This is a genomic window from Sphingomonas caeni, from assembly GCF_026013415.1.
Lineage (GTDB): Bacteria > Pseudomonadota > Alphaproteobacteria > Sphingomonadales > Sphingomonadaceae > Sphingomonas > Sphingomonas caeni.
The window spans coordinates 110,985-168,030 of sequence record NZ_JAPDOK010000003.1 but is presented as its reverse complement, the minus strand read 5'-3'; the positions used below and the strand labels follow the sequence as shown (position 1 = coordinate 168,030).

General features: G+C 67.2%; 50 protein-coding genes, 1 tRNA gene and 1 pseudogene (2 of these 52 only partly in view). 25 read left to right on the top strand and 27 right to left on the bottom strand.

Annotation, left to right across the window (positions count from 1 at the left end; genetic code table 11):
• The 4 genes and pseudogenes from OF829_RS09460 to OF829_RS09445 all read right to left on the bottom strand — a co-directional run.
• Positions 1–1,919, bottom strand: partial view of a tetratricopeptide repeat protein gene (locus OF829_RS09460; protein WP_264939763.1) — the 5' portion only. It extends 577 nt beyond the left edge of the window; 1,919 of the gene's 2,496 nt are visible here — the first part of the coding sequence; its start codon is at positions 1,917–1,919; the stop codon falls past the left edge of the window.
• A gap of 7 nt (positions 1,920–1,926) precedes the next feature.
• Entirely contained in the window at positions 1,927–2,775 is an 849-nt protein-coding gene (locus tag OF829_RS09455) for a hypothetical protein (protein WP_264939762.1), read from the bottom strand.
• A gap of 84 nt (positions 2,776–2,859) precedes the next feature.
• On the bottom strand, positions 2,860–4,653 hold the full coding sequence (gene lepA, locus OF829_RS09450) for a translation elongation factor 4 (protein ID WP_264939761.1): 1,794 nt from the start codon (positions 4,651–4,653) through the stop codon (positions 2,860–2,862).
• A 210-nt stretch (positions 4,654–4,863) separates the two neighbouring features.
• Positions 4,864–4,993, bottom strand: a pseudogene (locus tag OF829_RS09445) (KUP/HAK/KT family potassium transporter); the annotation flags it as partial.
• A 172-nt stretch (positions 4,994–5,165) separates the two neighbouring features.
• On the opposite strand from OF829_RS09445, the gene OF829_RS09440 reads away from it, so the two are divergent.
• The 8 genes from OF829_RS09440 (at position 5,166) to dinB (ending at position 12,902) form a co-directional block, all read left to right on the top strand.
• A complete protein-coding gene (locus OF829_RS09440; protein WP_264939760.1) occupies positions 5,166–6,944 on the top strand; it encodes a B12-binding domain-containing radical SAM protein in 1,779 nt (592 codons plus the stop codon).
• A gap of 16 nt (positions 6,945–6,960) precedes the next feature.
• Positions 6,961–7,440: a SixA phosphatase family protein gene (locus tag OF829_RS09435; RefSeq protein ID WP_264939759.1), complete on the top strand. Its 480-nt coding sequence runs from the start codon at positions 6,961–6,963 to the stop codon at positions 7,438–7,440.
• 130 nt (positions 7,441–7,570) lie between these two features.
• Complete coding sequence (locus OF829_RS09430; protein WP_264939758.1) at positions 7,571–8,308, top strand: CsgG/HfaB family protein; 738 nt, start codon at positions 7,571–7,573, stop codon at positions 8,306–8,308.
• 321 nt (positions 8,309–8,629) lie between these two features.
• On the top strand, positions 8,630–9,934 hold the full coding sequence (locus tag OF829_RS09425) for an FAD-dependent oxidoreductase (RefSeq protein WP_264939757.1): 1,305 nt from the start codon (positions 8,630–8,632) through the stop codon (positions 9,932–9,934).
• A 5-nt stretch (positions 9,935–9,939) separates the two neighbouring features.
• Positions 9,940–10,176 (top strand): hypothetical protein, encoded by a 237-nt coding sequence (locus OF829_RS09420; protein WP_264939756.1) that lies wholly within the window; start codon positions 9,940–9,942, stop codon positions 10,174–10,176.
• A gap of 100 nt (positions 10,177–10,276) precedes the next feature.
• Positions 10,277–10,353, top strand: a tRNA-Pro gene (locus OF829_RS09415).
• A gap of 102 nt (positions 10,354–10,455) precedes the next feature.
• A complete protein-coding gene (locus tag OF829_RS09410; RefSeq protein ID WP_264939755.1) occupies positions 10,456–11,727 on the top strand; it encodes a serine hydrolase domain-containing protein in 1,272 nt (423 codons plus the stop codon).
• A 116-nt stretch (positions 11,728–11,843) separates the two neighbouring features.
• Positions 11,844–12,902 (top strand): DNA polymerase IV, encoded by a 1,059-nt coding sequence (gene dinB, locus OF829_RS09405; protein WP_264939754.1) that lies wholly within the window; start codon positions 11,844–11,846, stop codon positions 12,900–12,902.
• Between the two features lie 99 nt (positions 12,903–13,001).
• On the opposite strand, the gene OF829_RS09400 is transcribed toward dinB, so the two are convergent.
• Genes OF829_RS09400 through OF829_RS09390 form a run of 3 tightly spaced genes read right to left on the bottom strand, consistent with a single transcriptional unit; the run spans position 13,002 to position 15,621 of the window.
• Entirely contained in the window at positions 13,002–13,880 is an 879-nt protein-coding gene (locus tag OF829_RS09400; RefSeq protein WP_264939753.1) for a type II secretion system minor pseudopilin, read from the bottom strand.
• Positions 13,881–13,906: 26 nt separating this feature from the next.
• On the bottom strand, positions 13,907–14,581 hold the full coding sequence (locus tag OF829_RS09395; RefSeq protein ID WP_264939752.1) for a type II secretion system protein GspJ: 675 nt from the start codon (positions 14,579–14,581) through the stop codon (positions 13,907–13,909).
• Positions 14,578–15,621, bottom strand: a complete 1,044-nt coding sequence (locus OF829_RS09390; protein WP_264939751.1) for an ABC transporter substrate-binding protein — start codon at positions 15,619–15,621, stop codon at positions 14,578–14,580. Before OF829_RS09390 ends, OF829_RS09395 begins: the two co-directional genes overlap by 4 nt.
• A gap of 23 nt (positions 15,622–15,644) precedes the next feature.
• On the opposite strand from OF829_RS09390, the gene gspN reads away from it, so the two are divergent.
• Positions 15,645–16,334: a type II secretion system protein N gene (gene gspN / locus OF829_RS09385; protein ID WP_264939750.1), complete on the top strand. Its 690-nt coding sequence runs from the start codon at positions 15,645–15,647 to the stop codon at positions 16,332–16,334.
• A 39-nt stretch (positions 16,335–16,373) separates the two neighbouring features.
• On the opposite strand, the gene gspF is transcribed toward gspN, so the two are convergent.
• From gspF to gspL, 5 genes are read right to left on the bottom strand one after another with little or no spacing between them, the layout of a single operon-like run.
• A complete protein-coding gene (gspF, locus tag OF829_RS09380; RefSeq protein ID WP_264939749.1) occupies positions 16,374–17,597 on the bottom strand; it encodes a type II secretion system inner membrane protein GspF in 1,224 nt (407 codons plus the stop codon).
• Entirely contained in the window at positions 17,597–18,097 is a 501-nt protein-coding gene (locus OF829_RS09375) for a hypothetical protein (protein ID WP_264939748.1), read from the bottom strand. The genes gspF and OF829_RS09375 overlap by 1 nt, the downstream gene beginning before the upstream one ends.
• Complete coding sequence (gene gspE, locus OF829_RS09370) at positions 18,094–19,575, bottom strand: type II secretion system ATPase GspE (protein WP_264939747.1); 1,482 nt, start codon at positions 19,573–19,575, stop codon at positions 18,094–18,096. Before gspE ends, OF829_RS09375 begins: the two co-directional genes overlap by 4 nt.
• On the bottom strand, positions 19,572–20,066 hold the full coding sequence (locus OF829_RS09365) for a type II secretion system protein M (RefSeq protein ID WP_264939746.1): 495 nt from the start codon (positions 20,064–20,066) through the stop codon (positions 19,572–19,574). Before OF829_RS09365 ends, gspE begins: the two co-directional genes overlap by 4 nt.
• The gene (gene gspL, locus OF829_RS09360) at positions 20,063–21,148 is read right to left on the bottom strand and encodes a type II secretion system protein GspL (protein ID WP_264939745.1); all 1,086 of its coding nucleotides are present in this window, start codon (positions 21,146–21,148) and stop codon (positions 20,063–20,065) included. Before gspL ends, OF829_RS09365 begins: the two co-directional genes overlap by 4 nt.
• A 22-nt stretch (positions 21,149–21,170) precedes the next feature.
• Between gspL and gspG the strand changes: the two genes are divergently transcribed.
• Genes gspG through gspD form a run of 5 tightly spaced genes read left to right on the top strand, consistent with a single transcriptional unit; the run spans position 21,171 to position 25,464 of the window.
• Positions 21,171–21,632, top strand: a complete 462-nt coding sequence (gene gspG / locus OF829_RS09355) for a type II secretion system major pseudopilin GspG (RefSeq protein ID WP_264939744.1) — start codon at positions 21,171–21,173, stop codon at positions 21,630–21,632.
• Between the two features lie 5 nt (positions 21,633–21,637).
• Entirely contained in the window at positions 21,638–22,096 is a 459-nt protein-coding gene (locus OF829_RS09350) for a GspH/FimT family pseudopilin (protein WP_264939743.1), read from the top strand.
• Positions 22,093–22,545 (top strand): type II secretion system minor pseudopilin GspI, encoded by a 453-nt coding sequence (gene gspI, locus OF829_RS09345; RefSeq protein WP_264939742.1) that lies wholly within the window; start codon positions 22,093–22,095, stop codon positions 22,543–22,545. Before OF829_RS09350 ends, gspI begins: the two co-directional genes overlap by 4 nt.
• Positions 22,542–23,363, top strand: coding sequence for a type II secretion system protein N (locus OF829_RS09340; protein WP_264939741.1), 822 nt, complete (start codon positions 22,542–22,544; stop codon positions 23,361–23,363). The genes gspI and OF829_RS09340 overlap by 4 nt, the downstream gene beginning before the upstream one ends.
• A 10-nt stretch (positions 23,364–23,373) precedes the next feature.
• The gene (gspD, locus tag OF829_RS09335; protein ID WP_264939740.1) at positions 23,374–25,464 is read left to right on the top strand and encodes a type II secretion system secretin GspD; all 2,091 of its coding nucleotides are present in this window, start codon (positions 23,374–23,376) and stop codon (positions 25,462–25,464) included.
• Here gspD and OF829_RS09330 read toward each other — a convergent pair.
• Genes OF829_RS09330 through OF829_RS09305 form a run of 6 tightly spaced genes read right to left on the bottom strand, consistent with a single transcriptional unit; the run spans position 25,461 to position 30,042 of the window.
• Positions 25,461–25,874: a hypothetical protein gene (locus tag OF829_RS09330; RefSeq protein WP_264939739.1), complete on the bottom strand. Its 414-nt coding sequence runs from the start codon at positions 25,872–25,874 to the stop codon at positions 25,461–25,463. The two genes, gspD and OF829_RS09330, sit on opposite strands and share 4 nt — an antisense overlap.
• Positions 25,871–26,314, bottom strand: coding sequence for a hypothetical protein (locus OF829_RS09325; RefSeq protein ID WP_264939738.1), 444 nt, complete (start codon positions 26,312–26,314; stop codon positions 25,871–25,873). Before OF829_RS09325 ends, OF829_RS09330 begins: the two co-directional genes overlap by 4 nt.
• Positions 26,311–26,868, bottom strand: a complete 558-nt coding sequence (locus OF829_RS09320) for a hypothetical protein (protein ID WP_264939737.1) — start codon at positions 26,866–26,868, stop codon at positions 26,311–26,313. Before OF829_RS09320 ends, OF829_RS09325 begins: the two co-directional genes overlap by 4 nt.
• A gap of 57 nt (positions 26,869–26,925) precedes the next feature.
• On the bottom strand, positions 26,926–27,288 hold the full coding sequence (locus tag OF829_RS09315; protein WP_264939736.1) for a hypothetical protein: 363 nt from the start codon (positions 27,286–27,288) through the stop codon (positions 26,926–26,928).
• A 46-nt stretch (positions 27,289–27,334) separates the two neighbouring features.
• A complete protein-coding gene (locus OF829_RS09310; protein WP_264940178.1) occupies positions 27,335–28,639 on the bottom strand; it encodes an amidohydrolase family protein in 1,305 nt (434 codons plus the stop codon).
• Positions 28,639–30,042, bottom strand: coding sequence for an amidohydrolase (locus tag OF829_RS09305; protein WP_264940177.1), 1,404 nt, complete (start codon positions 30,040–30,042; stop codon positions 28,639–28,641). The genes OF829_RS09310 and OF829_RS09305 overlap by 1 nt, the downstream gene beginning before the upstream one ends.
• A gap of 192 nt (positions 30,043–30,234) precedes the next feature.
• On the opposite strand from OF829_RS09305, the gene OF829_RS09300 reads away from it, so the two are divergent.
• Positions 30,235–32,640 carry a PAS domain S-box protein gene (locus tag OF829_RS09300; protein WP_264939735.1) on the top strand — a complete coding sequence of 802 codons (2,406 nt, stop codon included), beginning with the start codon at positions 30,235–30,237 and terminating at the stop codon, positions 32,638–32,640.
• On the top strand, positions 32,637–33,251 hold the full coding sequence (locus OF829_RS09295; RefSeq protein ID WP_264939734.1) for a response regulator transcription factor: 615 nt from the start codon (positions 32,637–32,639) through the stop codon (positions 33,249–33,251). Before OF829_RS09300 ends, OF829_RS09295 begins: the two co-directional genes overlap by 4 nt.
• A 4-nt stretch (positions 33,252–33,255) precedes the next feature.
• Here OF829_RS09295 and OF829_RS09290 read toward each other — a convergent pair whose 3' ends face one another.
• On the bottom strand, positions 33,256–33,588 hold the full coding sequence (locus OF829_RS09290) for a hypothetical protein (protein ID WP_264939733.1): 333 nt from the start codon (positions 33,586–33,588) through the stop codon (positions 33,256–33,258).
• A gap of 119 nt (positions 33,589–33,707) precedes the next feature.
• A complete protein-coding gene (locus tag OF829_RS09285) occupies positions 33,708–34,085 on the bottom strand; it encodes a hypothetical protein (protein ID WP_264939732.1) in 378 nt (125 codons plus the stop codon).
• Positions 34,086–34,306: 221 nt separating this feature from the next.
• Between OF829_RS09285 and OF829_RS09280 the strand changes: the two genes are divergently transcribed.
• The 4 genes from OF829_RS09280 (at position 34,307) to OF829_RS09265 (ending at position 37,951) form a co-directional block, all read left to right on the top strand.
• Positions 34,307–34,969, top strand: a complete 663-nt coding sequence (locus OF829_RS09280) for a dTMP kinase (RefSeq protein ID WP_264939731.1) — start codon at positions 34,307–34,309, stop codon at positions 34,967–34,969.
• Between the two features lie 118 nt (positions 34,970–35,087).
• On the top strand, positions 35,088–36,206 hold the full coding sequence (locus tag OF829_RS09275) for a fumarylacetoacetate hydrolase family protein (RefSeq protein ID WP_264939730.1): 1,119 nt from the start codon (positions 35,088–35,090) through the stop codon (positions 36,204–36,206).
• A gap of 58 nt (positions 36,207–36,264) precedes the next feature.
• Entirely contained in the window at positions 36,265–37,062 is a 798-nt protein-coding gene (locus OF829_RS09270; protein ID WP_264939729.1) for an SDR family NAD(P)-dependent oxidoreductase, read from the top strand.
• A 1-nt stretch (position 37,063) separates the two neighbouring features.
• Positions 37,064–37,951, top strand: a complete 888-nt coding sequence (locus OF829_RS09265; protein ID WP_264939728.1) for an SMP-30/gluconolactonase/LRE family protein — start codon at positions 37,064–37,066, stop codon at positions 37,949–37,951.
• A gap of 201 nt (positions 37,952–38,152) precedes the next feature.
• Here the strand turns inward: OF829_RS09265 and OF829_RS09260 are convergent, their stop codons facing one another.
• Positions 38,153–38,536 carry a MerR family transcriptional regulator gene (locus tag OF829_RS09260; RefSeq protein ID WP_264939727.1) on the bottom strand — a complete coding sequence of 128 codons (384 nt, stop codon included), beginning with the start codon at positions 38,534–38,536 and terminating at the stop codon, positions 38,153–38,155.
• A gap of 211 nt (positions 38,537–38,747) precedes the next feature.
• Here OF829_RS09260 and OF829_RS09255 point away from each other — a divergent pair, with 211 nt between their 5' ends.
• Positions 38,748–39,494 (top strand): MauE/DoxX family redox-associated membrane protein, encoded by a 747-nt coding sequence (locus OF829_RS09255; RefSeq protein ID WP_264939726.1) that lies wholly within the window; start codon positions 38,748–38,750, stop codon positions 39,492–39,494.
• Positions 39,495–39,573: 79 nt separating this feature from the next.
• On the top strand, positions 39,574–41,466 hold the full coding sequence (locus OF829_RS09250) for a hypothetical protein (protein WP_264939725.1): 1,893 nt from the start codon (positions 39,574–39,576) through the stop codon (positions 41,464–41,466).
• Between the two features lie 138 nt (positions 41,467–41,604).
• Here OF829_RS09250 and OF829_RS09245 read toward each other — a convergent pair whose 3' ends face one another.
• The 3 genes from OF829_RS09245 to OF829_RS09235 all read right to left on the bottom strand — a co-directional run bounded on the left by OF829_RS09245 (position 41,605) and on the right by OF829_RS09235 (position 46,117).
• Complete coding sequence (locus OF829_RS09245) at positions 41,605–43,383, bottom strand: IlvD/Edd family dehydratase (RefSeq protein ID WP_264939724.1); 1,779 nt, start codon at positions 43,381–43,383, stop codon at positions 41,605–41,607.
• A gap of 73 nt (positions 43,384–43,456) precedes the next feature.
• Positions 43,457–44,872, bottom strand: a complete 1,416-nt coding sequence (locus OF829_RS09240) for a sugar porter family MFS transporter (RefSeq protein ID WP_264939723.1) — start codon at positions 44,870–44,872, stop codon at positions 43,457–43,459.
• Between the two features lie 153 nt (positions 44,873–45,025).
• Complete coding sequence (locus tag OF829_RS09235; RefSeq protein WP_406701418.1) at positions 45,026–46,117, bottom strand: LacI family DNA-binding transcriptional regulator; 1,092 nt, start codon at positions 46,115–46,117, stop codon at positions 45,026–45,028.
• A gap of 171 nt (positions 46,118–46,288) precedes the next feature.
• On the opposite strand from OF829_RS09235, the gene OF829_RS09230 reads away from it, so the two are divergent.
• Positions 46,289–48,730 carry a glycoside hydrolase family 3 N-terminal domain-containing protein gene (locus OF829_RS09230; protein WP_264939722.1) on the top strand — a complete coding sequence of 814 codons (2,442 nt, stop codon included), beginning with the start codon at positions 46,289–46,291 and terminating at the stop codon, positions 48,728–48,730.
• A gap of 139 nt (positions 48,731–48,869) precedes the next feature.
• Here the strand turns inward: OF829_RS09230 and OF829_RS09225 are convergent, their stop codons facing one another.
• The 3 genes from OF829_RS09225 to OF829_RS09215 are packed head-to-tail and all read right to left on the bottom strand — an operon-like array spanning position 48,870 to position 54,562.
• Positions 48,870–50,699, bottom strand: a complete 1,830-nt coding sequence (locus OF829_RS09225) for a glycoside hydrolase family 9 protein (RefSeq protein WP_264939721.1) — start codon at positions 50,697–50,699, stop codon at positions 48,870–48,872.
• Positions 50,700–50,709: 10 nt separating this feature from the next.
• Entirely contained in the window at positions 50,710–52,395 is a 1,686-nt protein-coding gene (locus tag OF829_RS09220; protein WP_264939720.1) for a glycoside hydrolase family 43 protein, read from the bottom strand.
• A 10-nt stretch (positions 52,396–52,405) separates the two neighbouring features.
• The gene (locus tag OF829_RS09215) at positions 52,406–54,562 is read right to left on the bottom strand and encodes an alpha-glucuronidase family glycosyl hydrolase (protein WP_264939719.1); all 2,157 of its coding nucleotides are present in this window, start codon (positions 54,560–54,562) and stop codon (positions 52,406–52,408) included.
• 165 nt (positions 54,563–54,727) lie between these two features.
• On the opposite strand from OF829_RS09215, the gene manD reads away from it, so the two are divergent.
• Complete coding sequence (manD, locus tag OF829_RS09210; RefSeq protein ID WP_264939718.1) at positions 54,728–55,939, top strand: D-mannonate dehydratase ManD; 1,212 nt, start codon at positions 54,728–54,730, stop codon at positions 55,937–55,939.
• 11 nt (positions 55,940–55,950) lie between these two features.
• Positions 55,951–57,046: the 5' portion of an endo-1,4-beta-xylanase gene (locus OF829_RS09205; RefSeq protein ID WP_264939717.1), read on the top strand. 53 nt of this gene lie beyond the right edge of the window; the window shows 1,096 of its 1,149 coding nt (coding positions 1–1,096); it begins with the start codon at positions 55,951–55,953; its stop codon lies off the right edge, out of view.

Here is a 57,046-nt window from a genome sequence, read left to right as displayed (position 1 = left end):
CGCGAATTGCCGGGGTGCCGCTCCATCGTCGCACGGAAGGTTGCCAGCGCTTCGTCATGACGGCCCAGTTCACGCAACGTCTCCGCATAGGCGGTGGGCGCCACTTCATTGTTGGGAAACCGATCCAGCGTCGCACGGAACGCCGCCAGCGCCTCGTCGTGACGGCCTAATTCGCGCAGGGTCTGCGCATAGGCGGTGGGCGCCACCACGTCCGTGGGGAACTTCTCCATCGTCGCGCGGAACCTCGCCAGCGCCTCGTCATGACGGCCCAGGTCGCGCAACGTCTCCGCATAGGCGTTCGGGGCCACCATATTGTTCGGGAACCGCTTCATGATGCCGCGAAACATCGTCAGCGCTTCGTCATAGCGGCCCAGTTCCCGCAAGGCTTCCGCATGGGCGGTGGGCGCCACCTCGTCCGTCGGGAACCGCTCGGCCGTCGCGCGGAACATCTCCAGCGCCTCGTCATGCCGCCTGAGCTCCCGCAATGTCTCCGCATAGGCGGTATGCGACACCACGTCGTCCGGGAACCGTTTCATCGTCGCGCGGAACGTTTTCAACGCCTCGTCATAGCGGCCAAGCTCCCGCAGCGCCCCCGCATAGGCGTTCGGGGTCACGACATTGTTCGGGAACCGCTTCATCGCCGCGCGGTAGGTTGCGAGCGCTTCGTCATGGCGGCCCAGTTCGCGCAACGTCTCGGCATAAGCGGTGGGCGCCACTTCGTTCGCGGGAAACCGCTCCATCGTCGCGAAGAATGTCGCCAGCGCCTCGTCGTACCGTCCCATCGCCTTCAGGACTTCGCCCCGCACATTTGCCGCTGCAGCGTCCCTTGCCTCGAGAAGATCGACCAGGTCGAGGAGCTCCAGGCAGAAGTCGAAATACCGCGCCCGACGCGCCTGATCGGCGATACTGGTCAACGTCTTGGCGAGATCCGACGGCTTGCTGCGATCCGCCTGCTCCAGAATCAGCTGAAGAAGCGCATATTCGGCGCGCGCGAGCTGATCGCGTTGGATGCAGTTTGCGATCCAGTCGATTTCCCGTTGAATGGCGGTGATATCGAACTGGTGCTGCGTCGTGCCCTTTTGCCGTCGCCGCGCCCAGCCGTCGCGAGCCTGGATCACGGCATCGGCGAGCGACATGGCGCGCGAATGCCCGGCCTCCTGCTCGTCGGCGCCGGCCGCGGTCCTCTGGACCTCGATCGACGCCACCGACAAGTGCCTCACAAGCGCCAGGGTGACCTTTCCGTTCGGATCGATGCCGGCGAGCCCTGGGAAATCCGATCGGTGAAAGGTCAGATCCCTCAGCGCTGCGCCGTCGGCCCTGCTCACCAGCGTGCAAACCCGGGAGACCAGCCCCGACTGGATCAGGCCCGCGCGCGCATGATGGGCTTCGACGCCCTTGCCGAGCTGATCCTCGATAACCTGTTCGAGCGCGTCGAAAACCCGGCTGACGGCCTCGTCGGCCAGGGGCGAATAGACCGACGCCACCCGCGCCGCGCCCATCGCCGCGGCAAACTCCAATCCCTGTCCCGGGTCCCACTCCTGCCCGTTCGTCGGGACATGCAGGCGCAAGCCGACCGCCGCTTCGAGGCCCGGATGCGCGGCCAGAATGGCGTCGGCAGAATCGATGCCGGACCTTCTCAACCGCTCGCTGAAATCGGGATCCATACCGATCAGCACGCCGCGCAAGGCGCGCGCAAAGGCGACTTCGTGCCGCAGCCGCTCGAGGAGCGTCTCGAACGAGATGGGCAGACCATCGGCGCTGGCGTTGCAGACCTCGCGGGCAATGCCCCGAAAGGTCATCACGTCGCGCGGCGCCGCCGGGCGCGGGCGCTCGTCGGGCACGCCGACGACCCACAGGCCGTCCGCGTCGCGATAAAGCGCCTGTTCGATCGAACCGGAGATGATGGCATCGGCTATCATATCGACTTCAAACCACCATTATGCCGCGCATGGTGCATAATTCCAAAACAATGTCCCACCGCATCCGCTTCACCCGATCGGTCAGGATCTGTTCCAGATGGACGCTCTTGACGTCGCGCGCGTCGATGCCGGGGTCCCCATAGATCACCGCTTCGACGAACACATCGTCCTGCCGGGTCGCGCCCGGCGCCAGGAGCAGATGCGGCAGATCGGCGACCGTCGTGGCCGATGTGAGCGCCGACGCGAGCTTGGCGACCACCAGCTTGATGCGATCGTCCCAGATTGCGCGGAATCCCGGAGGTACGACGCTGCCGAGCGCGCCCAGCCCGTGATTTTCAACGAAGCGATATTCGTTTTCCTCGAGCAAGCTGGTCCGAATTCCGAGATAGTTGGGGTCGATATTCCATATGACGGTCACCTCGCCATAATTCGGCAGGCCGCGCCCGTCGGGCGACAATTGGGCATAGATGAGCCGGTTGGCATATCCGGGATACAGGCGCTGATTGACCCCGGCCCGATCGGCATGATCGACCTCCGCCGCCGGGAAGCGCGCGCCGAAATCGATCCGGCTGTAATAGTTGTGATATTTCTTCCCCATCAGCAGGTCGTCGCAGGCCTCGCACGGCATGGTGATCGCCGGCAGCGTATTGGCCGCCAGGCTTTCGAGGGGGGGGATCAAGGCGGAGAGTCCGCGCGCATGAAGATCCTGGCAGGCGCCTGCATATCTGCCGGCAAGATCGGGCTGCTCGGACAATGCCTTGCGGTGATTGGGCCATCCCAGGAAATACCCGCAACGGCAATGGGACGCCGAATAGTCGGTATTCAGCTCGCCGCAGTTCGGGCAATGGATCGGCATTCCGGACAAGTACCCCCGAGGTCCACACTAGCCTGCAATTCCGCCGCGGCAAGATGAAGCAAGTTCCGCCGCAGTCGTGGCTCCCTACTCCTCCCCCATCCGCAGTGCCGCGATGAAGGCCTCCTGCGGGATCTGCACCGAGCCATATTCGCGCATCCGCTTCTTGCCCTCTTTCTGCTTCTCCAGCAGCTTCCTCTTACGCGTGATGTCGCCGCCATAGCATTTCGCGGTCACGTCCTTGCGGAGCGCGGCGATCGTCTCGCGGGCGATGACCTTGCCGCCGATCGCGGCCTGGATCGGGATCTTGAACAGGTGGCGCGGGATCAGGTCCTTGAGGCGCTCGCACATGCCCCTGCCCCGCGCTTCCGCAGTGCCGCGATGGACGATCATCGAGAGCGCATCGACCGGCTCGTTGTTGACGAGGATGCTCATCTTGACGAGGTCGCCGGGGCGGTGGCCGATCTGCTCGTAATCGAAGCTGGCATAGCCGCGGCTGATGCTCTTCAGCCGGTCGTAGAAATCGAACACCACCTCGTTGAGCGGCAGCTCGTAGGTCACCTGGGCGCGGCCGCCGACATAGGTGAGGTTGAGCTGGATACCGCGGCGGTCCTGGCAGAGCTTGAGAATGCTGCCCAGATACTCGTCGGGGACGTAGATCACCGCCTTGATCCATGGCTCCTCGATCTCCTCGATCCGGTTGGGATCGGGCATGTCGGCGGGGTTGTGGAGCTCGATATGGCCGCCGCCATGGGTGAGCGCGATCTTGTAGACCACCGAGGGCGCGGTGGTGATCAGGTCGAGATCATATTCGCGGGTCAGCCGCTCCTGGATGATCTCGAGGTGGAGCAGCCCCAGGAAACCGCAGCGGAAGCCGAAGCCCAATGCGGCGCTGGTCTCCATCTCGAAGCTGAAGCTCGCATCGTTGAGGCGCAGCTTCGAGATGCTCTCGCGCAGCTTCTCGAAATCGGCGGCGTCGACCGGGAACAGGCCGCAGAAGACGACCGGCTGGACTTCCTTGAACCCCGGCAGCGCCTCGGCGGCGGGCCGCTTGGCATCGGTCAGCGTGTCGCCGACGCGCGCCTGGGCGACTTCCTTGATCTGCGCGGTGATGAAGCCGATCTCGCCGGGGCCGAGATCGGGGAGCTGCTCGATCTTGGGGCGGAAGGCACCGACGCGGTCCACAAGGTGCGTCGTGCCGGCCTGCATGAACTTGACCTGCTGGCCCTTCCTGATCGAGCCGTCGATCACGCGGACCAGGATGACGACGCCGAGATAGGGATCGTACCAGCTATCGACGAGCATCGCGCGGAGCGGCGCATTGGCGTCGCCCTTGGGCGGCGGGATGCGCTCGACGATCGCGTCGAGCACCTCGTCGATGCCGATGCCCGACTTGGCGCTGGCGAGCACCGCGTTCGAGGCGTCGAGGCCGATGATCTCCTCGATCTCGTTGCGGACCTTTTCGGGCTCGGCGCTGGGCAGGTCGATCTTGTTGATGACCGGGATGATCTCGTGGTCATGCTCGATCGACTGGTAGACATTGGCGAGCGTCTGCGCCTCGACCCCCTGCGCCGCATCGACCACCAGCAGCGCGCCTTCGCACGCGGCGAGCGAGCGGCTCACCTCATAGGCGAAGTCGACATGGCCCGGCGTGTCCATCAGGTTCAGGACATGGCCCTTCCAGTCGAGGCGCACGGTCTGCGCCTTGATGGTGATGCCGCGTTCCTTCTCGATATCCATATTGTCGAGCACCTGGCTCGACATCTCGCGCTCGGTGAGCCCCCCGGTGCGCTGGATGAGCCGATCGGCGAGCGTCGACTTGCCGTGATCGATATGCGCGATGATCGAGAAGTTGCGGATCTTGCTGAGGTCGGTGGCCATGGTGGCGGGCGCTTAGCAGGGTGTGCGGGGGATGCGAAGGGGTGGCGTCGCGGGCGGCGGGCGCGAAAGTTGACACTGGCTTCACACTATCGCGCATGTTTCTCGCACACCGAAGACGACGAACATTGCCTATGAGCGGATCGACGGGTTCAAAGAGCGACCGGAAGGTCCGGAGCCGCCAGCCAAGCAGGCGAAATCCTACATTGGCAATCAGATCCTGAGCCGGCTCCCCAACTCGATCACCCGGTTGGTCGGCAGCTTGAAGAACTTCATCGCGCTTTCGGAGCTCTTCATCATCCAGGCGAACAGGCGTTCGCCACAGCGCCATGTAGGGGCGTTGGAGCGCGATCCGGCGCATCCCGCGCTGATCCTCAACGAGCCGGCGGTAGGATATCGGCTCAAGGATGGCCGATTCAGGCTAATCGAGATCAGGATATCGGGGCCTCTATTTCCGATATTTGGTCCCTCCGTAAAAATACGGTACCCTCCACCCAAGAAGAGGGGGACCGCGCATGCCCACGCCCACCGAATTCGACTTCATCATGATCAAGCCGTCGCACTATGACGACGATGGCTATCCGATCGTCTGGTGGCGCACGGTGCTTCCCTCCAATTCGCTCGCGGCGCTCAATGGACTGACGCGCGATGCGGCGCGGCGCAATGTGCTGGGGCCCGACGTCACGATCAACATGACGCCGATCGACGAGTGCAACGCGCATATCGACGTCAGGAAGATGGCGCGCGACATCCGCAGGCGCGGGGCGAAGGCGCTGATCGGGCTGGTGGGCGTGCAATCGAACCAGTATCCGCACGCGCTCGACCTGGCGAAGGAGTTCCGCGCGGAGGGGCTGCCGGTGATCATCGGCGGCTTCCACGTCTCCGGGTGTCTCTCGATGCTCAAGGAGATCCCCGCCGAGATCCAGGAGGCGATCGATATCGGCTGCTCGCTCTTCGCGGGCGAGGCCGAGGAGGGGCGGCTCGACCAGGTGTTCCGCGACGCGTGGAACGGCGAGATGAAGCCGATCTACAATTATGTGAACGACCTGCCCAACATTTCGGGCACCCCCACCCCCTGGCTGCCGCGCGAGGCGATCAAGACATCGGCGCCCTGGTCGAGCTTCGACCTGGGGCGCGGCTGTCCGTTCCAGTGCAGCTTCTGCACGATCATCAACGTGCAGGGGCGCAAGAGCCGGTTCCGCTCGCCCGAAGATCTCGAGCATATGATCCGCGAGAATTATGCGCAGGGGATCAAGGCCTATTTCGTCACCGACGACAATCTCGCCCGCAACAAGGATTGGGAGGCGTTCTTCGACACGCTGATCCGCCTGCGCGAGGAAGAGGGCATGGCGGTGCACCTGACCATCCAGGTCGATACGATGTGCCACCGCATCCCCGGCTTCATCGACAAGGCGGCGGCCGCGGGGGCCTGGCGGGTGTTCCTGGGGCTGGAGAATATCAACCCCGACAATCTGATCGCGGCGAACAAGCGCCAGAACAAGATCACCGAATATCGCCACATGATGCAAATGTGGCACGAGCGCGGCTGCTTCCTGATCGCGGGCTATATCCTGGGCTTCCCTGGCGACACCAAGGAATCGATCCTGCGCGACGTCGAGATCGTCAAGCGCGAGCTGCCGGTCGACATGCTCGAATTCTTCTTCCTGACCCCGCTGCCGGGATCGGAGGATCACCGCAAGAAACTCTACGCCGAAGAGTGGATGGACCCGGACCTCAACAAATACGACCTCCACCACCGCGTCGCGACGCATGCGCGGATGTCCGATGCGGAGTGGGAGGAGGCGTATCAGCTGGCCTGGGACGCCTATTTCACGCTCGACCATATGGAGACGGTGGCGAAGCGGCATGCGCGGCGGAAGAATGGCAGCCCGCGGCGCTCGCTCCAATATATGAACGAGTTCCGCATGCTCTACCGCAACGAGAAGTGCCATGTGCTCGAGGGCGGGGTGATCCGGCGCAAGCGGCGGCGCTCGCGCCGGCCGGGGATGACGCGCGAGCACCCGCTGGTCTTCTACCCGCGCTACTGGTTCGAAAGCGCGGCCAAGATCCTCAACTATCTCCACGGGTTCCGCGAAGAGAAGAAGCTGCTCAAGAAGGTGCTCAATGCGCCCGACCGCTGGGACTATATGGACCTGGCGATCAGCCCACCGGCCGACGACGAGCTCGAAAGCCTCGGCCTGTTCCAGCAGACGCGCGGCGGCGCCGAAGCGGTGGTGCGCGAGACCCGGGTGCGGCGGCCCAAGGAGATGGAAGCCGAGACCGTCGCGGCCTGAAGGGAACACCATGCAAATGTTGAAATTGCTGCTGACGGCGCTGGTTGCCGCCTTGCTGGGTGCGGCCGCGCTGGCGAGCCTGCCCGCGGCGCAGACCGTCTATGTGATGCGCCACCTCAACACGCCCGAGGGCGAGCGCGATCCCGATCTGACCGAAGCGGGCAAGGCCGGTGCCGGAGCGCTGGTCCGCTGGTTCCACGGCAAGAAGCTCACCGCCATCTATGTCAGCGATTTCAAGCGGACGCGCCAGACCGCGGAGCCCCTCGCGGCCGAACGCGGGATCACAGTGAAGCTCTACGATCCGCGCGATACGCCCGGCCTGATCGCGAAGGTCAGGGCCGAACCCGGGCCGGTGCTGGTGATCGGCCACAGCAACACCGTGCCCGATCTGGTCGAGCAACTCGGCGGCACCCGCCCGGGGCCCCTCGCCCATCCCGATTTCGGCGATATCTGGACGGTGACCGGCGGCAAAACCGACCACGCGAAAATCCCCTGAGCGCTGGAACCCGTATCTGCACTCTGCTAGGCTGTGCAGGTTCGTGGCGGAGGAGCGCTGACATTCCCCCCAAAGACCAGCCGGAACCCGCTCACGCCATGCATTGCCGCATCCATGGGAGACGAGACACATGCGTAAACTGATCTTCGCCGCAGCCGTCGCGGTCACCGCGCTTTCGGTCGCGGCCGTGCCCGCCCAGGCGCAGTCCTCGGGCCGCAAGGCGCAACAGCGCGGCATGCAGGAGATTCCGCGCTGCGCCCGCCCGCTCGGCACGATCGCGATGGTGCCGCCCGACAATCAGTGGTGGCGCGAATATAATCTGGGCACGCCTGAGGCGATCCTGAAGGTCTTCGTCCAGCAATCGGGCTGCTTCACCCTCGTCAATCGCGGCGAGCGGACGATGCGCAGCCGCGCGATGGAGCGCGCGCTGGAGGATTCGGGCGAGCTCCAGCGCGGATCGAACATGGGCAAGGGCCAGGTCCGCGCGGCGGACTTCCTGCTCGAACCCGACATCGTCAGCGCGAACCGCAATTCGGGCGGCGGCGGCGTGGGCGGCCTGGTCGGCGGCCTGGTTGGCGGGCGCGTCGGCGCGGTGATCGGCGGGATCAACATCAAGAAGAAGGAAGCCAACGTCACCCTCTCGATGGTCGATACGCGCACCACCGAGGAATATGTCGTCGAAGGCTATGCGCGGAAGACCGATATCGGCTTCGGCGTGGGCGGCGGCGCCGGCTGGTGGGGCGGTTTCGCCGCGGCGGGCGGCACCGGATACCAGAATACCGAGATCGGCCAGGTGATCGTGCTCGCCTATCTCGACGCCTACATCAAGCTGGTGACCCAGCTCGGCGGCTATCAGCCGGGAACCTGAGGATTACGCTGACGAAGGTTGAGGGGCGGGCGGCGGCGCCTGCCCCCTTTTTATGGCGATAGTATCCGGAGCTTCCTCCCAATCCTCCCCCGGAGGGGGAGGTGGCAGCCGAAGGCTGACGGAGGGGTAATCTCCCCATGCGATGCCGCTTGTGGAGAATACCCCTCCACCACTTCGTGGTCCCCCTCCCCCTCCGGGGGAGGATTTTCACCCGACGCGCCTCAAGGAACGCCTTTTCTCCCGGTCGCACAATGCTCCCCTCCCCCGCTTGCCCTCCCCGTCTCCGCCGCTAGTCTGCGCGCAAGATAGCGGGGAGGACATATGCGCCATATCGCGGTGATCGGGTCGGGGCCGGCGGGCTATTACACCGCGGAAGCGTGCCAGAAGCTGTTCGGGGACCAGGTGCGCGTCGATATCATCGATCGGCTCCCCGTGCCCTATGGCCTGATCCGCACCGGCGTGGCGCCCGATCACCAGTCGATCAAGGGCGTGTCGCGGCGCTACGAGGCGGTGGCGCTGACCGACAATGTGCGGTTCGTGGGGAATGTCTCGGTCGGGCGCGACGTTTCGATCGAGGAGCTGCGCCGACTTTACGACGCGGTGGTGCTGGCGACCGGCGCGCCGCTCGACCGCCCGCTCGACATTCCGGGGGCCGATCTGCCCGGCGTGGTGGGATCGGCGGCCTTTGTCGGCTGGTATAACGGGCATCCGGATTTCGCGGGGCTGGGGCCGGCGCTCGACGGGCCGGGGGCGGTCGTCATCGGCAACGGCAATGTCGCGCTCGACGTCGCACGCATCCTCGCCAAGACCGAGGCCGAGTTCGACGGATCGGACATCGTCACGCACGCCCTGACCTGTCTGCGGGCATCGCACATCACGACGATCACCTTGCTGGGGCGGCGCGGGCCGCACCAGATCGCGATGACGCCCAAGGAGCTGGGCGAGCTGGGGCATCTGACGCGGGCGCAACCGATCGTGGATGCCAGGGACCTGCCGCCCGAGGGGGATGACGCGTTGCTCGAGCCGGGGCAGCGCAAGTCCGTCATGCACCTGCGCGATTTCGCCACGCGCGCGGCGGATGCGGGCAAGGCGGTCAAGGTCGTGTTCGATTTCTTCGCGATGCCGGTCGCGATCGAGGGCGACGGGCGCGCCGAGCGGATCATCGTCGAGAAGACCAGGCTCGAGCCCAATGGCGCGGCGGTGGGCACGGGCGAGACCTATGCGATCCCCGCCAGCCTGATCGTCAGCTGCATCGGCTATCGGACGCCGCCGATCGAGGGCATCCCCTATGACGACCGCGCGGGGCGCTTCGCCAATGACGAGGGACGCGTGCTGCCGGGGCTCTACGCCGTCGGCTGGGCGCGGCGCGGGCCGACGGGGACGATCGGCACCAACCGGCCCGACGGCATCGCGATCACCGAACGCATCGCCGAGGATATCGGCGAGGGTGCGGGCAAGGCCGGTCGGCCGGGACTCGACGCCCTGCTCGAATCGCGCGGGGTGGAGGTGGTGACCTTCCGCGACTGGCAGAAGATCGAGGCGGCCGAGAATGCCGCCGCGCGCGAGGGTTCGCCGCGGGAGAAGTTCACGAGCATCGAGGCGATGCTGGGCGCGCGGGGAGCGTGACGGCGATGGAGCCGGCATATATCACCATCATGATATCCGGCTTCTACGCGCTGGCGCTGATGCTGGCCCTCGGAAACCTGTTCTACGCCTATCGCAAGCACCGCATCGCCTGGGGCTATCGCTTCGGCAAGCCGCAATGGGCGGAGCGGAGCCGCCTCCCGGTGGTGTTCTGGAGCATGGTCGCCCTTTACGTCCTGCTCGCCGGCCGGTTCGCCTATCTGCTCGTGGCCGGCGAGTCCTGAATCGACTTCCGCAACCGCTTGCGCGACTCCTTCCGCGTGGCTATAGGCGCGCCTCCAAGCACCGGTAGGGCCCCGAAAGCCCCGCGATCCGGAACTCCGTCGGGGAGTAGCTCAGCCTGGTAGAGCACTGTCTTCGGGAGGCAGGGGCCGGAGGTTCGAATCCTCTCTTCCCGACCATTTCCTTGCCTTGATCGAGGCCCCGCGGGGTACGACCACGCGGCCTCTTGCCCCCCGTCCCCAATCGCCGCATCCTCCCGCAAAAATACGGAGAGGGACCCCATGCACAAAGCCATCCGCCTCGCGCTCGCAGCCACGATCCTGACGCCGCTCGCCGCCGCGCCGGCCGCGCAAGCTGACAACGTTGCCAGTTTCCGCATCGACACCAAGCGGATCGATACGTCGCTCGCGGAAATGGTGTCGGGCGGGCGCGCGGCGGGCGTCTCCGCGCTGGTGTGGCAGGGCGGCAGGGAGCGTTATTACGGCCAGTTCGGCTTTGCCGACCGCGAGGCGAAGCGGGGGATGAGCCGCGATACGCTCGTCAATATCTTCTCGATGACCAAGCCGGTCACCGGCGTCGCGCTGATGACCTTGTGGGAGCAGGGCAAGTTCGGGCTCGACGATCCCGTCGCGCGCTACATTCCCGAATTCGCCGATGCGCGCTTCTATGCCGGCAACGATGCCAATGGCGTGGCGATGTACAAGCCCGCGACGCGGCCCGTGCTGATCCGCGACCTGATGCGGCATACCGCGGGCGTACCCTATGGCTTCACGCAGACGCCGCCCGATATCCTGTGGCGCTCGACCCAGCCGCTGAGCCTCGACAATGACCTGGAGACCGCGGCGAAGATGATCGGCGGGCTGCCGCTGACCTTCGATCCGGGGACGCAATGGTCGTACAGCTCGGGCGTCGATGTGCAGGCGCGGCTGGTCGAGATCTTCTCCGGCATGAAATTCGCGGACTATGTCGCCAAGACGATCTTCCAGCCGCTGGGGATGAAGGACAGCGCCTGGGCGCAGCAGGCGGACAAGCTGCCGCGTTTCGCCGCGAGCTATACCAAGACCACCACCGGCCTTGCGCGGGTGCCCGACGAACAGGCGCGGGCGCTGAGCTGGGCGGGCAAGAAGATGACGATGGGCGGTGCGGGCATCTGCACCACGATCGACGACTATATGCGGTTCGCGCGGATGCTGCTCGGCAAGGGGACGCTGGACGGGGTGCGGATCCTGAAGCCCTCGACGATCCGGCTGATGTCGACCGACCAGCTCGATGCGCGCGTGACCCAGCGGCTGTGGCTGCCGGGCAAGGGCAATGTCGGCTTCGGGCTCGATTTCGCGGTGCGCGTGGGGCAGCCCAAGGACGCGAAGGAAAATCGCGGGGCGGTGGGCGAATTCTTCTGGGACGGGGCGGCTTCGACCCTGTTCTGGGTCGATCCGGCGAACGATCTGGCGGCGGTGTTCTTCGTCCAGGTCTTTCCGTTCGACGGGACGCTGCACCATGATTTCCGCACGGCGGTCTATGGCGCGGACTATCTGGGGCCGGCGGGGGATTGAGGACCAAACCCGTCATCCCGGCGAAAGCCGGGACCCAGAGCCGCGAGCGGCGTCGTTGAGTAACCCTGGGTCCCGGCTTTCGCCGGGATGACGATCATTTTAGTATTCCCGCCAGCATGACCCGCAAGATCATCCATGTCGACATGGACGCCTTCTTCGCCTCGGTGGAGCAGCGTGACGACCCCGAATTGCGCGGCAAGCCCGTCGCGGTGGGGAGTGCTTCCGGGCGCGGGGTGGTCGCGGCGGCGAGCTATGAAGCGCGCACGTTCGGGGTGCGCAGCGCGATGCCCTCGGTGACGGCGCTCAGGCGGTGCCCGGACCTGATCTTCGTGCCGCACCGGTTCGAGGTCTATCGCGCGGTTTCTGCGCAGATCCGGGCGATTTTTCGCGATTACACGCCGCTCGTCGAGCCGCTGTCGCTCGACGAGGCCTATCTCGACGTGACCGAGAATCTGAAGGGGCTGCCTTCCGCGACCGAGACCGCCGCGGAGATCCGCGCGCGCATCCTGGAGGAGACGCGGCTGACGGCGTCGGCGGGGATTTCGTACAACAAGTTCCTCGCCAAGCTCGCTTCGGACCAGAACAAGCCCAATGGGCAGTTCGTGATCACCCCCGCACAGGGGCCCGGTTTCGTCGCCGCGCTGCCCGTCTCGCGCTTCCACGGGGTGGGGCCACGAACGACCGAGAAGATGAACCGGCTGGGCATCCACACCGGCGCCGATCTGCGCGAGCGCGAGCTGGGCTGGCTGACCGCGCAGTTCGGCAAGGCGGGCGCCTGGTACCACGCCATCTCGCGCGGCGAGGATCATCGCGAGGTGACTCCCGACCGGCCGCGCAAGTCGGCGGGATCGGAGACGACGGTCGAGGTCGATCTCGCCACGCCCGCGGCGGTCGAAGCGGCGATGCTCGAACAGGCCGATGGGGTGTGGCGCTGGATCGAGAAGAGCGGCGGGCGCGGGCGCACGGTGACGGTCAAGGCGCGCTATGCCGATTTCCGGATCGTGACGCGGAGCCGGACCCTGGGAGCGCCGGTGAGCGACCGCGAGACGCTGCATGCGGTGAGTCTGGCGCTGGTGCGGAGCCTGTTTCCCCTCAGGGATGCGATCCGGCTGATCGGGGTGACGCTGTCGGGGTTCGAGGAGGCGGCGGCTGAGAATCTGCTCGATCTACTCTAACCCGTTCGCCCTGAGCTTGTCGAAGGGCTGTTCTTCTTCTGCGGGTCGGTCGAAGAAGAAAGACAGGGCTTCGACAAGCTCAGGGCGAACGGGGAAAAGTCAGGATTTCACCACAAATTGTGGCGCATCGGGGGGCACCGCGGCGCCGCGCCAGCGTTCGATCGGGAAGACCTCGGTCTGGCCGCGCTGGTCCCAGCGGCGCTTCATCAGCGTCGCGCCCTGTTGCGTGGTGCCGCCGATCGTCGCGCGGGTGCGGACCCAGAAGCTGGTCGAGCGGAACGATGTGCCCCAAGGGATGCTGAGCTTTTCCGAAACCAGATCGGCGGGGGTCAGATAGCCGCGGCGGTTGCGCTTCTCGATCAGGCGGTGGACCGCGAATTCGTCGCGGAACAGGAGCAGCAGCATCTCCTCGTCGGCGGCGTTGAGGTTGATCGTGGTGGTGCCGGGGAGCGCGGTCACCAGCTTCTCTAGCCGGTCGAGCACCGCCGGATCGAGCCCCATCGCGCGGATCGGGCGGAGATCGGTGACGGGCCCGCCAAGCCGCACCATCTGGACACAGGCATCCATATCCATGTCGCTGAGGCCGATGGTGCGCGCGATCGTCTGGAACATGATCAGCGAGGCGGCCTCGCCCGACCGGACATTGTTGATGTTGAAACGGCCCTCGGCATCCGAAATGGCGAGGTCGAACGTGCCGCCCTCGATCGGCGCGCCGCTTTCGGAGAGCGCGCCCCAGGGTTCGCCGGGATAGTCCTGGCCCGGCGAGGTGTCGCCGTCGCGGCGGAGCGCGACGATCGCCGAGACCTCGCCGCCACGCACCGCCGCGAGCGCACGCGCCGCCTCGCGGGTGCGCAGGCCCCGGTCGAGCGCGAGTTCCTCGCGGTTGATGAGCAGCAGGACGAGCCCCGCCGCGATGGCGACCATCATCAGGACGTTTACAAGTATCATCCCGGCTTCGCCGGGTGGGACCAGGATCATGCCCTGTTCCTGGGGGTCGGGGCGTTTCATAGCGGCCCCGGCTGCTCGGGCGGAAGCTGTTTGGGGAGGACGACGACGCGGCGCAGCGTGCCGGCGGGGCGGCCATTCGCATCGGTGACCACCAGTTCCATCTCGATCGCCTGCGGCCAGAGATCGGCGACTTCGGGCGCGTCGGTGATCGGCCAGCGGTCGCGCCATGCGCCGTTCCAGAAGCGCCAGCGCGCCGAGGCGACGCCGGGGAGCAGGCGCTGCGGGGCGCCGTTCGCCTGGCGGATCAGCATGCCGCCGACGAGGCGATATTCGACCGGTATGCGCGCGCCGCCGATGCCCGGCGCGGCGCGGACGAATTTGAGGCCTTCCTTGGCGTTGCCGCTGATGCGGCCGGTGGCGATCTGGTCGATATCGCTGGTGACCACGAACATGGTGCGCTGAAGCTCCGCAAGGCGATCGAGCCGGACTTCGGTGCGGCCCTGGACGCCGAGAATGCCCTGCACCAGCGCGAGCCCGGCCACCGCGATCAGCGCGAACAGGCCGAGCGAGATCATCAGCTCGATCAGCGTAAAACCAGATTCTTCGTTGGCCGGCTGCGCCGGCGTGCGGCACCAGCCCGCTCCCCCACCCGGCCTCCCATAGGCTACCCTATGGTAAGGGAGGCCGGGTGGGGGAGCGGGCTGGTGCCGCACCCCACAAAGGGCTCTCATGATCCCGAGCTCACCGCGACGGGCTCGTAGCCACTGGGGCGTGCGACGACGATCGCGAAGTCGCGCGCGACGCTGCCGTCGGTGCGGAAGCGGACCGGGCCGGTGACGCCGTGGAAGCCCTGGCTCGAGAGCAGGCCTTCGGGCGTGAGCTTGTTCGAGGCGCGCAGCGAATTGGCGATCCCCGCCGCGTCGTACGCCAGCGCGGCGATCGCGCCGGGATTGGAACCGTTGCGCGCGGCGAATTCGCTGGCGAAGGTGCCGAAGGCCACCGGATCGGGGCTGGCGAGCCAGGCGCCCTCGAGCGCGCCGAGCGCATCGGGCCGGTGATCGAGCGTCTGGAGCGTTCCGAGCAGCAGGACGCCCGATTCCCTGAGCGCGCGGGCGACCGCAAGGGCGGGTTCGCTGCTGCCCGGGAGCAGTACCGCATCGGGCAGCTCGCCGAAATCGGGAAGCGGCGCGCCGGGGCTGACCGCGAGGACGCGGATGCGCAGCCCGATCTCGGACTCCATCCGCCCGGCGGCGAGCGCGGCGGCGGCCGACCAGGGCGTGCCGTCGTCGATCACGAGGACGCTGCGCACCCCGCGCGTGCGGGCATAGCGCAGGACGGCGCCGGTGACCTGCCCGGCGGTGATGCCGAAGATATAGGTGCCGGGCGCCTTGAGCACCGAATCGTTGCTGAAGGCGATGATCGGCACGCGGCCCGCAACGGTCGAGCTGACCGCGGGGACTTCCTCGGCGAGCAGCGGCCCCAGGATCAAAGCGGGCTTGAGCTTGAGCGCGGCGGTGGCGGCCGCGGCGGCGCCGGCGGCGGTGCCGAGCGTGTCGAAACTCTTCACGAAGGCGCTGTTTTCGGCGAGCAACGCGGCCGAACGCATGCTAGAGCCCAGCCGGGCACGCTCACCGCTGAGCGGCACCAGCAGGGCGATCGGGCGCTTGTCCTTCTTCTCGCCCGCTGCGAACGCAGACGAGGGAAGCACGACCGATGCCGCTGACGCGACAAGGCTGGATTGCAGGAGCTTCAGCAGGTCCCGGCGATGCAATTGCGACTCCCGATCAGCGTGCCGTGGCACGGCGGCGTCTTATCCGTTTCGCGCTGCTGGGCATAGCCGCTTATGCCGTGGCGATGATCGCGACGATCCCGGCCGGGGCGGTCTTCAAGAACTACGCCTGGCGCAGCGGGATTTCGGGGACGATCTGGAACGGCGAGGTCGGGATCGTCGGCGGAAGCGTCGCGCGCTGGCAATTCGCGCCGCTGCGCTCACTGCTCAGCCTCGGCTATGCCGCCGACTGGCGGCTGCGCGGCCCCGATACCGATCTGGGCGGGCGCGTGGTTTCGGGACTTGGCGGCACGGTGCTCGACAAGGTGAGCGGATCGGCGACCGCCTCGCTGCTCCAGGCGATCCAGCCCAATCTGCCCTTCGCCTGCGATATCGTCGGGCAGGTCGAGATCGATCGGCTGGTGGTCGGCGGATCGGAGCGGATGATGGCGGCGCGGATGGTGAGCGATCCCGGCAGCTGCCGCCCGCGCTTCGGCGGCGGGCCGACCCAGCTGCCGTCGCTGATCCTGACCGCGCAGAAGACGGGGAAGGTCACCACGATCCGGCTGGCGCCGGCAACGCAGCGGCTCAAGACGCTGCTCAGCGGGACGTTGGCCGAGGACGGCACGCTGACGATCAGCCTGACGCCGGAGGGAGCGGAGATGATGCCGTTTATCGGCTTGCCCGCGGGGCGGCCATTTACGGGACGGATGTAGTTTTAGCCCTCTCCCGCATTCGCGGGAGAGGGGTGAAGGCTACAGCCCCACCAGATTGTTGAGGTTGATGATCGGCAGCAGGATCGCCAGCACCATCGTCAGCACCAGCCCGCCCATTACCAGCAGCACCAGCGGCTCGACCAGGGCAACCAGCGCGGTGACCAGCGCGTCGAGCTCGCGCTCGAGCTCGGTCGCGGCGCGGTCGAGCGCGGGGGCGAGCTTGCCGGAGGATTCGCCCGAGGCGACGATCGCGACGAGCATCGAGGGGAAGACCTCGGCCTCGGTCATCGCGGCGCGCAGGCTGATGCCCTCGCGCACGCGCTGGGCGACGTGGAGCGCGCGTTCGCGGACATAGTGGTTGGGGGTCACCGCGGCGGCGGCGTGGAGCGCGTCCACCAGGGGCACGGCGCTGCCTACGAGCGTCGCGAGGCTGCCGGCGAAGCGCGCGGCGTTGTATTGCCGGCTGAAGCGGCGGATCGGGCGGCGCTCGGTGAAGAACTTGTGCATCTTCAGCCGATTGGCCGGGACGCGGCGCCAGCGGGCGAAGAGTAGGAAGGCGAGGACGATCGCGCCGAGCAGCCAGAGGCCGTAATTCTGGAGGAACCAGCTCACCGCGATCAGCACGCGGGTGAGGAAGGGCAGATCGGCGCCGCGCGAGACGAACACCTTCACGATGTCCGGCACGACATAGACCATCAGCATCACCATCATGCCGAGCGATACGCAGGCGAGCAGGCCGGGATAGAGCAAGGCGAGCTGGAGCTTCTGGTTGTTGGTCTGCCGGTTCTCGACGAACTCGGCGAGGTGGTTGAGAACGTCGGGCAGCTTGCCCGAGGCCTCGCCCGCGGCGACCGAGGCGCGGTAATATTCGGGGAAGGCCTTGGGGTGGGCGCCGAGCGCGGTGGCGAAGCTGCGACCGTCGAGAATGGCGCCACGAACCTCCAGCAACAAAGTACTTACCGCCGCTTGTTCAGATTGTGTGGCAACAAGGCGGAGCGATTCCTCGATCGGAATATCCGACCCGACGAGCGTGGCGATCTGGCGGGTGACCGTTGCGAGCTGCCGGGCGTTGATGCCGCGGCGGAAGCTGGGAAGCGTGACCCCGAACGCCTTCTCGCGGCCCGTCGCTGCCGCCTCGACCGACAGCGGCAGCAGCGCCTGTTCTCGCAGCAGCGCGCGGGCGGCAGCGGGGGATGAAGCCTCGATGATCCCCTTGCGCGATGCGCCGGTCTTGTCGGCAGCCTTGTAGGCGAAGGCGGGCATTAGCGGGCGCCCAGGGATTGCCGGGATCGCGGGACCGGCAAATCCTCCATCATCGCTTCCAAGCGATCGTTCCGGCTTTTGTAACGCCTGGCATCGCAGCCGAAGTCAAAACGCATGTGCTCGTCGAAACCCGGCCCCGTCCAACGGACATAAAAGCCCCCGGAATCCGTGACGTAGGTGCCGGAACAGGTTGGGCTCAGCACGCTAGCGTCCGAAGTCGGACGTGCATCCCGCCGCATCGGTTCGAGTTCTGCGACCATCTTGGTGAACCGCTCGGGCGAAATGCTGAAATTGCCGGTCGCGGGCGATGGGAGGTCCATGCCCTTGAATTCGAAACGGCCCTTGCCATCGCTCTGCAGGTGGACCTCCAGGGCTGTGCCGCCCATACCGTTGCCGTTGACGAGCTCCAGCCGGTCGACCTTGGGCGGAGATTGGGTACCGCACCCCGTGGCGAGAAACGCCGTCGCGATCAGAACGCGGACAAAAGGGGCAACGCTCACCCCTCGTCCCTCACCACGCGGGCTACTTCCTCGACCGTCGTCAACCCGGCGCGCACCTTGGCGACGCCGTCATCCATCAGGCTCGGTCCCGCCTTGCGCGCCGCCGCCTCCAGCTCAGCCTCCGACGCGCCGTCATGAATGCGCTTCTGGAAGGCGTCGTCGACCGCGACGACCTCGTACAGCCCCTCGCGGCCGCGATAGCCCTCGCCGTTGCACTGCTCGCAGCCCTTGGCGCGCCAGAGCGGCTTGCCGGGCTTGATCGCGCCGCCGAGCAGGAGCGAATCGGCCTCGCTCGCCTTGTCCTCGACGCGGCAGGCCGGGCAGAGCTTGCGCACCAGCCGCTGCGCGACGAGGCCGACCACCATCGGGGCGAGCAGATAGCGCTCGACGCCCATGTCGATCAGCCGGGTGACCGATCCGACCGCGCTGTTGGTGTGGAGGGTCGAGAGCACGAAATGACCCGTCATCGCCGATCGGACCGCAACCTCGGCGGTTTCCTGGTCGCGAATCTCGCCGACCATGATCACGTCCGGGTCCTGGCGCAGGATCGCGCGCAGGCCGCGGGCGAAGGTCATGCCGGTGCGGGTATTGACCTGGGTCTGGCCGATCCCGGCAAGTTCATATTCGATGGGATCTTCGACCGTCATGATATTGCGTTTGCGGTCGTTCAGCCGATGGAGCGCGGCATAGAGCGAGGTCGTCTTGCCCGATCCGGTCGGGCCGGTGACGAGCAGCATGCCGTGCGGGCGTTCGAGCAGGCGGTTGAACACTTGCCGGTCGCGCTCGCTCATGCCGAGCGCGCCCAGATCGAGCCGCAAGGATCCCTTTTCGAGCAGACGCATCACCACCCGCTCGCCATGCTGGGTGGGGATGGTCGAGACGCGGGCATCGACGTCATGGCCCCCGATGCGCAGCGTCACGCGGCCGTCCTGGGGGATGCGCTTCTCGGCGATGTCGAGCTTGGCCATCACCTTGATGCGGCTGACGAGCAAGGGCGCCAGCGCGCGCGGGGGCTCGATCATGTCCCGCAGCACGCCGTCGACGCGGAAGCGGATCACGAGCCGCTTTTCCTGCGTCTCGACATGGACGTCCGACGCGCCTTCCTTGACCGCTTCGAGCAGCAGCGCGTTGATCAGGCGGATAACGGGGGCGTCATCGCGCGTGTCGAGCAGGTCGTCGACGGCGGCGGCGCTGTCGGCGAGCGCGGCCAGATCCATGTCGCCAAGGTCGAGATCGGCGGCGGCGGCGTTGCCGCTGTATACGGCGCTAAGCGCGGCATCGAAATCGGTGTCCGAAGCAGCGACGAAGACGGCGCCGGGGGCGATGCGCTGGACCTCCAGCATCGCGTCGAGGCCGACCCCGGCGCGGTGGACGCATTCGATGCCTGCGGGGGTCGCGCGCAGGAGCACGCCCTGGCGGCGGGCATAGCTATAGGGGAGCGCGGGCGCGCCTTCGGTGACGATCAAAGTCTCGTTCATGATCCGAAATCCACGACCGCGGCGACCCGGCCCGGCGCGCGGCGGGTGAGCTCGACGCGGCGCACGGTCAGCTTGCTGGTGGCCCCGAGATCGGCGAGCCACGCGACAAGGCTGTCATAGCTGGCGTCGGCGATGGTGGCGCGAGCGCCGCCGGGGATCGGGGTGACCTGTGCGACGACGCCGAACGAGGCGCCCGAACTATTGACCACGCTGAGCGGATCGCCCGTGCGCGGCGCGGCGCGCTGGGGCGAGAGCGCGCCGGCGGCGCGGATGCGGGCGTTGAGCGTCTCATAGGTGCGGATATCGGCAAAGGCCCTGGCGCGGGCGTTCTGGAGCGGGAAGATCACGCCATAGACCAGCACGATGCCACCGATCAGCGTGCCGAGCACCGAGAGCATCACGCGTTCGCGCGGGCTGCGGCCGTCCCACCATGCATCGAAGCGCGCGATCGCCGATTCGAAGGCGGAGAGGCGGATGATGGTGATCTTCATGCGCCGGTCGCGGTCAGGCGGATGCCGGTGGGGCTCTCCGCGACGGTCGCCCTGATCCGCGCCGAGGCCATGGCGGAGCGGATGCGGTCGGCAAGGCCGGGCTGTGCATCGAGATCGAGGATCAGCATATTGCCTTCGAACGCGATCTTCTGCGCGCTGATCACTCCGAGCGGCGCGAGCGCGCCCGAGACGCGGTTGAGCAGCGGCAGGAAGACCTGGGGAGCGCCCCCTCCCCCGCCCGCGGGCAGCAGATTCGCCGCGGTGGCGGCGACATCGCCGGTGACGGGCACGCCGGGCGCCATCTGGGTCACCAGCTTGCGGGTATCCTCGGCACGGCGATCGGCGATGACGCGCAGCATCACCGTGTCGGCGAGCGCGATGCCGGTATGCGCGGCGGCGCCAAGTGCCACGATCCAGCCGATGCGGCGGAGGGTATTCGAGGTTGCGCGGCGGCGGGCATAGGCGCCCTGACGAAGGTCGAGCGCGGGCGGGGCGAGTCGGCTGGCCAGCGCTTCGGGTTCGAGCGCGGCGCCCTCGAGCATCATCTCGGCGGGCAGCGGCGCGCCGTACGCGGTGGCCGGCGGCTTGCCCGCGGCTTCCCATGCCGGGCGCAGCATCGCGGCGCCCAGCGCGAAGCCGGTGCCGTCGCCCGCACGGACCACGGCGCGGCTGCCCGCCAGATCGACCGACCAGCCGCCCTCCGCCGGTACCGGCAGCGCGAGCGCATCGGGGACGATCGCGGCATGGCCGAGCCCCGCGGCGTCCGCGGCCTCGACCCAGTTCGCCATCACCTGGTGCCGGACGACTCCGACCAGGTAGCGCTTGGGCGCGATCGCCGCGCCGAGGGCGAGGTGGACCGCGTCGATCGAATCGGCAATCCGGTCCTCGATCGCGAAGGGCAAGGCCTCGAGCCTTTTGGCGCGGCTCGACAGCGGCAGATCGACCGCGAGCAGCAACACCGATTCGGTCGGGACGAGGATGGTTGCCGGGCCGTCCGGCTCGTTTATGATGAGCCTTCCGCCGGAAAGCGACCAAACGCCCGCCGCCCTGGCTGTAACATCAGTTTCACTGACCGACCGCATGGAACCCCGGATGCGCATAGTAATGAGACAATTCAAGGACTGCGTTGCACCGCAGCCCCGCCCTGGCAAGCCGATCCCGCAATCGGAAGCCGGACTGACGCTGATCGAGATGATGATCGTGCTGGTGATCATCGCGATCGTTTCCGGCCTGATCGTGATGAGCGGCATCCTCGACCGCCCCGATCAGGCGCGCGTCACCGCGGCCAAGACCAACATGACGACGCTGGCCGGCGCGCTGGCGATGTACCGGCTCGACAATGGCGATTATCCGACCGCGGATCAGGGGCTGAAGGCGCTGGCCGTCCAGCCCTCGCCCCCGCCGCCCGCCTGGCACGCCTATGTCCAGGAGGAGCCCAAGGACCCCTGGGGCCGTGACTATGTCTATGCGGTCGAGGGAGGCGCGTTCACGATCACCTCGCTCGGCAAGGACGGCAAGCCCGGCGGCGAGGGCGTCGACGCCGATCTGGTCCAGAAGGGCCAGTAACGCCGGTGCGCGCGCCCCCAGGCCAGCGCGGCTTCACGCTCGTGGAGATGCTGATCGTGCTCGCGATCATCGGCGTCCTCGCGGGTGCGGTGGCGCTGAGCGTGGGCAGCGTGACGCGCGCGCCGAGCGTCGAGGCCGAGGCGCGGCGGCTCGCGACCCGACTCCAGGCGGCGGCTGACGACGCGATGCTGGGCGACCGCACCATCGCCTTCACGATCGAGAAGGACGGCTATGGCTTCGCCACCGTCAACGGCAAGGAGATGGTGCCACGCACCGATGCCGGGCTCGCCTTCCACCGGCTGCCCGCGGGGATGGTGGTGACGCTCAACGTCACCCCGCCGATCGTGCTGGGGGTCGATGGCGCCGGGCAGCCGCTGTCGGCGGTACTGGAGAGCGGCAAGCAGCGCTGGGTCGTCACCTATGACGGCATGACCGCCACCGCGATGCCGGCGCCGAAGACGTGAGGTTTTGGCGCTCCCGTGCTCCGGCGAAGGCCGGAGCCCTGGCGGCGAGCGCGCCGTCCCAAGGCCAGGGCTCCGGCCTTCGCCGGAGCACAGCTGAAGACGGCTTCTCCCTGATCGAAGCGCTCGTCGCGCTCACCGTGCTCGCCATCGCCAGCGTCGGGCTGATGCGCACGGTCGAAGCGCATATCGATTCGACCCGCGGGCTCGAACGGCGCGCGGCGGCGATGTGGGTGGCGGAGAATCGGCTCGCCGAAATCGAGCTGGGCGGCGCCGCGGCGCAGGACGCTCCGTCGGAGGTCGAGATGCTCGGCCAGCAATGGCGCATCGAGGTCAAGGAAAGCGAGACCGACGACGCCGAGATTCGCAAGCTGCACATCACGGTATTCGGAGTCGCGGATCGCGCGCCGCTTGCATCGCTCGACGGGTTCGTGGACGGGAGGGGACGATGAACGCCCTCGCCCTCCCCGCCCTCACCCCGCGCCAGACCAAGCTCGCGCTCGATCTGCTGACCGCGGGGGTGGTGATCTCGGTCGCGTTCGCGCTCGCCGGGCTGACCTGGCGGATCGCGGGGCATGCCGGGGTGGGCGCGGTAACCGTGCCCTCGGGCCGCAGTGGACCTGCCATGCCCGCCAATACTGGCCCGGCGATCGCGCTGGCGCCGTTCGGCAAGGGCGTCGCCACCGATGCCAGCCAGCCGACCGCGCTGCCGCTGGTGCTGCAGGGCATCGTCGCCGCGCAGCCCGCGAGCGCCTCGACCGCCTTCATCGTGGTGAGCGGCCAGCCCGCCGCACCCTTCCAGATCGGCCAGAGCGTCGGCGGGGCGACGATCCAGGGGATCCTGCGCGACCGGGTGATCCTGTCGAACCAGGGCAGGCTCGAATATCTGACCTTCCCCGATCCCAACGCCGCCGCGGCGCAGGCGGCGGCCGCCAAGCCGGGCACGACCGTGGCGATCATCCCCGGGCAGCGCCCCGGCGCGCCCGCGTCCAACCCGCCCCCGGTCGCGCCGCCCCCCAATCCGGCGCAGAGCACGCAGAATATCCTCCAGCGCTTCAACGCCACCCCCGTCGATGGCGGCTATCGCATCGGCAGCGCGGTGGCGCCGGGGATCAATGCCGGGGACATTCTCCTGTCCGTAAACGGGACACCGCTGAGCGACCCCACCGCCGCCGGCGCCGCCTTCACTGCCGCGCAGCAGAGCGGCTCCGCAACGATCCAGATCCTCCGCGACGGGAAGCGCATGACGCTGACCGTACCGCTGCGCTAGAGAGAGTTCCGTGAAATCGATTCGCACCCCTATCGCATTGCTGGCGCTTGCCGGACTCGCGCTCGATTCGCTGGTCGCTTCGGCGCAGACCCAGGCGCCGCCGCCGGGCGCCGCCCAGCAGGCGGACGATGTCGTCATCAACATGCGCGGGGTCGAGATCGCCGATGTCGCGGACCAGGTCTCGCGGATCACCGGGCGTACGCTGATCCTCGATCCTGCGGTGAAGGGGCCTGTCACCGTCACCTCGGCGACCCCGTTGTCGCCCGCGGGCGTGTGGGAGCTGTTCCTGTCGGTGCTGCGCGCCAACGGCTTCGCGGCGGTGCGCTCGGGCCGGGCATGGCGCGTGGTGCCCGCCGCCAATGCCGTGCGCGAGGGCGGCGCGGTGCCGTCGCGAGGGGCTTCGGGACAGCAGCTGGTGACGCGGATGGTGCGGCTCAACAATGTGCCCGCCGCCGAGGTGGCGCGCGTTGTGCGCCCCCTGGTCGCGACCTTCGGCAGCGTCGAGCCACTGACCAATCCCAATGCGATCGTCATCACCGATTATGCCGACAATGTCCGCCGCGTGGAGGCGATCGCGCGTCAGCTCGATGGCGGCGGCGGCACCACCTATGCGAGCATCACGCTACGCAACGGCAATGCGGCGGACGTCGCCCAGACGCTGTCGACCGTGCTCGGCGAGGGCGTGCGCGTCGCCGCCGATGTGCGGAGCAACACGATCATCGTGCGCGGCATGCCCACCGCGATCGCCGAGGCGCGCAAGATCGCGGCCTCGCTCGATCAGCCCGGCGGGGCGACCCCGATCACGCGGATGTTCCGCCTGAACTTCGCCGATTCGGAATCGGTGACCGATGTCCTGCGCGGGGTGATCGGCGGGCAGGACCAGGTGAGCAACCCGGTCGCGCGCGCGCTGTCGCCCGGTGCGAGCCGGCTCAACCGGCCGTCGGGCAGCAACTCGCCGATCTCGAACCTCGCGACCAACAATGCCCAGGCCAACGCCAACATGGCGGCGGGTACGGCCAATCCCTCGGGCACCCAGTCGGCCTATACCTCGACCGTCCCTTCGGCCGGCACCGCCCCCGAAGGCGCGGGCAAGGGCTTCTCGACGCCCGATCTCACCATCCAGTCGGCGCCCGAACTCAATGCCATCGTGGTGCGCGGCACCCCCGCGGCGATCGCCTCGATCGAGCCGCTGATCGCCGATCTCGACGTGCGCCGCCCCCAGGTGCGCATCGAAGCGGTGATCGCCGAGATCACCGGCGACGATGCCGAACAGCTGGGCATCCAGCTCGCGGGCGGCGGCGCGGCGCTGGGGCTGAGCAACGGCGCGGCGACCTCGTTCAGCAACAGCGGCCCCTCGATCGGCGCGATCCTCAAGGTGCTCAACGTGCCCGCCGCGGCCCTGCTCGGCGAGGGCTTCACGGGCAACCTCAACGTCACCGACGATTTCTCGATCATCGTCCAGGCGCTGGGCGTCTCGACCAAGGCCAACCTGCTCTCGGTGCCGCAGGTGACCGTGCTCGACAATACGCCGGCCGAGATCGTGGTCGGCCAGAATGTACCCTTCATCACCGGCTCGATCCTGACCAACACCAATTCGGCGACACCCTACACCACGATCGAGCGCAAGGATGTCGGCATCACGCTGCGCATCATCCCGCGGATCAATGCGGGCGAAGTCGTGCGGCTCGAGGTGAGCCAGGAAGCGTCGTCGATCGCGACCGGGTTGGGCGTCACCGCCTCGGACCTGATCACCAATACGCGGACGATCAACACCACCGTACTGGCGGACAATGGCCAGACGATCGTGCTCGGCGGGCTCGTTTCCGACGATTATCTCGAGGCCAAGCGCCAGGTGCCGATCCTCGGCGACATCCCGATCGTCGGCGAGCTGTTCAAGAGCCGCCGCGAATCGCGGACCAAGCGCACGCTCTTCATCTTCCTGCGCCCGACGATCATCCGCGACAGCGACGATGCGGCGGGGGTGACCAATGAGAGCTATGCCCGGCTGCGCGCGGACGAGATGGACAATAGCCGTAACCAGAGCCTGCTGCTCAAGCCCCGCGCGCCGCGGCTGACGGTGGAGATCGACGGGATCTACTAACCAGCAGGCAGCGGCACCCGTTGCCGCTCCGTCCCGCGAGTGAAGAAGGCCGCGTCGATCGCGAGGCTTTCGAGTTTCCAGCCGTCGACGCTCTCGCCGATATGCAGCGTGCGGCTGGTGCCGTCGGCGGTGCGGACGATCGCGACCGCGTCGGTGTCGAGCCTCCCCACGACGCCGACCAGTTCGGGCGCGTCGGCGGGGGTTTCGCTGGCCTCGGGCGCGGGCGGTCCGAACAGAGTGCGGTCGAAGGCGGCGGCGAGCGGGGGTTGCTCGGGCGCCGATAGCGGCGGCGGCGCGGGCGCCCGGGCCGGGAGCGGCTTCGCGGCGCCGGGCATCAGCAGGAACACCGGCATCGCCACCGCGGCCAGCCCCGCCGCGCCGAGCGCGATCCATTCGTTGCGCGCGATCACCGCAGCACCGCCACGGCATCGGCGGAGAGGCGGACGCCGCCCGGGATCGCCTCGAGCTTCCACGTCCGCAGCCGGACCAGCGGCGCCTCGCGCTCGAGCGAATCGGCGAGCGCGACCACGGCCTTTTCGGCGCCCGAGATACGGAAGCGCACCGTCACCAGCGCGCCCTCGCCCCTGAGCGGCCTGGCGTCCTCGACCAGCACCCCGCCGCCCCGCGCGCGTTCGCGGATGCGGGCGATCACCGCGTCGCCGCCCGGCACCGCGGCATCGGGAGCGACCAGCGCGGCATTGCTTTCGGGCGCGGCCAGCGCCTCGGCCAGCTTCGCGCGTTCGGCACGCGCCGAAGCAAGGGTGCCGAGCGCGGTACCGGTCGCGGGGGCGAGCAGCAGCGCGAGCAGCAGCCCGCCGCCCAGTCCGATCGCCAGCGGGGGCAGCTTCATTCCGCTACCTCCTTGAACGACACCCTCATCATCAGGTCGCCGCGCTGCTGCCCTGCATCGCGCAGCCGCGCCAGCGCGGGTTCGGCGCGGAGCGCGGCGCGGAGCTTGTCCGGATCGGGGGCGCCGATCTCGATCTCGAGCAGCCCGTCGCGGCCGCGCCCGGCCTGGATCAACGCCGCATCGGCCGGCAGCGCGCGCGCCAGCGCCTCGGCGGTCGCGCCCAGCCCCGGCCGCCGCAGCATCGCGACCAATGCCGCCCGGTCGCGCGCCGCGGTCTGCGCGGCCGCCGCGCGGGGCGCCGCCTGTTCCTGAAGCTGGGCCAGTTCGGCGCGGACGCCGCCGGTGATCAGCCATGCGCCGAGGATGGTCGCGACGGGTCCCGCCGCGATCAATCCCGCAACCCCGCCGGCCACCCACCAGTCGCGCTTGCCCGCGGGGACCGGCGGCCGGTTCGCCCACCAGCCGCGCACCCGCGCCACCGCGCCGCGCGCGGCCGGGCCCAGCCTCGCGGCCAGGCTGCCCTGCGGTTCGGGTTCGGGGATCACCTCTTCCATCCGGGCCGCCGCTTACGCAATGCCGGTGCCCAAGGCAAAAGGATCGGCGATAAGGGCTCAGTCCGATCGGCTGGTGACCGTGAATACCGGCTGCGGGGTGCCGTCCGAGCTGACCGTGATGATGTGGCTCATCCCGCCCTTGCAGGTGGCGCGCCAGGTCGGCTGGCCGTTGACGTCGGGCATCCGCTCGGAACGGGTGACGCCGTCGCAGCGGGTTCCGGCGGCGATGATCGCGCGGATAAAGGCGATGTTGCGCGTGCTGTCCTTCATCGCGACCACCCCGGCGACCGCCTCCGCTCCCGCCGCCTCGTTGGCGGTGAGTTCGGCGTCGTTCTCGACGAGGTTCGCCGCCTTGTTCTGTTCGGCCGAGGTGCAGCCCGCCAGGGCCAGCGCCGCGATCAGGATCATGCTGTTCTTCATCTCGATCTCCTTGCCCGCTGAATGCGGGGCCGCGGCGCCGGTTCCCTCAGCGTTCATAGGCCTTGGGCAGCGCGCCTTCGGTGGGCTTCCAATAACGCTCGCGCAGGCGTTTCTGGCGGTTGTCGAGCGGTTGTTCGATCCCGTCGATATAGACCGCCGTCGCCGCCGTGCCGAGCTCGAGCGGATCGCCGTCCCAGATCACCACATCGCCGCGCCGCCCGGGCCGGAGCGAGCCGAACTCGCCCCCCATCCCCAGCGCCTCGGCGGGCTTCGAACTGATCGTCGCGAAGGCCGCGCCCCAATCGAGACCCGCGGCCCCGGGGATGCGGCCGAGCGCGACGAGGTTGCCGGCATATTGCTTCACATAACGCGCCTGGTGCGCGTCATTGTCGTTGAGCATGCCGATGCCGACCGTGACGCCGGCGGCCTTGAGCCGGCCGATGTTGGACTGGGTTGCCGCCAGCGCCTCGAACGTCTCGGGCAGATCGGCGAGCGCGGTGGCGATCACCGTCACCTTGGCCGCGGCGATCTCGCGCGCGACCATCCAGCCTTCGGTCGCGCCGACCAGCACGATGTCGAGCGCCGGGAAATCGCGCTTGAGATCGAGCACGACGAGGATGTCCGATGCGCGCTCGACATGGACGAGCAGCGGCACCTTGCCCTGGATCACCGGCACCAAAGCCTCGGCGTCGAGCCGGGTAAGGAAGGCGTCCTTGCCGCGATCGTTGAAGCTCGCGGGGTTGCGGGCATATTCGCGCGCCTCGAAAAAGGCGTTGCGCAGCACCGCGAGCGCGGCAGGGCGGCTGCCCCCCGCAAGGCCCGCGCCGGGCTCGCCATATTCGATGAACTGGAAGGCGCGCGGCCGGCTGATCGGGTTGGCGTCCGCGCCGAGATCGATGATCGCCCCCTGCCCCGCGAAGATCGACCCCGCGGTATCGGGCGCGACCAGGGCGCGGGTGATGCCCTCGGAGCGGTTGAGGATGATCGCCGAGGTGCGCGGGTTGACCGCGGGAGCGACATCGATCGCGGCGTGGAAGGGCGATCCGTTCGCCGAGGTGTCGTTGGTGCCGTCGACCGCATCGACCTCGACGAGGCCGAGCCGAGAGAAGCCCGCGAACAGGCCTGGCGAGACCCAGGCACCCTTGGCGTCGACCACAGGGATCCCGGCGGGAACGGCCACGCCGGTGCCCGCCGCGACGACGCGGCCGTCGCGGATCACAACCGTGCCGCCGTCGATCGGCTGTGAACCGTCGCCGATGACGAGCCTGGCATTGGTGATCGCGACGTTCTGCGCCGCGGCGGGGCCCGCAAGGGCGAGCGTGGCGGCTGCGGCGAGGAGGAGGCGCTTGATCATTTCACGTCTCCCTCGCCCGGCTGGCCCAGCTCGAAATCGGAGACCGGCCGCAGCTTCGGATTGTTCATGTCGTAGAGCAACGCCCCGTCGACCCACACCATCTGGGGCCGCGTGTAGACGCTGAACGGATTGCCGTTCCACAGGACCAGATCGGCCATCTTGCCGGGCTTGATGCTGCCGGTGCGGTCGGCGATCCCCAGCGCCTTGGCGGGGTTGATCGCGACCCATTTCCAGGCCGTCTCCTCGGCGATCGGGAAGCCCGCGCGGATGCCCGAGATGCGCGCCTTGGCGATTTCCTGGTTGAGGCGCTGGATGCCGTTCTGATCGTCCGAATGGATCATCGCGCAGACGCCCTCCTTTTCGAGGATGGCGAGATTCTCGCCGATGGCGTCATAGGCTTCCATCTTGAAGCCCCACCAGTCGGCCCAAACCGCGGCGCAGGTGTTGTTGGCCTTGAGCAGATCGGTGATCTTGTAGGCCTCCACCGCGTGGTGGAACGCCGAGACATGGTAGCCGAACTCCTTGGCCATATCCATGACGATGGCCATTTCGTCGGCGCGGTAGCAATGGTTCTGGACGAGGATCTCGCCGTCGAGCACGCCGCGCAGCGTATCCATCTGGAGGTCGCGCGTGGGGGCCTCGCCGCCCTTTTCCTCATATTTATCCCATTTGCGGTCATATTCGACCGCCTTGGCCCAGGTCGCGCGATCGACCGCGATGTTGCCCATGCGGGTGGAAGGCATGCGCTGGCGCTGGCCATAGACGCGCTTCGGGTTCTCGCCGCACGCCATTTTGAGGCCATAGGGCGCGCCGGGGAATTTCATCGCCTGCTCGGTGCGGGCATAGACATTCTTCACGACGACCGAGCGGCCGCCGAACAGATTAGCCGAGCCGGGCAGGATCTGGAGCGTGGTGACGCCGCCATTGACGAGCGCGCGGCCGAAGCCGGGGTCCTGCGGCCAGACGCTGTGCTCGGCCCAGACCTCGGCGGTGACGGGACCGGTCGCCTCGTTGCCGTCCGAATGCGCCTGGACGCCGGGGCTCGGATAGTCGCCGAGATGGCTGTGGATATCGATGATGCCGGGGGTGAGATATTTGCCGGTGCCGTCGATCACGGTGACGCCGGGTTCGGGCTTCAGGTCGGTTCCCGCCGCGACGATCTTGCCGTCGCGGAACAGCACCGCGCCCTTGTCGATCCGTCCGCCCTCGCCGTCGAAGATGGTGACGTTGGTCACCAGGGTCGGCACGCCCGGATAGGGCTTGTAGGTCGAGGGGTAAGGGTCGTGGTTATAGCCCTTGTTGTGGCCGGGGCCCTTGGCCGCGGGTTCCGAAGAGGCCGATTGGGTGGGGGTCGTGCCGCCCATGGCGCAACCCGCGAGCGCGGTTGCCGCGCCCAGCATGAGAAATGTTCGAATCACGCGGGTGTCCCCTTCCCGTTGATGCTGTCAGGCGCCGGAAAGCGCCGCATGCGGACAGTGATCGCGGGCCGCGCGGGCTTTGGCAAGATGGTGCGAACCGCATTGTGCGCACGAAGCTGGATTTCCTTTTGAAACCCGTCCCACTACACAGGTCCGGGCCAAAGGCAGGCCGAGGTGTGTTTGTTGCGAACGGGGACGATCGTCGAGGCGCTGGGGCTGCGCGACATGCCCATGACGAAGCGGGTCGCGACCGGCTTCGCGGCCCTCGCCGGGTTCGCCAGCCTGCTCGCTTTCTCGGGATGGGTGTTCCACAGCCCCGGGCTGCGCGGCTTCGGGGTCGAGAGCCGGCCGGTCTGGCCGCTCACCGCGCTCGGCTATGTCGCGCTGTCGCTCGGCTTCCTCGCCGCGATCGCCGGGCGATACCGCGCCGCGCGCCTGTTCTGGGCGGCGCCGCTGCTGCTCGCGGTCGCCTCGTTCGCGGAAACGTTCTTCGAGGTCGATTTCGGGTTCGACCGGCTGCTCTTCCCCGATGCGATCACCCAATATTCCTTCCCGCATCCAGGGCGGCCGGGCACCACGCCGATCACGATCTTCACGCTGCTGGTGGTCGCCGGCTTCGCCTCGACGCGCGCGCACCGGAATCGCAACGAGATTGCCGGGCTGGTTTCCAGCCTCGCGCTGGGGCTGGCGATCGGGACGACGATCCTGCTGCTCTTCTCCGCGCCCGACGATCCGCTGTCCCAGGCCTATGCGATCTCGATCCCCTCGGCGATCACCGCGCTCGCGCTCGCCATGGCCTATGTCTTCTGGCACGCCGGGTTCGGCTGGGTGACGATGCTCAGCGCGAACCGCACCGACACGCGCATCATGCAGCTGTTGTTGCCCACCGCGCTGCTCCTTCCGGTGCTCCCCTCGGTGCTCGAGGTGCTGATCGAGCCCGCCGACCTGCTGTCGCCACTCGGCAGCAAGGTGCTGGTGATGTTTCTCAACATCCTGCTCGTCGCGTTGGTTGCCTATTGGGCGGTGACGCGGGTCGGGCGCGAGCAATCGGCGCTGCTGCAGACACTCGACGACCTGCGCAAGAGCGAGGAGCGGCTCAACACCGCCACCGCGGCGCACGAGCTGGGGGTGTTCGAATGGGACGTCGCCAGCGGCGCCTATACCTGGTCGCCCGGCACCGAGCAGAGGCTGGGCGTCAAGCCCGGGTCGATGCCCGATTTCGACAGCTGGGTGGCGCTGGTCGAGCCCGGCGACGTGCAGCCGATGCTCGATACGGTGGCGCGCGCGGTTGCCGAACGCGCCGACCGGTTCAGCTATCGCTACCGGTTCCGCGAAGCCAACGGCAATGTCCGCTCGGTCGAGGGATCGTCGCGCGCCTTTTACGATGACGCGGGCAATCTGGTGCGCACCGTCGGGGTGATCCTGAACGTCACCGAGCGCGACCAGCGCGAGGCCGAGCTGCGCCGCCGCGAGGCGCAGCTCCGCTCGATCATCGAGACCGTACCCGATGCGATGGTGGTGATCGACGAGGACGGCGCGATCCTCGAATTCAGCACCGCCGCCGAGGAGCTGTGGGGTTATAGCGCCCCCGCCGTCCTCGGCCGCTATTTCACCATGCTCGCCCCCGCCGACGAACGCGACCGCTACGCCGCCGCGCTCAAATATTTCCTGCGCACCGGCGATGGCGGTGCGGCGCTGGGCCAGGGCGTCCCCGCCGCGGGCGAGGCGGCCGACGGCCGCCGCTTCCCGCTTGAGGTGCGATCGGGGATGGCGCATGTCGACGGGCGGACGCTGCTGACGGTGTTCTTCCGCGATATCTCCGAACGGCTCGCCTCGGAGGAGCGGCTCAGCGAGCTGAGCAGCGACCTCGCGCATGTCTCGCGCCAGAGTGCGATGAGCGAGATGGCCGCCGACCTGGCGCACGAGCTCAACCAGCCGCTGAGCGCCACCTCCAACTTCCTCGCCGCGGCGGGGATGCTGCTCGACCGGGGCGAGCAGAACGAGCGCGTGGCCGATCTGCTGCGCATGGGAAGCGAGCAGACCCAGCGCGCTGGCCAGATTATCCGGCGTTTACGCGAATTTACCGAGCGTGGTGAAGTTGAAATGCAAAGTGAGTCGGTAGAACAAACGATTCGTGACGCCGTCGAACTGGTTTTGGTGGGTACCGGGCAGTTTCAAATCCGGGTAGTCTATGATCTCGATCCAAAGGCGCAACAAATCTACGCCGACCGGATTCAAGTTCAGCAGGTGTTGGTTAATCTTTTACGAAATGCCACGGACGCATTACGTGCGTTGCCGCGCGAACAACGGCAGATTACCATCGCATCCCGCAAGATTGACGATCAGATGGTGGAAATTGAGGTGGCAGACACCGGCCCGGGCATAGCCGAGCCTGTACTGAAACAACTTTTCTCCCGATTTACCAACACAAAGGAAAATAGTGACGGAATGGGTATTGGACTTTCCATCAGCAAGCGTATCATTGAAGCGCACGGAGGGACCATGAGCGCCGAGAATCGGCCTGAGGGTGGTGCAGCGTTCCGCTTCACCCTGTCCGCCGTGGGAGAGGGCGTGGAATGACAAGAACAATATATATCGTCGACGATGACGATGCCGTCCGGGCGTCTCTGCACAGTCTGCTTTCCGTAAGGGCTGATCTCGTCATCCGTAGTTACCGCTCCGGCGATGCCTTCCTGGCGGAGGCGAAGGAGCTTGATAGCGGCGTGCTGCTGCTGGACTTCCATATGCCCGGCGCCAGCGGGCTCGATGTGCTGCATACGCTGGACGGCAACGGCACCTTCGTACCGATCATCCTGACCGGGCAGGGCAATGTGGGCCTTGCCGTTCAGGCGATGAAGGCGGGTGCGCTCGACTTCATCGAGAAGCCCTATGAGGCCGACCAGCTGATGCAGGTCGTCGACGGCGCGTTCGCGCGGCTGGAGGCGGATACGGATGCGGCGGCGCGCGTCGACCAGGCCTCGGCGAAGATCGCCCGGCTTTCCCCGCGCGAGACCGACGTGCTCAAGGGGCTGATCGAAGGGCGCTCGAACAAGGTCATCGCCTATGAGCTCGATATCAGCCCGCGCACGGTGGAAATCTACCGGGCGAACCTGATGGAGAAGCTCGAGGTGCGCAGCCTTTCCGAAGCGCTTCGCGTCGCCTTCGCGGCGGGGTTGTTCCCCAAGGACTAACGGTTCAGGCCCGCGCCATCCCGGAGGCTTCGGCCTGCCACTGAGGGATGAGCGCGGAGATGGTCCTGACCGCCGTGTCCGACTTGATATAGATCAGCCGTTCGTCGGCACCTTCAGCACGCCCGTCTCCCAGGACGATCACCTTCAGCCATTGCGGCACCGCCAGCAGCGCCTGGAGCCATTCGGGCGAGCGGTCGGCAAGCAGCGCCTCATCGACGATCAGCACGGCAGGGCCATGGACGCTGCGCGCGAGCCCTGGATCCTCGACATCGTTGGTGGTGAGCAGGTTCGCGCCGGCCATGGTGAGTCGCGCCGCCAACGTGCTGCGAAAGCCCATTTCGCGAGCAGCCAGGACCAGCAAGAACTCGCTTGTGCTCACGCGCCTTCCCCGAAAACCGGCCGATTGGCGGCCCGTGGAAGGTAGGGAGCGGTCGCCCGGCCTGCGCCTAAGGGTTTTTACCTAGCGCGAGACTCGTCTTTCACCCAGTCGGCGAGGAGTTCGGACAGTATCTCGCGCGAGTTGCGGTGCGAGATGCGGATGAGCCATTCCGCGCCGTTCACCGGCGTGGGGGTGATGCCGTTGACCACCACGAGATGGCGCCAGTTGCCGAGACTCCGCTGCGTCTCGATCCAGCGTTCGGCGTCGCAGGGAATCACGCCTTCGTCGATCACGAGCACGCTCGGCTCGCGGATCATGCTGCTGCCGAGCAGGCCATAGCCGATGCCGCTGGCGGTGAGCAGGTCGAGGCCATCGAGAGAAAGGTGTGCGGCCAGGGCGCTACGCAGCCCCGAGTCACGGACGACGACAACAACCAGGATCGCCTGCGCGGCCATCACAACCTTTCCACTCGATACGCGTGGAACCGGACACCGCCCCGAGGGGATCGTTCGAGCGATGCCCGGTCGCCACGCCCCGATCATTACGGCGATGATGATTAGAAGGCCCTTGCGCGGCACCTCCGGTCTTGTCCCCGTACGTAGTCGTCCGGCGCCCGTGACAAGCCGGAGCGGCGTGCCTAGGAGGGCCGGTAACGGGCCTTGCGGAGGGAAGATCAGTGGCAATTCTCGTGGCGATCGAAGGCGCGGACGGCGCCGGCAAGGCCACCACCGCGCGGACGCTGGCCGAGGCGATCGTAGCGGAGGGCCGGAGCGCGGCCGTCATCGCCTTTCCCCAGTATGGCAATACGGTAGGCGGGGTGACGATCGGGCGCTTCCTTGCCGGCGAGCTGCCGGTGCCGGTAACGCCCCAGGCCGCCGCGGTGCTCTACGCGCTCGACCGGCTCGAGTGGCGCGGGGCGATCCTCGAGGCGGCAGCGAACCACGACGTGGTGATCTTCGACCGCTATATCGCCTCGAACATGGCCTATCAGGCGGCCAAGCTGCCCGACGCCGAGGCGCGGGAGATGATGGAATGGATTGCGGGTCTCGAAACGGGGCAGTTCGGGCTGCCCCTCCCTACCCTCTCCATCTATCTCGACACGCCATGGGAGATGGCGCGCGCGATGATCCTGCAAAAGGCGCAGCGCAGCTATACCGAGCGCAGCTATGACGAGCACGAGGCCGATGCCGCGCTCCAGCTGAGGGTTCGTAACAATTACGAGGCGATGGCCGCCGCCGGATTGCTCGGCCGCTGGGCGATCGTGCGGGCCAGCGCCGATGGCGTCATGCGTCCGCCCGGGGAGATTGCCTCGGAAATCCTCAGACTTTTGGCGCTCTGATCTGGATGGCACCGTTGGGGCACTGGCTTGACAGTTGGGCCCGCGTGACCGAATGGTAGCGCTATCAAAGCAGAAACTTCGTTGGGCGAGTGAGGTCTTGGAAGCGTTTACAGGGGATATGCTGCCGTCCGATCATGGACAGGCGATACTGATCGGTCGCGTCCTGCTCGATGCAGGCCCTACCCCGGTCATCGTCCGCGACGGCGTCGTCCATGACGTTTCCGCGACGGCACCCACGGTTGCCGACCTGCTCGAACGCGACGACCTCGCCTCGGTGACGGGCCGCGCGCTGTGCGATGTGAGCGCGCTCAATGCACCCGGCCAGCCGCGCCTGCTCGCGCCGGTCGATCTGCAATGCATCAAGGCGGCGGGCGTCACCTTCGCGGTTTCGGCGATCGAGCGCGTGATCGAGGAGCGGGCGCGCGGCGATTCGGCCAAGGCCAACGAGATCCGCGGCGAGCTGGAAGCCAAGGTCGGCTCGATCCGCGAGGTCGTTCCCGGTAGCGAGGAGGCCGCGACGCTCAAGGCCGCGCTGATCGAGGCGGGCATGTGGTCGCAATATCTCGAGGTCGCGATCGGCCCCGATGCCGAGGTGTTCACCAAGGGACCGGTGCTCTCCGCAGTGGGCTGGGGCGCCGATGTCGGCGTGCGCTCGAACAGCGACTGGAACAATCCCGAGCCCGAAGTGGTGATGGTCGTCACAAGCGACGGCAACATCGTCGGCGCGACGCTCGGCAACGACGTCAACCTGCGCGACATCGAAGGCCGTTCCGCGCTTCTCCTCGGCAAGGCCAAGGACAATAACGCCTCGACTGCGCTGGGGCCGTTCATCCGCGTGTTCGACAACAACTTCACGATGGACGATGTCCGCACCGCGACGATCGACCTGGTGATCGAGGGCACCGACAATTACCGGCTCGAGGGCACCAACAAGATGAGCCAGATCAGCCGCGATCCGACCGAGCTGGTCCGCCAGACGATGAGCGAGCATCAATATCCGGACGGCTTCGTGCTGTTCTGCGGCACCCTCTTCGCGCCGATCCAGGACCGCGACCATCCCGGCCGCGGCTTCACCCACAAGATCGGCGATACCGTCGCGATCTCGACCCCCAAGCTCGGCAAGCTGGTCAACCGCGTCACCACCTCGAAGGACGCCGCCCCCTGGGAGTTCGGCATCCGCGACCTGATGCGTAACCTGGCCAGCCGCGGGCTGCTCGCCGAAAAGGCGTTCGCGTGACTTTCCCTTCACAGGCGGGCGAAGCGCCCTGCCCCTATCGATTCGACCTGGAGTCTTGATGTCCGAAGCTGATCCCAAGCGCGCACCGCTCACCCGCGACCAGCGCGCCATCTATCCCAGCCTGAAGGGCAAGCGCGTGCTGATCACGGGCGGCGGCTCGGGCATCGGCGCGGGGCTGGTCGAGGGCTTTGTCCGCCAGCATTGCGACGTGACCTTTTTCGACGTGGCCGAAGCCGATTCGCAGGCGCTCGTATCCGGCCTCGCAGGCGTCCAGCAGCCGCCGATCTTCCACAAGGTCGACCTGACCGACACCAAGGCGCTGCAAGCCAAGATCGCCGAGCTGATCGACGCCAATGGCGCGTTCGATATCCTGCTCAACAACGCGGCGAACGACGATCGTCACACGATCGAGCAGGTCGACGAGGAATATTGGGAAAACCGGCTCAACGTGAACCTCAAGCACCTGTTCTTCGCCGCGCAGGCGGTGATCCCGGGGATGAAGGCCAAGGGCGGCGGCACGATCGTCAATCTCGGCTCGATCTCGTGGCATTTGGCGCTGGAGGGGCTGACGCTCTACCAGACCAGCAAGGCCGCGATCGAAGGGCTGAGCCGCAGCTTCGCGCGCGAGCTGGGCCGCGACAATATCCGCTCGGTGTGCATCGTGCCGGGCAATGTCCGCACCCCCCGCCAGCTCAAATGGTACACGCCCGAGGGCGAGGCCGAGATCGTCAAGGCGCAGTGCATGGACGGGCGGCTGGTGCCCGACGATATCGCGGCGATGGCGCTGTTCCTCGCCTCGGACGATGCGCGGCTGGTGACCGGGCATACCTATTTCGTGGATGCGGGCTGGCGCTGAGATGCCGGTAGCGGTTTCCGCGCCGGTCAGCGTCTGGCAGCTTGGCGGGCCGCTGCTCGAAGGGCCGGTGTGGGTGCGGCGCGATTCCGCGCTGTGGTTCACCGACATCAAGCGGCACACCATCTATCGGTACGATCCGGCGAACGGGGCGCAGGCGAGCTGGGAAGCGCCCGGGCAGGTCGGCTTCGTGCTGCCGATCGCCGGCGGCGGCTTCGTCGCGGGGCTCAAGCAGGGGCTTTACCGGTTCGATCCGGCCGATGGCAGCTTCACGACGATCTGCGATCCCGAGCCGGGCCATCCGGGCAACCGCCTGAACGACGGCACCGTCGATCCCTCGGGCCGGCTGTGGTTCGGGACGATGGACGACGCCGAGGAAGACGCCAGCGGGGCGATCTATCGGCTCGGCGCGGAGGGCCGCTGCGTCGCCGAGAGCGAGCTGTGCTGCATCACCAACGGCCCGGCGCTGAGCCCCGACGGGCGGACGCTCTATCACACCGATACGGGGGGCGGGTTCATCTATGCCTGCGACGTTTCGGACGAGGGCCGGCTCTCGAACCGGCGGCTGTTCGCGCATATCCCGAACGAAGAGGGTTATCCTGACGGGCCGACGGTCGATGCCGAGGGCTGCGTGTGGACCGGGCTGTACAAGGGCTGGGCCGTGCGGCGCTACTCGCCCGCCGGGGAATTGCTGGAGACCGTCAAATTTCCGGTCAGTGCGATCACCAAGATCGCGTTCGGCGGGCCCGATCTGAAGACCGTGTTCTGCAGCACCGCCGCCAAGCATCTGACCCCCGAGGAGGCCGCCAATGAGCCGGGCGCGGGCGACCTCTTCCGCTTCGAGGTGAGCGTGCCCGGGCTGCCGGGGCATGAGATCCGCATCGGAGTCTGATCCCGAGCGCGCCTCGATAAGGTCCCGCATATAGCCTTCATCCTTGACCTTTGCCCGAGGGAAAATGCGCATTTTGACGGATTCGGGAGCGCCACGGGCGGCGGCGATCGGCGCTTCAAAGAGCGGTGCGAATCAAGCAGCCGAAATCCTACATTGCAAGCCCCGGCCGGACCTGGATGGCCGCGCGGCTTGTGGCCGATCCTAGGCGCTCTCGAACGCGGCGATGATCGGGCATGGGCCCGACGACGAGGCGCCGCATTCCTTCGCCAGCCTCACCAATGAAGCTCTCGCCGCGCTCAACTCCGCGAGCTTCGCGTCGAGCACCGCGATCTGGCCGCGCGCCAGTTCGCGGGCGCGGGCGCGGTCCTCACTGGCGTCGAGCGCGAGCAGTTCGGCGATCTGATCGAGCGTGAAGCCCGCCGCCTGGGCCGAACGGATGAAGCGAAGACGGCGGACATCGCCGGCATCGTAGCGGCGAATGCCGTCGCCGCGCGCGGGCGTGCCGAGCAGCCCCCGGCGCTGATAATAGCGCACCGTTTCCACCGCCACCCCGCCAGCCTTTGCCAACCCCGCGATGGTCGTCATTTTATCGCTTGACTCCGTACCATGGTACGGAAGCTATAGCGGCATGGTCCACCCCCGGACAAGACGGAGAATGACCATGACCTACGAAGCCCAGACCGAGACCGAGACCCGCTGCAGCTGCAACCCCTGCACCTGCCGCAACTGCGGCTGCTGAGCCCCAAGGGGCCGCGCCCCGGCGCGGCCCCGCCCTGCTCGACCGAAAGGCTTCATCATGTCCGCCAAACCGCATGCCATCCTCTACCGATTGGCCACCTCGCAACATCTCTGCCCCTGGGGCCTGCGCTCGCTTCACCTGCTGCGGAGCCGCGGCTACCAGGTGGAGGACCAGTTGCTCACCACACCAGCCGCGAACGACGCGTTCAAGGCCGACCATGGCGTGAAGACCACGCCGCAGGCTTTCATCGATGGGCGCCGCATCGGCGGATATGAGGACCTCCGCCGCTATTTCGGGCTCAAGGTCCGCGATCCCAAGGCGCTGACCTATGCCCCGGTGATCGCGGTGTTCGGCATGGCTGCGGCGATAGCGGTAGCGCTGAGCGAAGCGGTGCTCGGCACACCGTTCACCTTGAGCGCGCTGCAGTGGTTCATCGCGATCGCGATGTGCCTCCTCGCACTCCTCAAGCTGCGCGACCTCGACGGCTTTGCCACCGGTTTTCTCGGCTATGACCTGCTTGCGCGCCGCTGGGTGCCCTATGCGAAACTCTATCCGTTCGCGGAAGGAATCGCGGGCGTGCTGATGCTCGCCAGCCCCGCCTTCCACTGGATCGCGAGCCCGATCGCGCTGTTCATCGGCTCGATCGGGGCGATATCGGTGTTCAAGGCGGTCTATATCGACAAGCGCGAGCTCAAATGCGCCTGTGTCGGCGGCGACAGCAATGTGCCGCTCGGCTTCATCTCGCTCACCGAGAATCTGCTGATGGTGGGCATGGCGCTGTGGATGACGGGCGAGGCCTTCTAGCCGGGTTGCATCCCCTCCCGGCTTCGGTCAGCTTGCGCGCACGCCATCTGCAGAATGGCGCATATCCGGGAGGGCGCCGATGAAGACGATCCGGCTGTTGCTGCTTGTCCTGCTGACAGCGCTGTCCTTTCCCGCGGCAGCCGCGCCGGCGCCCTATTCGAGCTTCAAGGTGGGGGTGTACGCCCGCGCCTATGAGGTACGCGAGATGGCCGACCCCAACTGGCTGAAGCCGCGCTGGGAGCGGATCAGCCGTGACCTGCATGTCGATCATATCTGGCTCGAGACGCACCGCGACATGATCCTGGTCGACGACAAGACGCTCGACACGGCGATCAAATTCTTCCGCGACCGCGGGGTGCGCGTGTCGGGCGGGATCACCTGGACGATCAGCGAGCCCAACCGCTTCGAGACCTTCTGCTATTCGAACCCCGAGCATCGCGCCTGGGTGAAGAAAGTGGTCGAGCACACCGCCCGCCATTTCGACGAGATCATCCTCGACGATTTCTTCTTCACCAGCTGCAAGTCGGATATCGAGATCGCCGCCAAGGGCGAGATGAGCTGGACCGATTACCGGCTCAAGCTGATGACCGAGGCGGCGCGCGACCTGATCGTCGGGCCCGCGCGGGCGGTGAACCCCAAGGTCAGGGTGATCATCAAATATCCGAACTGGTACGCGCATTTCCAGGGGCTGGGCTTCAACCTCGAGACCGAGCCCAAGCTGTTCGACGGCATCTATACCGGCACCGAGACGCGCGACGCGGTGACGAGCGCGCAGCATCTCCAGCCCTATCTCGGCTATCAGGTGGTCCGCTATTTCGACAATATCGCGCCGGGGCGAAACCTGGGGGGCTGGGTCGATCCGTTCGGATCGCGCACCCTCGACCGCTATTCGGAGCAGCTGGCGATGACCCTGTTCGCCAAGGCGCCCGAGATCACCCTGTTCGATTTCCGCTCGCTCGCCACGCCCGTCACCGCCGCCCAGCGCGGGGCGTGGCAGGGCCAGGGGACCAGCTACGACTTCGATACGCTGACCGCGGGCTATCGCGGCGCCGACGGGGTGCTCTCCAGCGACCTCACCATCGCCACGCCCGCGGGGCGGACCTTCGCGATGCTCGACAAGGTGGTGGGTCAGCTGGGCAATCCCATCGGGATCAAGGGATACCGGCCATACCATTCGCGCGGCGAGGATTTCCTGCCCGACTTCATGGGGATGATCGGGCTGCCGATGGACGTCTATCCGGCCTATCCGGGCGATGCCGCCACGATCTTCCTGACCGCCACCGCCGCCGCCGATCCGGGGATCGTCGGCAAGATCCGCGGATCGCTGACCGCGGGGAAGACCGTGGTCATCACCACCGGGCTGCTCCGCGCGCTTCAGGACCGGGGGCTGGGCGACATCGCCGAGCTGCGCGTGTCGGAGAAACGGGCGCTGGTGAAGGACTTCCTGATCGGGTTCGGGCCGCTGGCGCAGTCGGAGAGCCCGATCCTGATCCCGCAGGTCGACTATCTGACCAATGACAGCTGGGAGGATGCCAGCGCGATCGACGGCGCGATGGGGTGGCCGATGCTCCACGACGCCGATTATTCGAAGGGGCATCTGTTCGTGGTGACGATCCCCGACAATGCGGCGGACCTGTACGAGCTGCCCGCTCCCCTGCTCAACCGCATCCGCGCGACGATGGCCCAAGACATGTTCGTGCGGCTGGAGGGGCCGTCGCGGGTCGCGCTGTTCGCCTATGACAACGACACGCTGATCGTGGAGAGTTTCCGCGACGAGCCGGTCGATATGGGGCTGATCACCGCGGGCCGGTTCAAGCGGCTGCGCGACTTGCAGACCGGCGAGGTGCTGACCGGCGAGACGCTTCCCGACAATCCGCGCCGCCGCGCGGGATGGGCGCCGAGCGATGCGGGGAAATCGAGCTTCAAGCTGGGGCTCAAGCCGCATTCGTTCCGCGTGTTTCGGGCGGAGTAGGAACAACCTAATCCTCCCCCGCCAGGGGGAGGTGGCGCCGAAGGCGTCGGAGGGGGCGGATTCCAGAACGTAGCGAGGGGCTTCCTCCCCCTCCGTCAGCTGCGCTGCCACCTCCCCCTGGCGGGGGAGGATTTGAGATCAATGATTGTGCCGCGGCACCTTCTCGCTCGTCCGCCGGTATTTGAGCGCAAATTCGAGCGCGCCGCCCTCCCCCAGCTGGCCGGTCTTCTCGCGGTACAGTTCCTCCCACGGCGTCTGGCTGTCGGGGATCGGCGGGGCGGGTTCGTCCTGGAGACGGCGGGTGATCTCGCCCAGATCGACCAGCGCGTTGCAGGTGCCCTGGTTGAGGTCGATCCGGATAATGTCGCCGGTGTGGAGCCACGCCAGGCCGCCGCCCGCCGCGCTTTCGGGCGAGGCGTTGAGGATCGAGGGGCTGTCCGACGTGCCCGACTGGCGCCCGTCGCCGAGCGTGGGGAGCGACATCACCCCCTTCTGGATCAGATGATCGGGCGGCTGCATGTTGACCACCTCGGCCGATCCGGGCCAGCCGAGCGGGCCCGAGCCGCGGATGACGAGGATGCAATTCTCGTCGATGGCGAGCGCGGGATCGTTGATGCGGTGGTGATAATCGTCGGAGCCGTCGAACACGATCGCGCGGCCCTCGAATATATTCTCGGCGCCGGGGCGCGAGAGGTAGCGGGCCTGGAATTCGGGGGAGATCACGCTGGTCTTCATGATCGCCTGGTCGAACAGATTGCCCTTGAGCACGAGGAAGCCGGCACGCTCCTTGAGCGGCTTGTCCCAGGCGAAGATGACCTCGGGGTCCTTGTTGACCGCGTCGGCGACATTCTCGGCGAGGGTCTTGCCGGTGACGGTCCTGACCGATCCGTCGAGCGCGCCATTCTCGATCATCGCCTTGATGACGACCGGGATGCCGCCGGCGCGGTGGAAGCGCTCCGACAGGAATTTGCCCGCGGGCTGCATGTTGACGATCAGCGGCAGGTCGTAGCCGGCCATCCAGTCCTCGCTGGTCAGGTCGAAGCCGGCGTGGCGCGCCATTGCGATGAGGTGCGGCTGGGCGTTGGTCGAGCCGCCGATCGCGGTGAGCAGGTTGATCGCGTTGAGGAAGGACTGGCGGCTGAGGACCTTGGACGGGCGCAGGTCTTCATAGGCCATGTCGACGATGCGGCGGCCGGTCTCGTAGGCCATCTGGCCGCGCTCGCGATAGGGGGCGGGGATCATCGCGCAGCCGGGGAGCGACATGCCGAGGCCTTCGGCGATGGAGTTCATCGTCGAGGCGGTGCCCATCGTGTTGCAATGGCCCGAGGAGGGCGCGCTGTCGGTCGCGCGGCGGAGGAATTCGGCCTCGTCGATCTCGCCGGCCGCCATTTTCCGGCGCGAGCGCCAGATCACGGTGCCGCTGCCGACCAGTTCGCCCTCGTGCCAGCCGTCGAGCATCGGGCCGCCCGAGAGGACGATCGCGGGGATGTCCACCGTCGAAGCCGCCATCAGCGAACTGGGGGTGGTCTTGTCGCAGCCGGTGGTGAGGATGACGGCGTCGATCGGATAGCCGTTGAGGATCTCGACCAGCCCCAGATAGGCGAGGTTGCGGTCGAGCGCGGCGGTGGGCCGGCGGCAATTCTCGAAGATCGGATGGAGGGGAAACTCCATGGGGATGCCGCCGGCGGCGAGGATGCCCTCGCGCGCGCGCTTGACCGTCTCCAGATGGATGCGGTTGCACGGTGCGATATCGCTGCCCGATTGCGCGATGCCGATGATCGGCTTGCCGCCCTGCAGCTCGGCGGGGGTGATGCCGTAATTCATGAACCGCTCGAGATAGAGCGCGGCCATATCGCTGCGGCCTGGGGCGGCGAACCATTCGCGCGAGCGGAACGGGCGGGCGGGGGTGCGAGTCATGATTGGCCTTTAACAAAAAGGGTGCGGCTCCGCAGCCGCACCCTCAGGGAAAGCTGGTTGATCGGCGTGGCGGTCAGCCCTCCATCGCCTCGAGCTCCTTGCCCTTGGTCTCGTGAATGAACCTGGCGACCAGGAAGAAGCTGATCACGGCACAGACGCCGTAGAAGCTGTAGCTCGCGGCGAGGCCGATCGAGGTGAGCATCACCGGGAAGGCCTGAGCGATCGCGTAGTTCGCGGCCCATTGGAAGAAGCCCGCGACGGCGAGCGCCGAACCGCGGATCTGGTTCGGGAACATCTCGCCGAGCATCACCCACATCACCGGGCCCCAGCTGACGTTGAAGAAGATCACATAGATGTTGGCCGCCCACACCGCGATCTTGCCCGAGTCGCCCGGCAGGACGAGCTTGCCATCGACCAGGCCGCCCTGGCTGAAGGCATAGACCATCGCGAACAGCGACAGCGCCATGCCGACCGAACCGAGCAGCAGCAGCGGCTTGCGGCCGATGCGGTCGATCAGGATGATGGTAACGAAGCAGGCCGCGATCGAGACCGCGCCCGAGCCGATGTTGATCAGCAGCGAATCCTGCTCGCTGAAGCCCGCCGCCTGCCACAAAGTCGCGCCGTAATAGAAGATCACGTTGATGCCGACGAGCTGCTGGAACACCGCCAGCATGATGCCGACCCAGACGATCGAGCGGACGCCGAGGAAGCCGCGGCCACCCGCGGGCGTGAACACGTCGCTGAGGCGTGGACGGTGATCATGCGCGAAACTGTCCTGAATCTCGGCGACCTTGGCCGCCGCCGCATTCGGACCCGACAGGCTGGTGAGCACCGCGAGCGCCTGATCGTTGCGGCCCTTCGACACCAGATAGCGCGGGCTTTCCGGAATGAAGAACAGCGCGATCAGGAAGACCACCGCGGGAACGCCCTGAAGCAGGTACATCCAGCGCCACGCCTCGATATCGAACCAGATCTTGTTGGTCGAAACCCCGGCGATCGCGGTGACATAATAGTTGGCGAGGAACGCCGCGGTCAGGCCGGTGATGATCATCACCTGTTGCACCGTCGTCATCCGGCCGCGGATGCTGGCGGGCGCGACTTCCGAGATATAGGCGGGCGAGAGCACCGATGCGGCGCCCACGGCCATGCCGCCGATGATCCGGGCGATCAGGAAGATCATATGTTCGTGCGCGATGCCCTGAACGATTGCGCCACCAAGAAAGAGGACGGCGGCGATCCGCATCACGTTGCGGCGGCCCATCGCGTCGGCGAGGATGCCGGCCAGCGACGCGCCCGCGACGCAGCCGAGCAGCAGCGAACCGACGGTGAAGCCGAGCCACGCATCGTCGAGGTTGAAGGCGGCCTTGAGGCCGGGCTGGGTGCCGTTCACGGCGCCGCTGTCGTAACCGAAAAGCAGGCCGCCGATCGTCGCGACCGCGACGATGGCGAAGACGAGGCCGAGATTGGTCCTCTCTGCGCTCTGATTCATATAAGGGTCCCCTCTCCTCACCCCGTGCGGATGCTCTGCCGGGCGTGTTAGCGGTAACGGTTACGGGATCGGAGGGGAAAAGCAAGCCGGTTCGGGCGCTTTCGCCCGCTTTACGACAGCGTTGACCGACGAGGAAGCCGCGCGGGCGTGCCGCTAAAGCGCCTTCACGCCGGCGCGGCGCGTGCTGACCGCCACGCCCGGGGGCGGGCCCGAGGATTCGCGGACCACCAGTTCGTAATCGAGTAGCTGATCGTCGGTGCGGTTAGGATCGACCGGCTCGGGGGAGCGCAGCCGTTCGAGCAGCAGGTTGAGCGCGGTTTCGGCCATTGCCGCGGTCGGCTGGCGGATCGTGGTGAGCTCGGGCCAGATGGTGGTGGCGAGCTGGGTATCGTCGAAGCCGACCACGCTCAGATCCTGCGGGACATGCATGCCGCGCCGGTGCGCCACGCCCACCGCGGCGGCGGCCATATCGTCGTTGGTCGCGAAGATCGCGGTCGGCGGATCGGCGCGGTCGAGCAGCCGCTCGGTGGCGATGATGCCCGAGCGGAAGGTGAAATAGCCCTGTTCGACCGCGACGTCGGAGAGCTTCATCCCCGCCTCCTCGATCGCCGCGACGAAGCCGCGATAGCGCTCCATGCTCGAGCTCTGGTTCGGGTTGCCGCGGATGAAGCCGATCCGGCGGTGGCCGAGATCGAGCAGGTAATGCGTCATCGCCGCCGCCGCGCCGAAATCGTCAATGCGGACATTGAGCGTGCCGGGCACGGCGACGCCGATCGCAACGCAGACCGCGGGGATCTCGGCGGTGGCAAGCTCCGCCTGGACCGCGGGCGCCTCGGAGAGCGGGCACGGCAGGATCACGCCCTCGACATCGGTCGCGGCGAAGCGGCGCGTGGCCTCGGCCTGCGCATCGGGCCGGTCACTCTCGCACGCTTCGAGCACGAGGTGGCAGCCCGCGCGGCGCGCGGCGGCGAGCGCGCCGATCAGGAATTGCGAGAGATAGGCGGCGGAAGGGTTCGAATAGAGGAGGCCGATCCGCGTCGCCTCACCCGCCGCGAGGCTGCGCGCGGCGCTGTTCGGCGAATAATTGAGCTTCTCGATCGCGGCGAGGACGGCCTCGCGCGTGGTAGCGCGAACATTCGAGCCCCCATTGACGACCCGCGAAACGGTCATCGCGGACACGCCCGCGGCCCGCGCAACATCCTGCACGGTCACGGTACCACGGCTTCGCCGGCTGGGTTTGCTCAAACATCCCTCCTGTGGCGGGCATAGGTTTGCGCTCGCAAGAATGCAATAAAGTTGCGCAGGGCGCTCACCGGTTGACCGTCCCGATGCGCGTCATCTATGCTTGATAGCGCTACCAAAAAACCGACAACGCTGGACAATAGCGGCAGATCGGAACGCGAGGGAGAGGATGATATGACCGTTACCGGCCAGCATGTGGCGGGGGCAAGCGCCCGCCACATCAGGATCGCCGCCCTTGCCGCCGTCGCCGCGGTCGCCATCGGGGGCGCAATGCCGCTGATGGGATCGAGCGCGGTCGCCGAGCATCCCGCCACCGCCCCCGATCGCCCGCTCTACAAGGATGCGTCGCAGCCCGTTTCGGCGCGCGTCGATGACCTGCTCGCGCGGATGACGCTCGACGAGAAGGCGGCGCAGCTCATCTCGGTGTGGCAGACCAAGGGGCTGATCCAGGACGATGCGGGCAATTTCGATCCCGCCAAAGCGAGCAAGAATTTCCCCAACGGGCTCGGCATGATCTCGCGCCCGTCGGACCGGGTCGGCGTGGTGCAGGCCAGCGGCGCGGGCGCGGTTGCCAATAGCGGCAACAAGAGCGGCGAGGAGATGGCGCGCTACATCAACGCCGCGCAGAAATGGTCGATGGAGAATACACGGCTCGGCATCCCGATGCTGATGCACGAGGAATCGCTCCACGGGCTCGTGGTGCCGGGGGCGACCGCCTTCCCGCAATCGATCGCGCTCGCCAGCACCTGGAATCCGGGGCTGCTCGAGCAGATCTTCACCGTGGCGGCACGCGAGGCCCGCGCGCGCGGTGCGAACCTGGTGCTCGCGCCGGTGGTCGATGTCGCGCGCGATCCGCGCTGGGGGCGGATCGAGGAAACCTATGGCGAGGACCCCTATCTGGTCGGCGAGATGGGACTGGCGGCGATCCGTGGGTTCCAGGGCACCACGCTGCCGCTGGGCAAGGACAAGGTGTTCGTCACGCTCAAGCACATGACCGGCCATGGCCAGCCCGAGAACGGCACCAATACTGGCCCCGCGCAAATCAGCGAGCGGACGCTGCGCGAGATGTTCTTCCCGCCCTTCGAACGCGCGGTGACCGAACTGCCGGTGATGGCGGTGATGGCGAGCTATAACGAGATCGACGGACTGCCGAGCCACGCCAACAAATGGCTGCTGACCGACGTGCTGCGCGGCGAATGGGGCTTCAAGGGCGCAGTGGTGAGCGACTATTTCGCGATCCGCGAACTCGTCGCGCGGCACCACATGTTCTCCAACGTCCGCGACGCCGGCGCACGGGCGCTCGATTCGGGCGTCGATGTCGAGACCCCCGATGGCGAGGGGTTCAAGGACCTGGTCGGGCTGGTGCGCGAGGGGCGGATCAGCGAGGCGCAGATCAACAATGCAGTGCGCCGCGTGCTGACGATGAAGTTCCTCTCGGGCGCGTTCGAGAACCCCTATGTCGATGTGAAGGCGGTGAACAAGCTCACCGGCACCCCCGCCGATATCGCGCTGGCCCGCGAGGCGGCGCGGCAATCGGTGGTGCTGCTGCGCAACCAGAACAATCTGCTTCCGCTCGACGCCACGAAGATCAAGAAGCTTGCGGTGATCGGGACGCACGCCAAGGACACGCCGATCGGCGGCTATTCGGACGTGCCGACCCATGTCGTGAGCGTGCTCGAGGGCATGGAGGCCGAGGGCAAGGGCAAGTTCGAAGTCGCCTATTCGGAAGGCGTGCGGCTGACCGAGGGCCATGTCTGGGCGCAGGACAGCGTGACGCTGACCCCCGATGCCACCAACGACAGGCTCCGCGCCGAGGCGCTGGAGGTCGCGAAGAGCGCCGACACGATCGTGCTGGTGCTCGGCGGCAACGAGGCGCTGAGCCGCGAGGGCTGGGCCGACAACCATCTCGGCGACATGGACACGCTCGACCTGGTGGGCCCGCAGAACCAGCTCGCCAGGGAGCTGATCGCGCTTGGCAAGCCGGTGGTGGTGGTGCTGCTCAACGGGCGGCCGATGTCGGTCAATTATCTCGCGGGCAACGCCCCTGCCCTGCTCGAGGGCTGGTACCTCGGCCAGGAGACGGGCAACGCGCTCGCCGACGTGATCTTCGGGCGGTACAATCCGGGCGGCAAGCTGCCGGTGTCGATCGCGCGCAGCGTCGGCCAGCTGCCGATCTACTACAACCGCAAGCCGACTGCGCGGCGCGGCTATCTGTTCGGCGATACGAGCCCGCTTTATCCGTTCGGCTATGGGCTCAGCTACACGACGTTCGAGATGGGCGCACCGGTGCTGGGATCGAGCACGATCGGGATCAGCGATCATGTGAGCGTGAGCGTAAAGGTGACCAACACCGGCAGCCGCGCGGGCGATCAGGTCGTCCAGCTCTATGTCCATGACGATGAGGCCAGCGTCACCCGCCCGGTGATCGAGCTCAAGCGCTTCCAGCGCGTGACGCTCCAGCCGGGCGAGACCAAGACCGTGACGTTCGAGCTCAACCCGCGCGACCTGAGCTTCTACAATGTCCAGATGAAGCGCGTGGTGGAGCCCGGCACCTTCACCATCTCGTCCGGCCCCGATTCAGCGACGCTGAAAAGCACCACCCTTACGGTGAAATGACGGCACCGTAAGACCTGCCCCCGGGGTGAAAGCCTCGGGGGCATTTTCTTCATTTCGTCATCCCGGCGAAAGCCGGGACCCAGAGCCACAAACGACATCGCCGATTACCCTGGGCCCCGGCTTTCGCCGGGGTGACGACCTATGCCGTCGCGTCCAGCCAAGCCGCCACCCAGAAGAGCGGCGCGTTCCAGTTGATCGCCACCTCGTTCATCGTGAACAGGTTGATGTCGTCCTTGTAGCAGCCCATCGGCGCGCAGGGGCCGCCGATCGCCTTCCTGACTTCCTCGCTCATGAAGCCGCTATTGGGCCCGCCCGAGAGCACGCCGGGCGGCGGCCCGGGGAGCTTCGGGTCGAGCTGGTGCGCCCAGAAGCGGTGATGCGGGTTGCGCATCGGGCGGGCGCCGTAACCGCTGACATAGGACTGGTCGATCGGGTTGCGGCCGAGCAGGTAATCGACCGAGTCGATCACGGCGTCGCGATACTTGCGGTCGCGGCTGTGATCGTACGCCATCGCCAGCAGCATCGCGCGGTTGAGCAGGCTCGAGGTCGAGCCCCAGGGATAGGCGGGCGGGTTGTAGGGCACGCGGTAGCCGGTCCGGGTCTCGTCGGCGAGGAAGCGGTCGGCGGCGGCGGTGATCGCGGCCCAGGCGTGGCTGGCATCCTCGGCGGGCGAATCCTTCGCGGTGGCGATCGTGATCATGCCGAGCGTCGCGGTGCGCCCCCAGCTCGCTTCCTGCAGCTCGGCGGTCCAGTGCGGCGAGGCGCGATAGGCTTCGCGATATTCGGCCTTGCCGGTGGCGGCATAGAGCTGGGCGGCGGCCCAGAAGAATTCGTCGCTGACATCGCCGTCGCCATAGCCGCCGCTGCCGGTGAAGGCGCCGGTGGCATAGATTTGCGGGTTGCGCTTCGCCGCGGCCCAGGCGCGCTCGGCGGCCTTGAGGCATTTGGCGGCATAGGCCGGGTCGGGCCGGCCGAAGATCCGGGCGCATTCGGCCGCGGTGGCGGCGAGATTGAGCGTCGCGCCGGTGGTGGGCGGGTAGATCACCCGCTCCTCCTTGTCGTCGGCGGGGGCGGTGGGGAGCTTGGTCCAGTTGCGGTCGGCGACCTTGGCATGGGCCATGCCTGAGGCGTCGATCTCGGTGAAGACGAGGGGCGGAGGCGGGGTGCCGCCGGGCGGGCCGAAGCGCGGGAGCTGGTTGACGGGGACGCTCAGTTTCGTGCCCTCGGGCACCTGCATGCGGAGGAAGAAATCCATCTCCCAGCGGATCTCGTCGAGCAGGTCGCCCCGGCCGTTGCCGGCCTCGGGGATGCGCAGCGACCTGTCGGGGAAGGCCTTCCAGCCGCCCGAATAATGGGCGTTCATCAGCGTCCAGAGCGAGATGCCGCCGTTGACGAGATACTTGCCCTGGTCGCCGGCATCGTACCAGCCGCCACGGACGTCGAGTTTGTAGGGGCAGCCGGGCCAGTCGTTTCCGCGCAGGTCCTTGCCCGCGAAGCAGGGCGCGATCTCGGTGGCGTGGCCGGCGGGGCGGGCCCAGGTGGCGCCGACGAAGCGCGCCTCGATGGGGATGCCGGCGCGCTGATGGTAGAAGAAGGCGGCGGCGTCCGCGGCGAGATTGCCACGGGGGTGGAGGCCGATATCGAACGAACGGCTTTCCATATCGACGACCTTGAGCCGATATCCCTTCCCAGCCTTCCGCCAGGCGGTGAAGTCGATCACATGGACATTCTCGCCCGAGGCCGCGTCCTGCCCGAACACGGCTGTCCGCCCGCGCAGCACCACGCCGCCGCGCGCATCGAGCAGCTGCCAGTCGAGCGCGCCGTGCGCCGCGCTGCCCAGCATCGCGCGCTTGGGACCGAGCGTCTCGAAGCCGGTCTGGTTGAGCCGGATCGGGCGGATCGGATCGGCGACCTGCGCGGCGGCGGGCAGCGCGAGGCAGAGCGCGAGGGCGGTGAGGGTCAGGCGCATCGTGCTGCTCCTATCGGGCGGAATAGGCATAGGGGCCGAGGGTCGCGCCGATAAAGCCGCCCGCGGTTTTGGTACTGAGGAAATGGCCATCCAGGCGGCCGAGTTCGATCGGGCTTTTTCCGCCGACGGCGTAGGAGAAGCGATAATCGGCTCCCCGGGCGGAGATGCTCAGTCGCACGGTCTCGCTACCGTCACCGCCAAGCGGCGCCGTGGCGATGATGACGCCGCGCGCGGAGTCGTTCGGGCCCTTGCGCGCCTCGACCAGCACCACACGCTTGCCCCCCACCATGCCGATGCCGACAAACGCCCAAAAATCGTCGTTCTGGAACACGGCGAGGCCGGCGCGGTCGCCGTCCTTGGCAGGGTTGAAGCGCAGGGTCGTTTCCGCATCCGCGGCAAGATGCTGCTGACGACGTGCGAGGAAGGACGGATTGCCATAGTCGCCGAGGCCCACCGGCCGCGCGGTGAGCTTGAGCCCGTCATCCCCGAGCGCGTACCATTGCTCGCGCGGATTGCGCAGCATCATCCAGTTCTCCGGCAGCAGCTTTGCGCCCGCGAACACGATGATCGACAGGAGCGGGCCGTTGGTGGCTTTCAGCGGCCTGTCCGACGGGTAGAAACCGGGCCGCTTGTGTGTGACCGGAATCGCATCGCGCGTCATCATCGGCCAGCCATCGACCCACTCCACCGGCAGCAGGAAGGTCTCGCGCCCGGTATTGTAGAAATCGCCCTCATAGGGCCGGACCGCGAGGAAGGTGGCCCACCATTTCCCGTCGGGCGTCGAGACCAGCTCGGCATGGCCGGCGGAGGTGATCCGCGACGTGCGGTCGCCGGGCAGGTCGCGCTGGGTGAGGATGGGATTGTTGGGGTTGGGCAGATAGGGGCCGGTGACATTCTTCGAGCGCAGCATCACCTGGCTGTGGCCCTCGGCGGTGCCGCCCTCGGCGCAGCTGAGATAATACCAGCCATCCTTGCGGAAGATGTGCGGGCCCTCGATCCAGATCGGCTTTTTCGAGAAATCGACGCCGCCGTTCACCAGCACGGTGCGGGGGCCGAAGCTCTTGAGCGTCTTGAGGTCGAATTCCTGGATCCAGATCGCGCGGTGGCCCTGATATTCCGGCTTGCCCTCGGGCGGACCGTTGTTGACGATCCAGGCGCGGCCATCGTCGTCGAAGAAGAGCGAAGGATCGATTCCGCCCTCGAGCGCGGGCAGCCAGACCGGATCGCTCCACGGGCCCGCCGGGTTCTTCGCGGTGATGACGAAATTGCCGCCGCAATCGACGCAGGTGTTGAGGATGTAGAAGATCCCGTCCTTGGCCTGGATCGTGGGCGCGAAGACGCCGCGCGACATGCCGAGCTGCTTGAAATCGAGCATGTCGGGCCGGTCGATCGCGTTGCCGATCTGCTCCCAGTCGACAAGGTTCTTCGAGCGCCAGACCGGGATGCCGGGGAAGTAGCTGAAGGTCGAATGGACGAGGTAGAAGGTGTCACCGACGCGCGTGACGCTGGGATCGGGGTAGAAGCCCTGCAGGATCGGGTTGCCGTACTCGCCTTCCCGCGCCGCGCCGAAGCCATAGGCGCTGTCGTCGCCCGAATAGGTGAAGCTCTCAAAGGTCGCGGTGAGCGGTGCCTGTTGTGCCGCCGCCGGCACCGAAAACAGCGCGAGGGCCGCCGTCAGAAACGCCTTTACCCGCATTGCCCTCTCCTCAACTGCGCCCGGGAGCATAGGGGTTCTGGATCGCCTTGTACCAGTCCAGATCGTGCGGCGGCGGGGCATGGCCTTCGGGCAAGGGGCGCTTCGAGATCGACTGGAAATAGGCGATCGAGGCGTCGCGCCACCACTGCGCTTCCTGCAGCTGGATCTCGAGGAACATGTGCGTTTCCTCCCAGCGCTGGTCGTCGATCTTGCCCTTGAGGCTGTCCCAGGTGGCGATCATGCCGCGGACATAGTCCACGCCCTTGTCGTAGTGCGTGATCAGGCCGTCCCACAGCGTCTGGCCCGAGCGCAGGCGATAGTCCCAGGGCAAATGATGGAACCAGAGGAGGAATTCCTCGGGCGTCTTCTTCACGCTGCCGAACTGCTCGGCGAGCGGGGCAGCGTACTGCGCCACCGCGTTGCTGCCCGATTTGGTGCGGTCGAAGCCGATCCCGTTGGCATCGGCCTTGTGGTAATAGGCCGGGTTCCATTCGGGGCGGGCGAGGTCCGAGACCCAGGGGGCCGGGCCATAATGGTGGCCGGTCGCCATCAGATGGGCCAGGCCGAGGGGGGTCATGTAGTCGACTACCGCCTCGCGCGATCCCATCATCATCGTCGCGATCGCATCGACCACCGCGGGATCGTCGCTCCACGTCATCGCGGCCCAGTCGCGCGCGATCGTGTCGGCCGAGTCCTCGGGGTTCCAGGCGAAGCGGCCAAAGGCGTACCAGTTGCTCTGCGCGAATTGCGAGCCGGACCAGTTGCGGTCGTTGCCGATATTGGCAACCCCGGCCATGCCGGTGACCGCGCCGGGATCGACGGGCTTTTCGAGGATCGAGGCGACGCTGTTGCCCTTGGTGGGGCGGAAGGTGTCGGCGTGGAGCGCCTCCTTCCACATTGGCCCCAGATAGACGAGGTGGGTGTTGAAGCCGAGATATTCCTTGGTGATCTGGAATTCCATCATCAGCGGCGTCCTGGGCATCGCCCCGAACAGCGGATGGAAGGGCTCGCGCGGCTGGAAGTCGATCGCGCCGTTCTTGACCTGGACCATGACATTGTCGCGGAACTGGCCGTCGAGCGGCTGGAACTCGCTATAGGCCTGCTTGGCGCGATCATCGGCGTTCTCGGCCGAATAGACGAAGGCGCGCCACATCACGATGCCGCCATGGGGCTTCAATGAGTCCGCCAGCATGTTGGCGCCGTCGGCATGGTTGCGCTTGTAATCCTGCGGACCCGGCTGGCCTTCCGAATTGGCCTTGATCAGGAAGCCGCCGAAATCGGGGATGACCGCGTAGATCTCGTCGATCTTGGCCTTCCACCAGGCGGCGACCGCGGGATCGAGCGGATCGGCACTCTTGAGCCCGCCGATCTCGATCGGGGCGGAGAAGCGCGCGGTGAGGTAGACGCGGATGCCATAGGGGCGGAAGATGTCGGCGAGCGCCTTGACCTTGACCAGCCAGGGGGCGGTGAGGATGGTCGCATTGGCGTTGACATTGTTGAGGACGACGCCGTTGATCCCGATCGAGGCATTGGCCCGGGCATAATCGGTGTAGCGCGGATCACGGAAGGTCGGCAGCGTCTGCCAGTCCCACAGCGAAAGCCCGGAATAACCGCGCTCGACATGGCGATCGAGATTGTCCCAATGGTTGAGCACGCGGCGCTGGAGCTTGGGCGCGTCGGCGATGTCGAGCTTGTCGATCCGCTCCGCCAGCTGAATCTCGCGGAGGAAACGGAACACGCCGTAGAGCACGCCGATATCGCTGTTCGCCGCGATCACCGTCGCGTCCTTGCCGCCGATCCTGACCGAGCGAATCACGAAGCCTTCGCTGCCCAGGGACCCGAGCGGCAGGTTCAGCCCGGCGATGATCGGCGAACTGGCGGGGGTGCCGATCACGATCGCGCCATCGGCCACCACGCCCGGCACCAGCGGCATCCTGTGCCCCAGCATGCCGCCGATCCCCATCTGGAGCTCGCGGGCCGCCGCATCGAGCGTGGGGCTCCTGCCCTCCACCACCAGCAACGCGGTGAAGCCGTCATAGACGATGTGCCGCGCCGGCTCGATCGGGCGATAGCGCAGCCAGAGATCGTAGCCGTCCTCCGCATTCGCTTGACCCGGGATCGCCAGCGCGGCCATCAGGAAATAGAGGAACAAGATCAGGTGCCGCATCGTCATCCGCTCCGGGGTTTGCTCGCTGGGCGGTCGTTCGCCGCCGTTGACAAAGGCGTTAGCATGGCGTTTTTGGTAGCGCTATCATCATACAATTGCGCACATCGGGTCGATGTGGGGCATAGGGGGAGAGGATAATGCGGGCAACCCGCGCAGGAATGGCGCATGGCTGAGATCGTCTCCGCACGCGTGATCGTCACCTGCCCTGGACGCAACTTCGTCACGCTCAAGATCGAGACGAAGGACGGCATCACGGGCATCGGCGACGCGACCCTCAACGGGCGCGAGCTGGCGGTCGCCGCCTATCTGAACGACCATGTCATCCCGATGCTGATCGGGCGCGACGCGCACCGGATCGAGGATATCTGGCAGTTCCTCTACAAGGGCGCCTATTGGCGCCGCGGCCCGGTGACGATGAGCGCGATCGCCGCGGTCGATATGGCGCTGTGGGACATCAAGGGGAAGGTCGCCGGGCTACCGCTCTATCAGTTGCTCGGCGGGGCGAGCCGCGATGGCTGCATGGTCTATGGCCATGCCAATGGCCGCGACATCGCGGAGACGGTCAGCAACGCGCTGGCCTATCAGGAGCAGGGCTATAAGGCGATCCGGCTGCAATCGGGCGTGCCCGGGCTCGCCGCGACCTATGGCGTCTCGAAGGACAAATATTTCTACGAGCCCGCCGACGCCGCGCTGCCGACCGAGAGCCTGTGGTCGACCGAGAAATATATGCGCTCGGTCGAGCCGCTGTTCAAAGCGGCCCGCGATGCCCTGGGCTGGGACGTGCATCTGCTCCACGACGTGCATCACCGCTGCACGCCCGTGGAGGCGGGGCGGCTGGGCAAGGACATCGAGCCCTATCGCCCCTTCTGGCTCGAGGATGCGACGCCCGCGGAGAACCAGGCCGGCTTCCGCACGATCCGCCAGCACACCACGACCCCGCTTGCGGTGGGCGAGATCTTCAACTCGATCTGGGACTGCAAGCAGCTGATCGAAGAGCAGCTGATCGACTATATCCGCGCGACCGTGGTCCATGCCGGGGGCATCACCCATCTGCGCCGGATCGCGAGCTTTGCCGACCTGTACCAGGTGCGGACCGGCTGCCATGGCGCGACCGACCTCTCGCCGGTGTGCATGGCCGCGGCGCTGCATTTCGGGATATCGGTGCCCAATTTCGGCGTGCAGGAATATATGCGCCACAGCCAGGAAACCGATGCGGTCTTCCCGCACAGCTACAGTTTCAAGGACGGGCTGATGCACCCGGGCGATGCGCCGGGACTGGGCGTCGAGATCGACGAGAAGCTCGCCGCCACCTTCGAGTATAAGCGCGCCTATCTGCCGGTCGCGCGGCTCGAGGATGGGACGATGTTCAGCTGGTGAGGGATCGCGCAATGACGGGAATGACACGCCGCGAGATGCTGGCGGCGGGAACGGCGCTGGCGGTCAACGGGCTGGCCGGCAAGGCAGCGGCCCAGACCGCGCCCGCGACCGGGCTCAACGCGCTGGCGGCGGCCAAGGGCATGCGGTTCGGCTCGTGCTTCGCCTGGGCGCCCGCCGGCGCGGATCGCGGGTCGTTCGCCAATCCGGCCTATGCCGCCCTGCTCGAGCGCGATTGCGGCGTGCTGGTTCCCGAGAACGAGTTCAAATGGCAGGCGCTCCGGCCCGACGCGACGACCTTCAACTTCGACCGCTTTTCCGACATGCTCGACTATGCCGAGGCCAAGGGCATGGCGATGCGCGGGCACACCCTGTTCTGGCACAAGACCGAGCGCATGCCGCGCTGGCTCAACGACTATGATTTCGGCGCCGATCCGCCCAAGAGCGCCAGGACGGTCCTCGGCCAGCATATCCGCACCGCGGGCAAATATTTCGGCGATCACATCTACAGCTTCGACGTGGTCAACGAGACCGTCTCCGAGCAGGGAGCCTTGCGCGAATCCGCGCTGTCGCGCGCGTTCGGCGGGACCGAGGCGATGCTCGACTTCGCCTTCCACACCGCGCGGACGGCGGCGCCCAAGTCGCAGCTCGTTTATAACGACTATATGAGCTGGGAGCCGGGCAATGACGCCTTCCGGACCGGCGTGCTGCGGATGCTCGAGGGGTTCAAGAAGCGCGGGGTGCCGTGCGACGCGCTGGGGCTGCAATCGCATATCGGGATCCGCAGCAATGACTCGGTGAAAAGCCTGGTCGCCGGGCAGGAGCGTGCGTGGCGGGGCTTCCTCGATGAGGTGACGGGGATGGGATACCAGCTGCTGATCACCGAATTCGACGTCAACGACCGGGGCCTGCCCGCCGATATCGAAAAGCGCGACCGGGCGGTGGCGGACTATGCCAAGGCCTATCTCGACATCTGCTTCAGCTACACCCAGCTCAAGGACGTTCTCGCCTGGGGGATGTGCGACAAATATAGCTGGCTGCAGGGCTTCAGCCCGCGCGGCGACAAGCAGCCGATGCGCCCGGTGCTCTATGACGCGGGGTTCAAGCCCA

What these genes read in the sequence shown, in the direction of transcription:
- OF829_RS09455 (WP_264939762.1), bottom strand. Translation starts at nt 2,775, where the DNA reads ATGCCGATCCATTGCCCGAACTGCGGCGAGCTGAATACCGACTATTCG.
- lepA (WP_264939761.1), bottom strand. Translation starts at nt 4,653, where the DNA reads ATGGCCACCGACCTCAGCAAGATCCGCAACTTCTCGATCATCGCGCAT.
- OF829_RS09440 (WP_264939760.1), top strand. Translation starts at nt 5,166, where the DNA reads ATGCCCACGCCCACCGAATTCGACTTCATCATGATCAAGCCGTCGCAC.
- OF829_RS09435 (WP_264939759.1), top strand. Translation starts at nt 6,961, where the DNA reads ATGTTGAAATTGCTGCTGACGGCGCTGGTTGCCGCCTTGCTGGGTGCG.
- OF829_RS09430 (WP_264939758.1), top strand. Translation starts at nt 7,571, where the DNA reads ATGCGTAAACTGATCTTCGCCGCAGCCGTCGCGGTCACCGCGCTTTCG.
- OF829_RS09425 (WP_264939757.1), top strand. Translation starts at nt 8,630, where the DNA reads ATGCGCCATATCGCGGTGATCGGGTCGGGGCCGGCGGGCTATTACACC.
- OF829_RS09420 (WP_264939756.1), top strand. Translation starts at nt 9,940, where the DNA reads ATGGAGCCGGCATATATCACCATCATGATATCCGGCTTCTACGCGCTG.
- OF829_RS09410 (WP_264939755.1), top strand. Translation starts at nt 10,456, where the DNA reads ATGCACAAAGCCATCCGCCTCGCGCTCGCAGCCACGATCCTGACGCCG.
- dinB (WP_264939754.1), top strand. Translation starts at nt 11,844, where the DNA reads ATGACCCGCAAGATCATCCATGTCGACATGGACGCCTTCTTCGCCTCG.
- OF829_RS09400 (WP_264939753.1), bottom strand. Translation starts at nt 13,880, where the DNA reads ATGATCCTGGTCCCACCCGGCGAAGCCGGGATGATACTTGTAAACGTC.
- OF829_RS09395 (WP_264939752.1), bottom strand. Translation starts at nt 14,581, where the DNA reads ATGAGAGCCCTTTGTGGGGTGCGGCACCAGCCCGCTCCCCCACCCGGC.
- gspF (WP_264939749.1), bottom strand. Translation starts at nt 17,597, where the DNA reads ATGCCCGCCTTCGCCTACAAGGCTGCCGACAAGACCGGCGCATCGCGC.
- gspE (WP_264939747.1), bottom strand. Translation starts at nt 19,575, where the DNA reads ATGAACGAGACTTTGATCGTCACCGAAGGCGCGCCCGCGCTCCCCTAT.
- OF829_RS09365 (WP_264939746.1), bottom strand. Translation starts at nt 20,066, where the DNA reads ATGAAGATCACCATCATCCGCCTCTCCGCCTTCGAATCGGCGATCGCG.
- gspL (WP_264939745.1), bottom strand. Translation starts at nt 21,148, where the DNA reads ATGCGGTCGGTCAGTGAAACTGATGTTACAGCCAGGGCGGCGGGCGTT.
- gspG (WP_264939744.1), top strand. Translation starts at nt 21,171, where the DNA reads ATGAGACAATTCAAGGACTGCGTTGCACCGCAGCCCCGCCCTGGCAAG.
- OF829_RS09340 (WP_264939741.1), top strand. Translation starts at nt 22,542, where the DNA reads ATGAACGCCCTCGCCCTCCCCGCCCTCACCCCGCGCCAGACCAAGCTC.
- OF829_RS09325 (WP_264939738.1), bottom strand. Translation starts at nt 26,314, where the DNA reads ATGAAGCTGCCCCCGCTGGCGATCGGACTGGGCGGCGGGCTGCTGCTC.
- OF829_RS09320 (WP_264939737.1), bottom strand. Translation starts at nt 26,868, where the DNA reads ATGGAAGAGGTGATCCCCGAACCCGAACCGCAGGGCAGCCTGGCCGCG.
- OF829_RS09315 (WP_264939736.1), bottom strand. Translation starts at nt 27,288, where the DNA reads ATGAAGAACAGCATGATCCTGATCGCGGCGCTGGCCCTGGCGGGCTGC.
- OF829_RS09305 (WP_264940177.1), bottom strand. Translation starts at nt 30,042, where the DNA reads ATGCTGGGCGCGGCAACCGCGCTCGCGGGTTGCGCCATGGGCGGCACG.
- OF829_RS09295 (WP_264939734.1), top strand. Translation starts at nt 32,637, where the DNA reads ATGACAAGAACAATATATATCGTCGACGATGACGATGCCGTCCGGGCG.
- OF829_RS09290 (WP_264939733.1), bottom strand. Translation starts at nt 33,588, where the DNA reads ATGGGCTTTCGCAGCACGTTGGCGGCGCGACTCACCATGGCCGGCGCG.
- OF829_RS09285 (WP_264939732.1), bottom strand. Translation starts at nt 34,085, where the DNA reads ATGGCCGCGCAGGCGATCCTGGTTGTTGTCGTCGTCCGTGACTCGGGG.
- OF829_RS09275 (WP_264939730.1), top strand. Translation starts at nt 35,088, where the DNA reads ATGCTGCCGTCCGATCATGGACAGGCGATACTGATCGGTCGCGTCCTG.
- OF829_RS09270 (WP_264939729.1), top strand. Translation starts at nt 36,265, where the DNA reads ATGTCCGAAGCTGATCCCAAGCGCGCACCGCTCACCCGCGACCAGCGC.
- OF829_RS09265 (WP_264939728.1), top strand. Translation starts at nt 37,064, where the DNA reads ATGCCGGTAGCGGTTTCCGCGCCGGTCAGCGTCTGGCAGCTTGGCGGG.
- OF829_RS09260 (WP_264939727.1), bottom strand. Translation starts at nt 38,536, where the DNA reads ATGACGACCATCGCGGGGTTGGCAAAGGCTGGCGGGGTGGCGGTGGAA.
- OF829_RS09255 (WP_264939726.1), top strand. Translation starts at nt 38,748, where the DNA reads ATGTCCGCCAAACCGCATGCCATCCTCTACCGATTGGCCACCTCGCAA.
- OF829_RS09250 (WP_264939725.1), top strand. Translation starts at nt 39,574, where the DNA reads ATGAAGACGATCCGGCTGTTGCTGCTTGTCCTGCTGACAGCGCTGTCC.
- OF829_RS09245 (WP_264939724.1), bottom strand. Translation starts at nt 43,383, where the DNA reads ATGACTCGCACCCCCGCCCGCCCGTTCCGCTCGCGCGAATGGTTCGCC.
- OF829_RS09240 (WP_264939723.1), bottom strand. Translation starts at nt 44,872, where the DNA reads ATGAATCAGAGCGCAGAGAGGACCAATCTCGGCCTCGTCTTCGCCATC.
- OF829_RS09230 (WP_264939722.1), top strand. Translation starts at nt 46,289, where the DNA reads ATGACCGTTACCGGCCAGCATGTGGCGGGGGCAAGCGCCCGCCACATC.
- OF829_RS09225 (WP_264939721.1), bottom strand. Translation starts at nt 50,699, where the DNA reads ATGCGCCTGACCCTCACCGCCCTCGCGCTCTGCCTCGCGCTGCCCGCC.
- OF829_RS09220 (WP_264939720.1), bottom strand. Translation starts at nt 52,395, where the DNA reads ATGCGGGTAAAGGCGTTTCTGACGGCGGCCCTCGCGCTGTTTTCGGTG.
- OF829_RS09215 (WP_264939719.1), bottom strand. Translation starts at nt 54,562, where the DNA reads ATGCGGCACCTGATCTTGTTCCTCTATTTCCTGATGGCCGCGCTGGCG.
- manD (WP_264939718.1), top strand. Translation starts at nt 54,728, where the DNA reads ATGGCTGAGATCGTCTCCGCACGCGTGATCGTCACCTGCCCTGGACGC.